Origin of the sequence: Pseudomonas sp. R38(2017), assembly GCF_002112395.1 — a bacterium.
GTDB lineage: Bacteria > Pseudomonadota > Gammaproteobacteria > Pseudomonadales > Pseudomonadaceae > Aquipseudomonas.
Genome location: NZ_NEHN01000006.1, coordinates 57,672 through 115,342, shown reverse-complemented (window position 1 = coordinate 115,342; position 57,671 = coordinate 57,672). Strand labels below are relative to the sequence as shown.

Sequence of the window (57,671 nt, the reverse complement as noted above, 5' to 3'; positions counted from 1 at the left end):
TTACTGGCACCGTCCATCGAACCGTAGAACTCTGCCTCCTGGGCCACTTCCTGACGACGGGCCTTGGCCTGCGCCTGGTCGATCAGACCGGCGTTGAGGTCGGCGTCGATCGCCATTTGCTTGCCAGGCATCGCATCGAGGGTGAAACGCGCGCTCACCTCGGAGATCCGGCCCGCACCCTTGGTTACCACGACGAAGTTGATGATCATCAAGATCGCGAAGACCACGATACCGACCACGTAGTTACCGCCGATCACCACCTCACCGAAGGCCTGGATCACCTTACCGGCAGCGGCGTGGCCGTCCTGACCGTGGAGCATCACCACCCGCGTCGACGCCACGTTCAGCGCCAGTCGCAACAGCGTCGCCACCAGCAGGATCGTCGGGAACACCGCGAAATCCAGCGGCCGCAGAGCGTACACGCAGACCAGCAGCACGACGATCGACAGGGCAATGTTGAACGTGAAGAACACGTCGAGCAGGAACGGCGGGACCGGCAACATCATCATCGCCAACATGACCAGCAGCAACAGCGGCACACCCAGATTGCCTCGACTGAGGTCGGCAATGTTCGAGCGAGCACTGTTGATTAACTGAGAGCGATCCACCGGTTTTCCCCGTTCCTTTAAAGCAAACTTTTGACGCCCAGAGCGGGCGCACGGCGGCTACTGCAAGAAGCCTTCCAACTTTTGCCAGGGCGTGAAACAGAGGGGGTAGCGAATGCACAAATGGGCGGCTCGCACGCCGTGCGCCCGCCCCCTATGCAGCAATCTTCACTGAGGTGGAACCTCGACAGTCAACTGGCTACCAGAATGTGCGCTGAAGTGATCGGACCGAAGGAAAGGGCTGCATTATCCAGATAGCGTGTGCCCCTGAACACACTGTGACCATCGACATCGACAACGTCTTCCTCCGTATACATCAGCACTACAACGGTGACAGGCGCGACACCAACAGGCTGCACATGACCCTCCATCAGGTTCAAGGCCCATTCGAAACGAATGAACGGCAGATCTGTTATTTCGATTGGAGGAGCCCCCGCATCCAGTCGAAAATACTGTCGCGTCGTAATGCGCAATTGGTTGCCGGCCACCGTGAATGAGGGTTTTCCATACCGTCGCTCTACGGGCCCGCCATCACTCGCCCACTGGTTCATGTAATGACCGGGGTCGGTGAATAGAGCGAACAACGAAGGGTTATCGCTGATATTACCGGCGGCGCCAAAGAAGTAGTTGTAGGAGTAGTGATACGCAAACCCGGCCAGTTCAGGTCGGATCGCATTGATGGGATTATCCAGATAATTCGGAATGAACTGATTGGCCGTGACCAGAAAGTTGAGAAAGTCCAGCTTCAGGTTGAACGTCACCTCATAGAAAATGGCCCGCTCTCCTGCGTCCCTTTCCAGCTTCCCTGAATCGAACTCCATCTCCATGCCCGGCAGTTTTCGATAAATGCGCCTCGTCATGATCTACCCCGGATCTCCACTGAATGAGTTATCACCCGCCGCGTTCGCAGAGTGCGAAGAGGCAGCGGCGTTAGTTCCGGGTTTATGAGGCACCAGGGAACAACACGCGTCTACTGTCAGAACTAACAGGTCGCGGGACCTTTCAGACCGACGGCACCCAGTGTCTTTAAAACTCGGGTGTTTAAAAGACACCTTCAGATACGCGTTGAAGGCTACGAATTCTTGCGCCATTGCCTACAGCTACGCCAGAATCCGCCGGCTTGTGCGCCTTGGGGTCGGGTTCTATTGTGGGTCGGTCGCTGAGGAATCAGCGATCGGGTTTAGCGACTCGCTCAGATTAAAGGTGCACCAGCGCTCCAGGCTTCGTTGCGGATCTGTATGTCTGCAATTTCGTTATGGTGGCTGTATGCGGGAGACCCTTGTGGTCTACCGGGTGCCTTTGACCGGTTCGCTAACCTGCGTACAGCTGCCACCCTTCCCGTTTAGCGACTGGATTTGGCGGCTCCACCCCAAAGGAGCTTCACCATGATCAAACCAACACCCAACCCACCCGAAAACGACCCCGCCTCGCCCTACGAATCCGCCGATTCCAGAAAGCTTCACGAAGCCGCCGACCGCGCCCTCGATCACTATCTCTGCCCGCCCGGCTCCACGCCGCCACCGCGCAAGACCCGTAGAATGTATGCCGTCACCGCGGACTTCAAAAACGAAGAGCTGCTGGCCGATGCCTGCGAAACCCTGGCTTCAGCCAGAACCATCGTCAATGACTTCACCCACCTCATGCCCGCCTCACAGCGCAGGACGCTGGTGGGCATTGCGCAACTGATCATGCTTGGGGAGCTGGCAGTGAATCGGGTGCTGGATAATCTGGAAATACCGCCGTCGCAGACTTCCGCGTAAAGACTTGAGAGATGTGCCGTGGCGGCTGACGCCTTCGCGAGCAAGCTCGCTCCCACAGTGATTTGTGGCGTGCTCATATTTCCCGAGCGACGCCAAACCTGTGGGAGCGAGCTTGCTCGCGAAAGCGGCCTCACAAGCACCACAGATCATCGGGCATAAAAAAACCGCCATCAGGTTCAACCGGATGGCGGTTTTTTTGTTTGATCACAATCAGGAATCGCGCCGCAGATCCGGCGGGATCGGCAAGTCATCACTGAGCGGATCCGGGCGCTTGCCCTTGCCGGCCTGGTGCTGGCGAATCTGATAGACGTAGGCCAATACCTGGGCGACCGCCAGACACAGGCCACCGGGGATTTCTTCCTCAAGCTCGGTGGAGTAATAGATCGAACGCGCCAAGGCCGGCGATTCGAGGAGCATGACGTTGTTGGCCACGGCGATTTCGCGGATCTTCAACGCCAGGAAGTCGCTGCCCTTGGCCAGCAGCATCGGCGCCCCCCCTTCTCGGTGTCGTACTTGAGTGCCACGGCGTAGTGGGTCGGGTTGGTGATGACCACGTCGGCATCCGGGATCGCCGTCAATAGCAGTGGTATAAGCACAAAATGATATAAAAAACTGTCAAACTTTACAGGTTAAAAACATACGCAATGAACCTACTCTCCTCTTAGCGTCTAACTCGCCCAAGGAGAGCAACATGACAACTATCGGACAAAAGCAAACATTTAAGGCATATACCCTCACCCTACCCACATGGCTGCTCAATGCTGGGATGAGCAAAGGTATCTACCACGACAAACAGGCGCTGGGGGTCATTCTTGCTCCGGGAACAACCATTCAGATCAGGCATCTTTCCAGCAAGACTGATGAAAGGCTCCAACTTGAGCTACTGAATGACGACGAGCAAACTGAAGAGTATCTACCTTTTACGGGTCAGACAGTTCTGCATACAATTAAACACTACTCAGTGCCTTTTATCAGTACACCTCACAGCCAAACCGACACAAACATTGATGTCGATATCGAGTACAGCTCTGTTCCTCAGCCACTACCCACCTACAAGGATAATTCGGACGCAGCGGATTTTTTCAGGCAATGGGATGAAGGACAAGCACCCTTTGCTCTTATCAACACCGTTTATGCAGACATACTGATACCGGCAACAGACAAAGCGCTGCTGAAAGAACTTCATCACTCAAACAACATAAAGAGCATTAGCACTTACTACCAACAACTCTTTGAGTTTTTCAACCTATTGGCAGGACTGTCGTTCACTCCGGACACCCCGACAAATAAAAACTCAATTAACAGATATTTCATGAAAGCCAACAAAACAGGAGGTGGCTCCGCTTACTATGGACATCACCACACCGCCCAGTCAAATGGCTCAGTTTTCGCCTTCTGGTTGGATACCCGCGCAACCAATTGGGGGTCGTTACATGAAGTCGGGCATGGATACCAAGGACTTTTCATGCAGAACAGTAAAATTCACTTGGGAGAAGTCTGGAACAATATCTACGCGCACTACTATCAAGAAAAATATCTCGGTGAGGACATATTCAAGACAGGATGGCTCTATAATGGAAACCCAGAGCACCTCTACAACGAGGTCGAACAGCTCTTCGAATCGAATCACCCCGTCAACACTTGGCAACTACATGAAATTCTGTTTTTATTGACATTAATATTTGATACAAATGCTGACCTCCTAAGTAAATTCAACAAGGAATACAGAGTACTCAGCAATGCTCCAGACTTCAATTTTTCAGACCATCCCTTCACAGAACTGATTCGAGACCTTTGCACCAGAATTTCCAATATCGATATACAGCCATTACTCAGCCTCGTGCAAATCCCCATGGAAGACTTCCGCTACAGCTCAAGCCACTATCAGAACCCGAGCCCTCGCTACCCCCTTTACAAACTGATACCCGCGGAACATCTGACGAACGCTATAGCAACACTTAAGCTGAAAAACCGCTTCTCAATCGTCGACTGCAATACTCTAAGACCTCTAAATCTCGTAGGCAAAATTGAATTGAGACTCGACCAAACTCTATTTTCAAGAATAGAAAATCGAGATTTACTTATACAAAACGGCAGCAGCGTCACTTATATTGAAAAAATAACCTCACCCCAAATAACATTCTCAGACATTCCCGCTGGGCCATACACCCTAATCGCTCCAACAACCACCAGTGACGGCTTGCAAATCAGCACCTCACACCTGATTGCCATCACCAACAACAACCCCATCGAACTCGAATATCAGATATCACAGGGATCGCGACTTGCTTCCCAAATAATTAAATTAAATGGCCTCAATGGAGAATTCGCCTCCATCAATGTAGATACTGAGCAAAAAAATATAACGATCAGCGTTTCCAGCAGCGCCCCACACTCATACTTTCACGGAAAAATATATGCAACAATCACGATAAGAGACACATATCAAAATATGGTCTTCCACAAGGTTTTATTGGGAGACGACTCCAAACCTTCCCTTAATAAGATCCCGTTTGGCTATGCCTACACACTGGAAATATTCCACGAGGAGCCATCCAGAAATATTTTACAACCACACGCAGACAAAGTTCTGGAAACATCAAACAAACTCACAACCCTTGAGATCACCCGCCAAGGTCTTTATAACAGAGCACTCTCCACCCCTACAGGAGAAATACTTGCCACCGAAATTGAAAGGCAATCCGAAAAAATAAAATTACAGCCAGAAATTTTACTGCACAGAAATGATCCTTGGAAAGATTCAATATTTCAGGCTATCGACTCCTATTCAACGCCAGAAAAAAATCAATTGGAGGAAACATACAAATACCTTTACAGCACACACCTCAATCACAACCCATTAATCTTGACCGAAAAAAAAATCAACTGGGATCAATATGGCCTGAGCGGTCCCTTCACTAAAATTGATATTGATCTTGAACTTGAAACAGCTGAGATCCAGATACTTCCTACCCATCCTCATACTTATTTCAACTCAATCTACAGCGCCATTTTGGCTTACAACGAAAAGGGGAACGTGGTCTTTTGTACAAAAATGCACGGAAACACATTGAATACACCATCATCAACAAAAATCCAGTTTTACGAAGGCTGTGAAATAATTGTTCTGCATTTGGAGTCGTCACGTTCGCCTATCACAAACCCAATGACGAACGAGCAATATCCCGTCGAACAAAGACACCGCATTTGTGCGCTGGGAAACAATCGACTGCAAATTTAAGAAGCGCCTCAAACCTTACGGATAATTGAAAAAGGAGGGGCTATCAGGAAGCGTCACGCATCCCAACGAGAATGGAAGCAAATCAGGAATCGCGCCGCAGATCCGGCGGGATCGGCAAGTCATCACTGAGCGGATCCGGGCGCTTGCCCTTGCCGGCCTGGTGCTGGCGAATCTGGTAGACGTAAGCCAGTACCTGAGCGACCGCCAGATACAGGCCACCAGGGATTTCTTCTTCCAGCTCCGTGGAGTAATAGATCGAACGCGCCAGGGCCGGCGATTCGAGGAGCATGACGTTGTTGGCCACGGCGATTTCGCGAATCTTCAGCGCCAGGAAGTCGCTGCCCTTGGCCAGCAGCACCGGCGCCCCGCCCTTCTCCGAGTCGTACTTGAGTGCCACGGCGTAGTGGGTCGGGTTGGTGATGACCACGTCGGCATCCGGGATCGCCGCCATCATCCGCCGCTGCGACATCTCGCGCTGAACCTGGCGAATGCGCTGCTTGACCTCCGGCCGACCTTCCTGGTCCTTGTGCTCGTCGCGCACTTCCTGCTTGGTCATCTTGAGCTTTTTAATGCTCTCCCAGAGCTGCACCGGGACGTCGACGGCCGCAATAATGATCAAACCGCACGCCATCCACAAAGTACTCCAACCGACCAGTTGCAGACTGTGAATGATCGCCCGGTCCAGCGGCTCATGGGCGATGCGCAGCAGGTCGTCGACATCGCCGGACAACACCACCAGCGCCACCGCCAGAATGATCAGGAATTTGGCCAGCGCCTTGAGCAGTTCGACCACCGACTTCATGGAGAACATGCGCTTGATACCGGACAACGGGTTCATCCGACTGAACTTGGGTGCCAGAGAGCCCGCCGCGAACAACCAGCCGCCGAGGGCGATCGGCCCGAGAAACGCAGCCAGCAGCAAGGTGATCATGATCGGCTGAATCGCCAGCAGCGCTGACAGCCCGGAACTCATCAGGAACTTGCCCATGGAGCCCTGATCCATGATCACTTCGCGCGACAGCGTGAAGTTCATGCGCATCAGCTCCATCAAGTCCTGCGCAAGCATGCCGCCGAACACCAGCAGCGCGCCGGAACCGGCGAGCATGATCGCCAGGGTGTTGAGTTCCTTGGAGCGCGCAATCTCGCCTTTTTCCCGGGAGTCCTTCTTGCGCTTCTCCGTGGGGTCTTCTGTTTTATCCTGACCGCTCTCGCTCTCTGCCATGACTCAGCGCGCCTGTGCCAGTTCGCGTAGCAGCTGCAAGGCTTCGACGGCCAGCGGCTGATACTGATTGAGAATGTCCGCCAGCCCGACCCAGACAATGAACAGGCCGAGTACGAGGGTCAGCGGAAAACCGATCGAAAAGATGTTCAATTGCGGCGCCGCCCGGGTCATCACGCCGAACGCAATGTTGACCACCAGCAGCGCAGTGACCGCCGGCAGCACCAGCATCAACGCCGCGCCCAGCACCCAGCCGAGCTTGCCGGCCAGCTCCCAGTAATGCGCGGTCATCAGACCGGCGCCGACCGGCAGCGTGGTGAAGCTTTCAGTCAGCACCTCGAAGACGACGAGGTGACCGTTCATGCCGAGGAACAGCAACGTCACCAGCATGGTGAAGAACTGCCCGATCACCGCCACCGACACACCGTTGGTGGGGTCGATCATCGAGGCAAAGCCCATGCCCATCTGAATCGCAACGATCTGCCCCGCAATGACGAAGGCCTGGAAGAACAGCTGTAGAGAGAACCCGAGCACCGCCCCGACCAGAATCTGCTCGGCAATCATCAGTAGTCCGCTGAGATCGAGAGGACTGACCGCCGGCATGGGCGGCAGGTTGGGCGAGATCACCACGGTGATCGCCAGTGCGAGGTACAGCCGAATGCGTTTGGGAACCAGCGTGGTGCCGAAGACCGGCATCACCATCAGCATCGAGCCGATGCGAAACAACGGCAGCATGAACGTCGCCACCCAGGTACTGATCTGGGTGTCGGTCAACTGAAGCAGCGATTGCATGGCCTAGCCGATGACCAGCGGAATGTTTTTGTACAGCTGGATGATGTATTCCATGAAAGTCTGGATGATCCACGGACCGCCGACGATCAGGGTCACCAGCATCACCAGCAGACGCGGCAGAAAGCTCAGGGTCTGTTCGTTGATCTGCGTCGCCGCCTGAAACATCGACACCAGCAGGCCCACCAGCAGACTCGGGACCACCAGGATCGCGACCATCATCGTGGTCAGCCACAAGGCTTCGCGAAAGATGTCGACCGCTACTTCTGGGGTCATGGCGAAACACCTCCGAAACTGCTGGCCAGGGTGCCGATGATCAGCGCCCATCCGTCAACCAGCACGAACAGCATGATCTTGAACGGCAGGGAAATGATCAGCGGCGAGAGCATCATCATACCCATCGCCATCAGCACACTGGCCACGACCAGATCGATGATCAGGAACGGGATGAAGATCATGAAGCCGATCTGGAACGCGGTTTTCAACTCGGACGTGACGAACGCCGGCACCAGAATGGTCAGTGGCGCCTGATCCGGCGTCGCGATGTCGGTACGCTTGGACAGGCGCATGAACAGCTCGAGATCGCTGGAGCGGGTCTGCGCGAGCATGAAGTCCTTGATCGGAACCTGGGCCTTTTCCACCGCTTGCTGGGCGGTGAGTTTCTCCGCCAGATACGGTTGCAGCGCATCGTTGTTCACCCGGTCGAACACCGGCGCCATGATGAACAGGGTCAGGAACAGCGCCATGCCGGTGAGGATCTGGTTCGACGGCGTCTGTTGCAGGCCGAGGGCCTGACGCAGGATCGAGAAGACGATGATGATCCGGGTGAAGCTGGTCATCAGGATGACGGCGGCCGGAATGAAGCTTAGCGCCGTCATGATCAGCAGGATCTGCAGGCTGACCGAATACTCCTGCGCCCCGTTGGCATTGGTGCCCAGAGTGATCGCCGGGATAGACAACGGATCAGCGGCGAACGCCAGTGGCGTGGCCAACATCAAGGCCAGGGTCAAGACGATGCGCAACGCACCCATTACTTCGTATCCTTCTGATCCTTGCCGAGGATCTTCAACAGATGCTGGGCAAATTCCGGAGTCGCTTTTTCGGAGGTGGCCGGGACGTCCACCGGTTCCTTGAGTACGTGCAGCGCGGTGATGGTGCCGGGACTAAGGCCCAGCAGGATCTGCTCGTTGCCGACCTGAACCAGCATCAGTCGGTCACGCGGACCGAGCGCGCGGGAACCGATCAGCTCGATCACCTGCCCCTTGCCCGCCGGCCCTGCGTTCTGCACCCGGCGCAGCAGCCAGGCGAGGAAGAAGATCAACCCCAGCACCAGCAGCAGGCCGAACACCAGCTGCGTCAATTGCCCGGCGACGCCGCTGCTGACCGCCGGAGCAATCGCGGGCGCCGCAGGAGACGCCGCAGCGGCAGTCGCGGCCGCAGGCTCGGCGGCCATGACAGTCAATGGCAGCGCCAGCACCGCGGCCAGCAAGGAACCCAGAACCTTTTTCACTCAGCGCAGCTTCTTGATGCGTTCGCTTGGGCTGATCACGTCGGTCAGGCGGATGCCGAACTTTTCGTTGACCACAACCACTTCGCCGTGAGCGATGAGGGTGCCGTTGACCAGCACGTCCAGCGGCTCACCGGCCAGTCGATCGAGCTCGATCACCGAACCCTGGTTGAGTTGCAGCAGGTTGCGGATGTTGATGTCAGTGCTGCCCACTTCCATCGAGATCGACACCGGGATGTCGAGGATCACGTCCAGGTTCGGACCGTCGAGGGTCACCGGATCATTGTTCTTCGGCACGCTGCCGAACTCTTCCATCGGCAGACGGTTGGAGCTCGAAACGCCAGCGTCGGCGGCCAACAGCGCGTCGATGTCGGCCTGCCCGGCTTCACCGGTTTCTTCCAGGGCGGCAGCCCACTCGTCGGCCAGTGCCTGATCGTCCTGGGCGTTCATTTCGTCGTTCATCATTTGTCCTCGGCGGGCAACAATTCAGTTAAAGGCGTAAGGGGTGTTGCGCCGCTTCAGCGGCGCTCGATCGGCTCGATCACCTGCAACGCGAGGTTGCCTTTGTGCGAGCCCATCTTGACCTTGAAGGCCGGCACGCCGTTGGCGCGCATGATCATGTCTTCCGGCATCTCGACCGGGATCACGTCACCCGGCTGCATGTGCAGGATGTCGCGCAGTTTCAACTGGCGGCGAGCCACGGTGGCACCGATCGGCACATCGACATCGAGCACGTCCTGGCGCAGGGCGTTGACCCAGCGCTCGTCCTGGTCGTCGAGGTCCGACTGGAAACCGGCGTCGAGCATTTCGCGCACCGGCTCGATCATCGAGTACGGCATGGTCACGTGCAGGTCGCCGCCACCGCCATCGAGTTCGATGTGGAACGTGGAGACCACGATCGCTTCGCTCGGGCCGACGATGTTGGCCATGGCCGGGTTCACTTCCGAGTTGATGTACTCGAAATTGACTTCCATGATCGCCTGCCAGGCTTCCTTCAGATCGACGAACGCCTGTTCCAGCACCATGCGCACCACGCGCAGTTCGGTCGGGGTGAATTCACGCCCTTCGATCTTCGCGTGACGGCCGTCGCCGCCGAAGAAGTTGTCCACCAGCTTGAACACCAGTTTGGCGTCGAGGATGAACAGCGCGGTGCCGCGCAGGGGTTTGATCTTGACCAGGTTGAGACTGGTCGGTACGTACAGCGAGTGCACGTATTCGCCGAACTTCATCACCTGCACGCCACCGACGGCAACGTCCGCCGAGCGGCGCAGCATGTTGAACATACTGATGCGGGTGTAGCGGGCAAAACGCTCGTTGATCATTTCCAGAGTCGGCATGCGTCCACGGACGATGCGATCCTGGCTGGTCAGGTCGTAGCTTTTGACACTGCCGGGTTCGGCAGCGTTATCGGTCTGTACCAGACCATCGTCGACGCCATGCAACAACGCGTCGATTTCATCCTGGGACAGCAGATCCTGCACGGCCATGTCGTGTTCCTACTGCAGTACGAAATTAGTGAAAAGCAACTGTTCGATCACCACTTTGCCCAGCTCTTTCTGCGCCACTTCCTGGACGCTGGCCGTGGCCTTCTGGCGCAACATCTCCTGACCGACCGGCGTCGCCAGCGTGGCGAAGTCCTGACCGGAGAAAAGCATCACCAGGTTGTTGCGGATCACCGGCATGTGCACTTTGAGCGCTTCAAGGTCGGCCTGGTTGCGCGCCAGCATGGTGATGCTCACCTGCATGTAGCGCTGACGGCCGTTCTGGTTGTAGTTGGCCACGAAGGCCGGCGCCATCGGCTCGAAAATCGCCGGCTGCTTGCCGACCGGAGCGGTTTCCACGGCAGCCGCAGGTTTACTCTGGGCGCTGTGCATGAAGAACCACGTCGCCCCCACAGACGCGCCGATGGCCAGCAGCAATCCGAGCACGATCGCGATGATCATCTTGAGTTTGCCTTTGGTTGCGGGGTCTTTTACTGCTGCTGCTTCGCTCTTCGCCATGCCAATAATCCGTCACTAATCGGGTTTTCACAGTCGCACGGCAAGGCAAGAGCAAGTGTTATGCCAGAAGTGTCGGAGTGAAATGGAGAGCAGTGGCAAAACAGACGAGGGAGCCGACAGGGCCGCTCCCTCGAGGGAGGATGAATCAGGCGTAGTAGTCGACAGCGCTGGAGCCGATCACGTGAGTGGTGGCGGCAGCCGCTTCAGCCACGGCCGCAGACGTCAACTCTTCTTCCGACGAGTCCAGACGACCGCCAGCGGCGCTGGTGCGCCCCGTCTGGCCCTGCTGGGCCTGTTCCTGACCCTGCCCCTGCCAGCCGCGGTTCTGGTCGGACACGTTGACATCGACCTGCCCCATGCCTTGCTGGGTGAACATGTCACGCAGGCGATGCATCTGACCGTCGAGGGCTTCGCGAACGCTCGGGTGAGCGCTCATGAAGGTCACCTGGGTCTGCTGGTCCGGCACCATGTTCACCCGAATATCCAGGCGACCCAGTTCAGCCGGTTGCAACTGGATATCGGCAGCCTTCAGGTTGTTGCTCGACAGGTACATGACGCGGTTGACCACTTCCTCGGTCCAGCCGTTCTGATGCATGGCAATCGGTTGATTCACCGGCACCGCGTTGGCGGTTTTCGGTGTGGCCGCCTGAGTCAGTGCCGCCAGACGGTTGGCGAAATCATCGACGCGGGTATCGCTGGTGGCGGATTTCAGGTCTTTCAGACCATCGTCGATCAGACCACTGAAGGCTTTTTCGCCCCCCTGACTGGTGCTGTCCTTGTCGGCCTGCACATCCAGCATGCTGGCCATGCCGGCGGCGAAGGTCTGCGCCGAGGTCAACTCACCGTCAGCCTGGGTCTGGGCCGGCGTCGCCTTGGGTTGCGACTGGCTGGACGCGGAAATATGACCGCTCTGCTCCATCGCCATGCGCACGGCCGGCAACGAATCGAGTGGATCAGCCTCGGGATCGAAATCACTGTCGGCGGCAGGCTCTGCCGTGGCAGCAGCCGGCAATGCCGCCACCGCGGGCGCCTGGGTCTCAGGCTTCACCGGTGCCTCAATGACCGGCACAGCGACCACCGGTGGCGTGACAACCGGCTGCACGACCTGCATCAGCGCCGGGTCCAGCGTCGGATCCACAACCGGTGTGGTGTCGGCGACCGGCGTGGTCGGCGTATCGGAGGTATCGTCGCTGGCCACCGGATCATCCGTTGCAGTCGACGAGGTTTTGTCGGCGGGCAAGGCTTTGCCGCTATCGGCAACCGTCGCGTCCGGAGCGGCAGACTGATCCTTGCCGGCGTCTTTCTTACCGCTGTTGTCGGCGACCTTGTCGCGTGCGGGTTTTACCGAGTTATCGACCGTTGCGGAAGGCTTGTTCTGCCCCTGATCGGCAAATACCTGAGCGAAGCTCGAAGCCTTGTCCCCGGGGCCTGCGGCCACCACTGACGGTTTGGCAGAGGCGGCTTGCGCCTTGGCCTGGGCGGCAGTCTGAAGAAGAATGTTAGGGGTTGCAGGCATGGCACGGTCTCCGCTGCACTGGGATCGTAGGTACAGTTGAACGAGATGACTGCAAGTGCCGGGCCAGTTTCGTCCGGCGCCGGATAAAAACGCCGGACGGTTGACTCAATGGGCGGGAGAGCGCTGGCGCTCGGCTTCATAGACGGGGCGCACATCCGCGAATTCATCGTGGATTTCGGCCACCAGCTTGATAATTTCGGACGGGCTCTTGTCTTTGGCGTGCTGCTCCAGCTCCTGGCAGAGCTCGGCCAGGCGGGTTGCGCCCATGTTGCTGCTACTGCCTTTGAAACTGTGGGCGACAGACGACAGGGCTTCGGCATCGGCGGTTTTTTGCAATTCACGCAGGCGCGCTTCGGAATCTGCCAGGAACGTATCCAGCAACTCCGGATAGCCATCCTCCATGACTTCTTGCAACGCACTCAGCACGTCGCGATCTACACAGGCATCAGTCACTTGTTCACTCCTTGATCAAGAATGCGCGGATTATGCCAGAGCCTCCCAGAAAAACTCCACGCGAGCACTACGACCATCGTCCGACCAGCTTGGATTCCTGCTCAATTGCCGGATCAGACTGACGCCGCGCCCCGACAGGCGGACACCGTCGAGCGGCCGCTCCATCACCCGAGCCACGTCAAAGCCTTTGCCACTGTCTTCGACACGCACGACCAGACAACCACCCTCGCCCTCTGGACGAACTTCCAGATGCACGCGCACATAACCCTCCTGCAGGGCATCGAGGCGCGCATTGCGTTGCTCATAGTAACGGGCGAAACCCGAAGCGTCGCGCTTGAGACTGGAATCCAGCCCCAGCACCCCATGCTCCAGCGCATTGGAGTAAAGCTCGGCGAGCACGCTGTACAACGCCCCGCTCTGCGTGCGCAAGCCATGCACTTCGAGCAGCAATTGCAGCAGGTAGGGTAACGGATTGAAGCGTTTCAGGGTGGAACCGCGAAATTCGAAGCTCACCGACCAGTCCAGTGGACACGACTGACCGCTGTCGGAATACACCGGTGCCGAGGGATTGACCTGCGCCATTTCCAGCAGGCTGACCTCGACCATGCTCACATCGTCCCGGGCTTCGCCGCGAAAATCCTGCAACGCCTGCTCGATCTCGGCGAACAACCGATCCGGCTCGCGATTGCCGGCAAACACCCGCTGCAAGCGTTCGACACCGAACAACTGATCATTGGCGTCGCAGGTGTCAATCACGCCGTCCGACAACAGGAACACCCGATCACCCACCGCCATCGGCAGCACTTCGGTTTGATCGTCGAAGGCCTGCGGGCTGAGCACACCCAAAGGCAGATGCCGCGCGGCAAGCGGCACCCGCTCGCCCGTGGCGATGCGATGCAGATAACCGTCGGGCATGCCGCCGTTCCAGATCTCCACGCTGCGGCGCTGAAAACTCAGGCAGAGCAGCGTCGCGCAGCAGAACATGTCCACCGGCAGGATGCGCTTGAGCTTGGCGTTCATTTCCCGCAGGGTTTCGGCCAGCCCGTAACCCTTGGCCGTCATGCCGTAGAACACTTCCGCCAGAGGCATGGCACCGACCGCCGCCGGCAGACCGTGCCCGGTGAAATCACCGAGCAACACATGCATGTCGCCGGCCGGCGTGTAGGCCGCCAGCAGCAGATCGCCGTTGAACAACGCATAGGGTGATTGCAGGTAGCGGATATTCGGCGCACTCAGGCAACCGGAATGCGCGACCTTGTCGAAAACTGCCTTGGCGACCCGCTGCTCGTTGAGCAGGTAGTCGTGGTGCCGGGCAATCAGGTCGCGCTGCTCCAGCACCGTGGCTTGCAGGCGGCGCAAGCGATCCATCGCCTTGATTTTGGCGGACAGGATCACCTGGTTGTACGGCTTCGCCAGAAAGTCGTCGCCGCCAGCCTCCAGGCATCGCGCCAAGGCTTCGCTCTCAGTCAGCGACGTGAGGAAGATGATCGGCACCAGATTCTCACCCGCCAGCACCTTGATCTGCCGCGCAGCCTCGAAGCCGTCCATGACCGGCATCATGGCATCCATCAGCACCAGATGCGGCTGCTGACTGGCAAACACCTCGACCGCTTCGGCACCGTTGGCAGCCGTCAGCACCTCGTGCCCCTGGCGTCGCACGATGGTCGACAACAGCAGCCGGTCAGCGGCGCTGTCCTCGGCGATCAGGATCGTCAGGGGCTCTTGCGGCTGCATGGCCGTCAACTGATGTCGAACAGTTTGTCGAAGTTGGAGATGGCGAGGATCTTGCGCACATCCGAATTGCTGTTTACTACCCGCACGTCCGAGTCGTCGCCACCGGCATGGTCGCGCAGCAGGAGCAGCATGCCCAGGGCCGAACTGTCGAGATAGGTGGCCTCCTTGAGATCCACCACGATGGAATCGGGCTTTTTATTGAGTCGCTCGTAGGACTCGCGAAACTCCTGATGGCGACCGAAATCGAACCGGCCCTTGATCGAAATCGTCAGCTTTTGCCCATCCGGAGAGACTTCTGTAACGACTGACATGTACTGGCTTCCTTGTCATTGACGAACCTGTACAAGGTTTAGCACTTGCAAGGATAAGGGGCAAGGCAGGAAGTCGCCGGAAACTGTCAGAGATCTACCCGTCAGTAGGCATCACGGCGCGGCAGGCGCTGGGACAACTCGTCCAGCAGCTTCTGCTCGCGCTTGTCTTCGGCGCGCTGGGCTTCGTCGCGGTAGCGTTGTACAAGTTTTCGCAGCCCCTCGACCCGAGCAAACGCCTGCTGCCACGCATCGCGGGCCTTGTCCAGATTGTTCTGGTGCCATTGCAGACTTTGCCGCTGTTGATCGACCGCGGTATCGAGTTGCGCCAGAAAGCCCTGAAAACCCAGCAGCCATTGCCCAGACACGCCCGTACTGCCGCGTACGATCCATTGTTCGGAGTAATCCAGACGAAAAGCATGCAGGTCGGCGAGTTTGCTTTCGGCCACCTTCACCTGCCCCTGGAAATAACCCAGGCGCTGCACGGCGGTTTTCTCGGCTTTTTCGGCCATTTCCACCACCGGCGCCAGACGCGCGGCTCGGCTCAGGGCCATGGCCGGTTACCCGCCGGCCGCAGGGGCGAAAATCGTTTCGAGGTACGCCTCGCTTTCACCCAGGCTGATGCTGTCGTTCAGGCCCTGACGCAAATATCTGACCAGTTGCGGCTGCAGATTGATGGCAAGGTCCGTTTCGCGGTCACCGCCGGCGACGTACGCGCCGACGCTGATCAGATCGCGACTCTGTTGATAGCGCGACCACAGTTGCTTGAAGTACTGCGCACGGGTCATGTGCTCCGGCGCGACCACCGCCGGCATCACCCGGCTGATCGACGCTTCGATATCGATGGCCGGGTAATGACCTTCTTCGGCCAGACGCCGGGACAGCACGATGTGCCCGTCGAGCACGCCTCGCGCCGAGTCGGCAATCGGGTCCTGCTGGTCATCGCCCTCGGACAACACGGTGTAGAAGGCCGTGATCGAACCACCGCCCTTCTCCGCATTACCGGCGCGCTCTACCAGTTTCGGCAGTTTGGCGAACACTGAAGGTGGATAACCCTTGGTCGCCGGCGGCTCGCCGATAGCCAAAGCGATTTCCCGCTGGGCCTGGGCAAAACGGGTCAGGGAATCCATCAGCAACAGAACGTTTTTGCCCTTGTCGCGGAAATACTCGGCGATCCGCGTGCAGTACATCGCTGCGCGCAGACGCATCAGTGGCGCATCGTCCGCTGGGGATGCAACCACCACCGAACGCTTGAGGCCTTCTTCACCGAGGATGTGCTCGATGAATTCTTTAACTTCGCGACCCCGCTCACCGATCAGGCCAACGACGATGATGTCGGCCTCGGTGAAGCGGGTCATCATGCCGAGCAATACCGATTTACCGACACCGGTACCGGCGAACAGGCCCAGACGCTGACCGCGACCGACCGTCAACAAACCGTTGATGCAACGAATGCCGACGTCCAGCGGTTCGCTGATCGGGTCACGGTTGAGCGGGTTGATGGTCGGGCCGTCCATCGGCACCCAGTCTTCGGCTTTCATGCCGCCCTTGCCGTCCAGCGCACGTCCGGCGCCATCCAGCACGCGACCGAGCATGCTCATGCCCATCGGCAGGCGACCGGTATCGGCCAACGGCACCACACGGGCGCCCGGCGCAATACCGGCAACACTGCCAACCGGCATCAGGAAAACTTTGTTGCCGGAGAAACCCATCACTTCCGCTTCAACCTGCGACGGGTGATAGCTGTCGTCGTTGATTACCATGCAGCGGGTGCCCATGGCGGCGCGCAGGCCTTCGGCTTCGAGGGTCAGGCCGACCATACGCAGCAGCCGCCCTTCGAGGATCGGCGCACCGGGGATCTCGGTGGCCTCGGCGTAGGTGCTCAGGCGCTTGGCGAAACTGGTGCGTTCAAGGCGCATCGGAGGCGTCCGCGAGCGGCTCGTCGGTGACAGGGGCCGGTTTCGGCGTTTCCGGCAGATCCAGGCTCAGGTCCGGCTCGGCCGGGTGCAAGGCCTGTTCGTGCAACTGATCGAACAGCTTGGCCATGACCTGGCCGACACGGGTTTCGATGCTCGCATCGATCCGGCTGTGTTCGGTTTCGACCCGGCAACCGCCCGGCAGCAGCGACTCGTCCTCGACGATACGCCAGGTTTCCTCATGACGTTCGCGCAGGGCTTTGACCTGTTCGAAATCCTGCGGATTGACGTACAGCCGCACATTGCCCACGCCCAGCGGCAACAGCTTGAGGGCGTCGCGCATGACGTGTTCGATCTGCGTCGAGTCGATGGCCAGCTCGCGCTGAATCACCTGTTTGGCGATGTGCTGCACGAGGTCGACCAGGGACTTTTCGATCTGGGTATCTTGTTCGGCTATGGGTTCGAACAGGTTCGCCATCAACTGCTCAAGGCTGTTGATCTTGGCTGTCAGGGCAACTTCGGCTTCCTGGCGCACTTTGAGGGTGGCGCTATGGAAACCTTCTTTTTCGCCGATGGCGAAGCCCTCGTTGTAAGCCTCCTGACGGATGCTTTCGAGTTCTTCCAGGGTCAGTGGCTGGACTTCGTCCAGCGGCACTTCTTCCATTTCCGGCGGTTCGGGCTCTGGTTCCGGCTCGGGTTCCGGCGCCGGCGGATCGAAGCTTGGGATTGCCCAGGTTTCGAAACCGCGGACGTCCCGGGCACGGATCAGGTCCGTCACATCGTCGTCATTCTGGCCCATGGTGTTAGATCATTTCCTCGCCGCCCTTGCCACCGAGCACGATTTCTCCGGCTTCGGCCATACGGCGGGCGATGGTGAGGATTTCCTTCTGCGCGGTTTCCACGTCGCTGACGCGCACCGGGCCTTTGGCCTCGAGGTCGTCGCGCAGCAGTTCGGCAGCACGTTTGGACATATTCTTGAAGATCTTTTCCTTGACGCCCTCGTCCGAACCCTTGAGGGCCAGTACCAGCACATCGGAGGACACTTCGCGCAACAGCGCCTGGATACCGCGGTCGTCGACGTCGGCCAGGTTGTTGAACACGAACATGAGGTCTTCGATCTGACCGGACAGGTCTTCGTCGACTTCGCGGATCGAGTCCATGAGCTGGCCTTCGATCGAGCTGTCGAGGAAGTTCATGATGTCCGCCGCCCGCTTGATGCCACCCAGGGTGGTGCGCGAGGCGTTCGAGTTGCCGGAGAACTGCTTCTCGAGGATCTGGTTCAATTCTTTCAGTGCCGCCGGCTGCACGGTGTTCAGCGACGAGACGCGCAGGATGATGTCCAGACGCACCTTGTGGTCGAAGTTGCCCAGCACTTCACCGGCCTGATCCGGATCGAGGTACGCGACCACTATCGCCTGGATCTGCGGGTGCTCGTAACGGATCACGTCGGCTACGGCGCGCGGCTCCATCCATTTCAGGCTGTCGAGGCCGCTGGTGTTGCCGCCCAGCAGAATGCGGTCGATCAGGCCGTTGGCCTTGTCTTCACCCAAGGCCTGGGTGAGCATTTTGCGCACGTAATCGTCGGAGCCGACGCCCAGGCTGGTCTGGTCGCCGACGATGTCGACGAACTCGCTCATGACCTGCTCGACCTGCTCACGGTGGACGTTGCCCATCTGGGCCATGGCCACACCGACTCGCTGAACCTCTTTGGGGCCCATGTGGCGCAGCACTTGTGCAGCATCGGTCGACCCCAGGGACAGCAGCAGAATCGCGGCTTTATCGACCCGGGACAGTTTGGCGACGGCGGCTCGGTTATCACTCATCTGCGTTAATCCACTCTTTCACGACCTGGGCCACACGACCCGGGTCTTCTGCCACCAGACTCTTGATTGCGTTCAACTGAGCGTCATAGCCTTCGCTCGGGCTCGGCAGCAGGATGCTGGTCGGGCCGCCGAGGCTGACGCGATCGTTGGACAGTTCACCGTCCAGACCGCCCATGCCACCCAGTTCCACGTCACCGCCCAGACCGGCCAGCTCCTTGCCTTTGCCGCCGCCGGTGATGTTGTTGAGCACCGGACGCAGCACGCCGAACACCAGCACCAGGATGAACAACACACCCAGCACTTGTTTGACGATGTCCCAGAACCATGGCTGGGAGTAGAACGGAATGTCGGCAATCACTTCGCCGCGCTCGGCGGAGAACGGCATGTTGATCACGCTGACGCTGTCGCCACGGCTGGCGTCGAAACCGACGGCGTCCTGCACCAGACGCGTGAAGCGCGCCAATTCGTCGGCGCTCCACGGCGCACGGGTGGTTTCGCCGTTGGCCGGGTTGATCTTGACCTGATCGTCCACGACCACCGACACCGACAGGCGATTCAGGCGTCCCTGCTGCTGTTTGGTGTGGCTGATGGAACGGTCGAGCTCGAAGTTCTTGGTGGATTGTTGACGCTTGTCCGCCGGGTACGGCGCGAGCATCGGCTGGCCGGTGGCTGGGTCCATGATCTGCTGACCGTTGGCATCAACCAGTGGCTGGCCGGGCTGAATCATACCGGTAGAAGCCTGGGCACCACCGGTGGTCTGCGGTGCCGAGGCAGGCGAAGGTGGCTGGTTGCTCAGGGCACCCGGCACGCCTTGCGGACCATTGCTGGCAGTGCGCTGTTCGTTGACCGACTGCTCGCTGCGCAGTGCCGGTTGATCCGGGTTGAATTGCTCGGCGGTAGATTCGACGGCACTGAAATCGATATCGGCCGACACTTCAGCCTTGTAGCGATCGTTGCCCAGTACCGGTTGCAGAATATTGTGCACACGCTGGGTCAGCATGCTTTCCATGCGGCGGCTGTAATCGAACTGCTTGCCGGCCATGGTCATTTCGGAATTTTCCGCCTGATCCGACAGCAGGTTGCCCTTCTGGTCGACGACGGTGATCTGCGACTTGCTCAGCTCAGGGACGGAAGTGGCCACCAAATTGATGATGGCGACGACCTGGCCCGGCTCCAGCGAACGACCGGAGTACAACTCGACCAGTACCGAAGCGCTTGGCTTGCGTTCGTCACGTACGAACACCGAGCTTTTCGGGATCGCCAAGTGAACGCGCGCGCCCTTGACGTTGTTCAGGCTGGAAATGGTGCGGGCGAGTTCGCCTTCGAGGCCACGACGATAACGAGTCGCTTCCATGAACTGGCTGGTGCCCAGACCCTGTTCCTTGTCGAGAATCTCGAAACCGATATTGCCGTCGCTGGGAGTGACACCAGCGGCCGCGAGTTTGAGTCGCGCACGGGACAGGTCATCGGCCTTGACCAGCAAGGCGCCGGAGTTCGGCTCGACGGTGTAGGGAATGTCGGCGGAGGCCAGGGTGTCCATGACCTGCTTGGCGTCCATACCGGCAAGGCTGCCGTACAGAGGCCGGTAGTCCGGTTGCTGCGACCACAGCACCACGGCAAAGCCAATCGCCACGCTCGCGGCCAGGCCGACCAACAGGCCAACCTGACGCAGCACGGTCATCTCGGAGAGGTTTTCCAGGAAGGACAGACCGAACAGCGGCGGTTTGCCGTCTATCGGGGTGGCCTTGGCCGGAACGTTATCGGCGACTGCTTCTGCCATGACTCAATCTCGTCCTTAAACCGGCATCTGCATGATGTCTTGATAAGCCTGAACCAGTTTGTTGCGCACCTGGGTCAGAGCCTGGAACGACACGCTGGCCTTCTGCGAGGAAATCATCACGTCCGTCAAATCGACGCCGCTCTTGCCGATTTCGAACGCGTTGGCCAATTGGCTCGAAGCCTGCTGGGTATCGTTCACTTTGTTGATGGCCTGACCGAGCATGTCGGAAAAGCTGCTGCCCGCCACTTCAGGGACGGCTGCAGTCGATTTCGGCTTCGACATGGCGTCCATTTGCATGGCCTTCATGTCCATCATCAACCGATTAAATTCAATACCTTGGCTCATGGTCTACTCTCTTGGGCGGCCCGCAATTTTTTGACACTCACTCGGCGGGTACTCAGGTGTTAGCAACAACGGTGCCAGCTCACGGGCACAGCTTCGAGAAATGCGTTTTCAAACGTTTGTGCCACCGCTTACGTGGCGAACAGATACCCTTCGACGTCCATCCCCGCATCGCGCATTTGCGCCAGTTTGTAGCGCAACGTACGCGGGCTGATACCCAGTTTTTCAGCGGCTTCCTTGCGTCGACCGCGTTCGGTGCGCAGGGTGTCGATGATCATCTGGAACTCGCGACGACGCAGGTCATCGCCCAGTGCACCGGCCGAGTCCGCCTCGATGTCGACTTCACGAATGACTGGTGCAGTCGGCACTGCCACCGGCAACGGGGCGAACAGCGCAGGCCCGGAGAGACAGAAATCCTGGGGCTGGATCAAGCCGCCCTGCTGCAGAATCAACGCCCGCTGGACCGCATTATCCAGCTCGCGCACATTGCCCGGCCATGGATAACCGATCAGGCACGCCTGCGCCTCGGGCGAGAACTTCGCCATCGCATGCTTCATTTTATTGACGTGTTTGGCCAAAAGACGCTCGGCTAGCGGCAGGATGTCGGCGGTCCGCTCACGCAGCGGACGCCAGGCCAGCGGAAAAACCGACAGTCGATAGTAGAGGTCTTCCCGGAACCGCCCCGCCGCCACCTCGCCCGCCAGATCGCGGTTGGTGGTCGCGACCACGCGGATGTCAAGGGTGATCGGTTTGCGCGCGCCGACCCGCTCCACCTCGCGCTCCTGCAGGACGCGCAGCAATTTGGCTTGCAGCCCCAGGGGCATTTCGGAAATTTCGTCGAGCAGAATGGTGCCGCCGTCGGCCTGCTCGAACTTGCCGGCCTGCGCCGCGATGGCGCCGGTGAACGAACCTTTCTCGTGACCAAACAGTGTCGCTTCGAGCATGTTGTCCGGGATCGCCGCGCAGTTGATTGCGATGAACGGCTGACTCGCGCGATGAGATTGCTGGTGGATGTAGCGCGCCAGCACCTCCTTGCCAGTGCCGGACTCGCCGGAAATCAGCACGGTGGAATCGCTGCGGGCGACCCGCGTCGCCAGATCCAGCAACTGCGCACTGGCCGGCTCGACGGCTATCGGCCCCTCCGCATCAGCTGTGCCGAGATTGCCCAGGGCATGGCGCGCGACCAGGTCCAGCAGCGCCTTGGGCTCGAATGGCTTGACCAGATAGTCCGCCGCGCCCTGACGCATGGCATCGACCGCGCGCTCGACGGCGCCGTGAGCCGTCATCAGCAGCACCGGCAATTGCGGTTGGCGCGCGCGCAGCAGGCCGAGCAACTGGTGACCGTCCATACCCGGCATGTTGACGTCGCTGACCACCAGGCTGAACGCCTCGCACTCCACGGCCTTCAGCGCCTCCTCGGCAGAACCCACGGCGTGATAGTCGTGACCGGCCAGCAGCAGCGTATCGGCCAGCGCCTCGCGCAATGAACGGTCATCCTCGACCAGCAGAACCTTGATGCCCATGACCTTCACTCAGCTCCCTGTACAGCGGAAAACATCGGCAGGATCACCTGCGCGCACGTGCCGCGCCCGACTCGCGAGCGCAACTGCAATTCTCCCTGATGAGCACGGGCCACGGCCTTGACCACGGTCAGGCCCAGACCGGTGCCGGTGACCTTGGTGGTGAAAAACGGCTCGCCCAGCCGCGCCAGCACCACCGGCTCGATACCGCCGCCGTTATCACTCACACATAGGCGCAGGGAGTTGTCGCGGGTGTAGCAATGCACTTTCAGGCGCACGTCACCGCCACCGGCCTGAATCGCATTTTCAATCAGATTGAGGATTGCGCCGACCAGCGTGTCGCGATTGCACAGCAACTCGCCTGCATGGCTGTCGCACTGCCAGCGAATTGGCAGATCCTGCACATGGGTCAGCGCCGCCGCCTGCAACGACTGCATCAGGGCATTGGGTGTGATGCGGTCGGTCAGCGGCAATTCACCGCGAGCGAACACCAGCATGTCGCGCACCTGATGCTCCAACTCATGCAGGCGCTCCTTGAGGCGTCCGGCAAACCGCTGCTGGGTGGCGACCGGCAGTGCCTGCTCGGTCAAATGACTGGCATACAGCAGCGCAGCGGAAAGCGGAGTACGAATCTGATGAGCCAGCGAGGCGACCATGCGCCCCAACGACGACAGCCGCTCGTGGCGTGCGAGCTGATCCTGCAAGTGACGGGTTTCAGTCAGGTCGTTGAGCAGCACCAACTGCCCCGGCTCGGCGTCCAGCGAGCGGGTGGCAATCGACAGGCGTCGACCGTTTCTCAGGGAGATTTCATGACCATCGTCTTCACGGGGCGCGAAGCAGCGCGCGATGACATGGCGCCACAGCTCGCCCTGGAGCGGTAAACCGAGCAGATCGATGGCGGCCGGATTGGCCTCGCACACGATGCCATGACCGTCGATGACGATGACGCCACCGGGCAACAGATCAAGGAGATTTTGCAGACGGTTGGCCAGACGCTCTTTTTCGGCCAGCTCCTGCATGCGCTGGGCACTGACCACGGCCAACTCGCCCTTGAGCTCGGTGACCCGCGCTTCAAGCATGCTGTAGGAATCGGTGAGTTGACTCGACATCTGGCTGAACAGCGCAAACGCCTGCTCAAGACCCTGCCGACTGGCCTGCTCTACGGACGGCAGTTGCCCCGAGGAATCGGGAACAGAAGACATCTGGGAGGCTTGGGGCATTGTGCTCTCTCGCTTGGCTGACCGTCAGTTAAACGGAACGTTGCGAAGGACGTAGCAATACCCGTGCCTAAAAAAAACTGCTTATAAATGAAACAGTTGAAAAACAGGCGTCAATCATCCGCCTGTTCATCACCTTCACGCCGGCTCATGCCGTACTTGCGCATTTTCTCCACCAGAGTGGTACGTCGAATGCGCAGGCGCTCAGCAGCACGGGCCACGATACCGTTGGCATCATCCAGCGCCTGCTGGATCAGACTTTGCTCCAGACCACCGAGGTAGTCCTTCAGATCAAGACCTTCCGGTGGCAGCATGGCGTTGGCGGTGAAGTCCGGCGTGTGGCCGTTGATTGCCACGCGCTCTTCCAGATCGCTGCGCAGGCTGTCGACCATTTGCTCGTCTTCATCGTCGACGTAGCGGAATTTCTTCGGCAACTCGACCACACCGATCACCCCGTACGGGTGCATGATCGCCATGCGCTCCACCAGGTTGGCCAGCTCGCGGACGTTGCCCGGCCAGCCGTGGCGGCACAGCGACATGATGGCGGCGGAGTTGAAACGGATCGAACCGCGCTTCTCGTGCTCCATCCGCGAAATAAGTTCGTTCATCAGCAGCGGAATGTCTTCGACGCGCTCACGCAGCGGCGCCATCTCGATCGGGAACACGTTCAGGCGATAGTAGAGATCTTCGCGAAAGGTGCCGGTCTCGATCATGCTTTCGAGGTTCTTGTGGGTCGCGGCGATGATGCGCACATCGACGCTCTGGGTCTTGTTGCTGCCCACGCGCTCGAAGGTGCGCTCCTGCAGCACGCGCAGCAGCTTGACCTGCATCGGCAGCGGCATGTCGCCGATTTCATCGAGGAACAGCGTACCGCCGTTGGCCAGCTCGAAGCGGCCGGCACGGCTGGTGATGGCGCCGGTGAAAGCGCCCTTCTCGTGGCCGAACAGCTCGCTTTCCAGCAGTTCTGCCGGGATCGCCCCGCAGTTGACCGGGACAAACGGCGCGTCACGACGCTTGGAATGGTAATGCAGGTTGCGCGCGACCACTTCCTTGCCGGTGCCGGACTCGCCGAGGATCAGTACGCTGGCGTCGGTGTCGGCCACCTGCTGCATCATCTGGCGCACATGCTGGATCGCCCGACTGGTGCCGACGAGACTGCGGAACAGGTTGGGTTCGCGATGACGGCCGCGCTCGCGTGCCTGGTCGTACATTTCGCGATAGACCTGGGCACGGTGCAGGGAGTCCAGCAATTTGCTGTAGCTCGGCGGCATTTCGAGAGTCGAAAGCACCCGGCGGCGTTGGTCTTCGGGCAGGTCCACCGAAGAATTATCGCCCATCAGCAAAACCGGAAGGAACTCATCCCAGGTTGAGAGTGTCTTTAACAGGCCCAAAAGCGCACCAGGAGCATTGACCGTCCCGATCAGTACGCAAATGACCTCACGACTAGACGACAAAGAGCCGACTGCCTGCTGCCAGTCATGGCTTCCGCAGGGTAAATTTTCTTCGCCAAGAAAATTTAAAATCACCGCTAGGTCGCGGCGGCGGACGCTATCGTCATCGATCAGCAGAATTTTGGTTTCACGCCACATGCAATAGCAACTTCCCTAGTCAACTCAATGCCCGAAACGAGGGGCAAGCGAGACGCTTGCAGGACACTTCGTGCCTGTAGACGCCTGAAATCTGAAAACAGCCACTAGTTAAGTCAAAAAACCGTGCACAGTCAAATTTATGGCGCACATGTCTGGATTAACTGAGGGTTAATTAACCAAACAGATGGTAAACCTTTGCCGCGTTCTGCGCTTGGGTGATCTGCGACATCTCGTCGACTATCGCCTGACGCTCACCCATCGCGACCTCAAGAAGCTGCTTGTAGACATGCAGCAACTCCTCGAGATTGTCACGCAGCGCCACTTCATCCAGCGAAGCCTCACTCAAGACATCTTCCATGCAGGAACGGCAATCGAGATCCAGTTGACCGATGGCCTCCCAGTTGCGCTCGGCCAGTGCACCGACCAACGCCTCTCGGGTTTCTTCGATTCGCTGCAATACAAGACTCATGGTGATCTCCTTAGAACTGAGGAGCGGGCACAGGCGCGATGGCGTCCCAGCCTTCTTTTACCGTGCTCAGCAAGCCGGCTACTTCATCCAGAATACGCGGATCGCTGTTGATGTTGGCCTCGGCCAGGCGCTTCATCATGTAGATATACAGCCCGTCCAGATCAGCCAGCGTATCGGCGGAATTCTCAAGGTCCAGACCTTCACGCAAGCCGCTGACGATACCAATGGCCTTGCTGATTGCCGTGCATTTGGCAGGAATGTCCTTGCGCTCGATCGCACCTTTGGCCTGGGCAATACGTGCCAGGCCACCTTCCATCAGCATTTGTACCAGACGGTGAGGGCTCGCTTCGGACGTCTGAGCGTGGGCGCCAACTTTCTGGTATTGCCGAAGGGCTAACATCGGATTCATGTTCTACCTCATTTGCCACAATGACTCGTATGAACAGTGTATCGCCTGCGAGTCGAAAAACTTTAGACCATAAGACAAAAACCCGGCACACGCTCGAAAGCGTAGCCGGGTTTTTGTCGCGCTTGCATGTTACTTCGCAGATTGCTGAGCGTTCAGCGAGCTGAAGAACGAAGTAATGTTGCTCGCCGTGGCCTTCATCTGTCCTACCAGCAAGTCCATGGCGTTGTACTTGGCAGTCAACGTCTTGGTCAGGTTGGCCACACGCAGATCCAGCGCCAGTTGCTGAGAAGTGAGGTTGCGTGTGTTGTTGTTCAGGATGGTCAGGCGCTGATCCAGCAGACCGGTGGTGGTCTTGCCATCGGCCGAAGCCTTGAGGTATGGATCCACCGCCTTGCTCATGCGCGCCAACAGACCATTGGTGTCGTTGGTGCCGGTGAACATCTCCTGGACCTTGCCGCTCATGCCCGGCGTGGACATAGCCTTGTTGAATGCAGTCGTGTCGAACGTCAGGTTACCGGTATTGCGGTCGGTCATGACACCCAACTGCGACAGATAGGCTATAGGGCTGCCAGCGGTAGCACTCGGGGCCGTAATCTGTCCGCGGATATCGGCAACCAGCGAACGCGCCAGGGAGTCACCGGTGAATGCCGCCTGAACGGTCAGCTTGCCATCTTCATCCGGTGTCGCTTTGGACAAGGTGTCGATGGTGCTTTTCAAGGTGTTGTAGGCATCGACGAACGCCTGAACCGATGTCTGCAAACCCTTGGTGTTCCCGTCGACAGTCACCGTGACAGGTGTCGATGGCGGGGTGCCGGCGCTGACCGTTGTCAGGTTCATCGTCAGACCACTGATGGCGCCGGTGACCGTGTTGCTCTTGCTGGTCACCGCCAAGCCGTCAATCGTCAACGACGCATCCTGAGCGAGGCCGTTGACCGCGCCGGAAGCCCCGGCGGCCGGGTTGGCGCCCATTGTCTGGGTGCCGTCGATTTCCAGACCGGCAATGCCGCTGACTTTCATGTCAGAGCCGGCGCCTGTCTTGCTCGAACTGATCACCAGACGCGAAGCACCCGTGCTGTCGGTCACGATGTTGGCGGAAATACCGTTGACGGCCTGCGCCGAGTTGATCGCGTCCCGGGTGCTCTGCAATGTGGCGTTGGCCGGGATCGTGACATTGTAATCAGTGCCATTCTGACTGATTTTCAGGGTACCACTCGGAATGGCACTGGCAGCACCGCCGGCAAAGGATGCACTGGCAACTTTCGAGCCGGTGGCCAGTTGATTCACAACAACACTGTAAGTACCCGAGACTGCCGTGTTATCCGCAGTGACACCCAGCACGGACGGCGTACCCGAAGTCGCCGTGTAACCGGCAAAGGCAGGGTTGGTCTTGCTGCCCAGGTTGGTCATCGCTGTCTGGAATGCGGTCAGCGCGCTCTTCAGCGTACCGATACCGGAAATCTTCAGCGTGTTGGTTTTGGTGGCGTTATCGATCTGCGTCTGCTTCGGCGACTTGTCCGCGTTGACCAGCGCAGTAACGATCGCACCGATGTCCAGGCCGGAACCCAGGCCCGTACCCGGTAAAATTGGACTTGCCATGTGCATCTCCCTTGGGGTTGTTGCCAGTCTTTTGACCCTTGTGGGGTCTAAAGCACTTCAAACACGATTCATGCCAGCTATCAGACTTTGGCGTCGAACAACACGTGGCTCGCGTTGGCGAGGCTGTCTGCCAGCTTCAGCGCTTCTGCGGAGGGGATCTGCCGTACGACTTCGCCCGTCTCGCTTGCAATCACTTTGACGATGACTTTCCCGGAATGCTCATCAATAGAGAACTCCAGATTGCGCTTGATCGACTGCACGAACTTCTCGATCTCCTGCACCGCCAACTTCAATTTGCTTTCATCCGTTTCCTGACTGTCTTTCACGGCAGTAACGGCATCAGCAGCCTGCGGCTTCGTTTCCGACGGCTTGTCAGTGACAGTATTGGCTGGTTTGGGAGCCGGATAAGTCACGTTAAGCTTTACGCTCATGTCCATGCTCATCACCTCTTAACGTGAAAAAGCGAGAGAGCACGCAAGCGCACTCCCCCGCCAAACTCATTCCGAAATTACTGAAGCAGCTTCAGTACAGCGGAAGGCAGTTGGTTGGCTTGAGCCAGAACAGAGGTCGAAGCCTGTTGCAGGGTTTGCTGCTTGGTCAGGTTAGCAGTCTCTGCGGCGAAGTCGGTATCTTGTACGCGACCTTGTGCAGCAGTGGTGTTCTCGGTGATGTTCTGCAAGTTCTGGATGGTGCTGGTCAGACGGTTTTGCGAAGCACCCAGAGCGGCGCGAGTGGCGTTGATGTTCGCAATTGCAGCGTCGATCGCGGTGATCGCGTTGTCGATGTTCGAAGCGGCGGCAGCCGAAGTAGCACCGGTCAGAACAACAGTACCGCTACCTACCGACAGGCTGACGGCGTCGAACTTGCCGCTCAGTACCAGGTCGATGTGGTTGGCGGAGCCAGTGTTGGCGCCAACTTGCAGAGTTACAGTACCAGCCGAACCGTCCAGCAGGTTTTTGCCGTTCAGGTTGGTAGCAGCCGAGATACGGGTGATTTCGTCAGACATCTGAGCGAATTCAGCGTTGGTTGCGGTCTGGTCAGCAGTGCCGTTGGTACCGTTACGAGCTTTAACAGCCAGTTCACGCATACGCTGCAGGATGTCGGTCGAAGCTTGCAGAGCGCCTTCAGCGGTCTGGGCAACGGAGATACCGTCGTTGGCGTTCTGGATAGCCTGGGTGTTACCACGGATCTGCGAGGACATGCGGGTAGCGATCTGCAGGCCAGCGGCGTCGTCTTTAGCGCTGTTGATTTTCAGGCCGGAAGACAGGCGCTGCATCGAAGTCGACAGAGCGTCGGAGGCGCGGTTCAGGTTTTTCTGAACGTTCAACGACGTGGTGTTGGTGTTTACTGTTAAAGCCATGACGAATTCCTCGTTGGTTGGGTACTGCGGCTTCCGGCCCTGGCAACCGCCGGGTATGGCCTAGAGAACCTTCGTAATAGTTATCGTCGGGTTTGCAGGTTGCTTGAGGGCTTTTTTGAAAATTTTTGCCATCACCCTGCCACCCCCGCGAAAACAAAGACTTAGCAGCACTTCACCCCCGAAAAAATGACGCCATAAAACCGTCCGCGGCGCAAACCTGCGGGCCAGTGCTGTCGGCTTTCTTCAAACCACAGATTTTTCCAGCAACCCGATCAATTCGTACTCCATGAAATCGGCGAGCCCGAGCCAGTCCTGGCGCTCCTGACATTCGAGCATTTGCGTGAGTACTTGCGCCCACGACTGCTGGACATCCGGCGGAGCGGACACCAGCAGAAGCTGTGCACCTTCGAACACATCCACCATGTCCAGCGCCGCTTCAACATCACGCCCCAGGCGAAACAGCCCGGCACAGCGTCGACATTCGTCGACACAGCCTTGCAGCGCACTCATTGCACGAACTCCTGATTGAAACGCGTCCCGGCAATCAACGCACCTGCGCGGCTACTGTTGAAAAACTCCACTTGCGGCTGACTGGCGATGTAACGCTCAAGCACACACAGATAACCGCGAAAATTGAGCTGAGTACTGACCCGCTCACCGAAGCCGTCACGCACCCAGTGCCGCGCCTGATTCACCGATGGCCCCAGATCACCATCACCCCAGCCGGCGTGGGTCTTGTTCATCGGAAACGCAAAATCGGCGCCAAAAAGCGTGATCCGCGCCGCGCCCATCTTCACCGCCAGATCCACCGCCGGATGAATCACACTGCCGCCCACATGCAGCAGCGCCCTCGGGTGTTGCTCACGCAATGCCGCATAGACCGGGCTCAGCGAATAGCCGCCGTAGCGTTTGCCTCTCCAGGCCCGCAGCACCTCGGGGTCGCTCATCGGCAGATACACCAGCGGGATGCCATCGGACTCTTCAAAGGGCAAATGCCGAAAGCTGATGCGCTGATCGATGCTCACAACATAGTCGGGCACGATCCCGTGCTCGCGCAGCGGCCGGTAAGCGGTGTCGACGCAAATAAACACGGGGCGCTCGTCTCGCTCGCGAATCGCGGTCAGTCGCTCGAAATGCTGCTCAAGAGTCGGCCCGGTGCCGATCACATAGATCTCCCGACCGACGCAGGTGCCGAACAATTGCGCCACGTCATCGTCAGCGAGCAACACCGGCAGGCAGTCCTGCAGGCGTTGTTGAATGAAGGGCGACTGCGGATCGAACTCACGATTATTGAAGCTCAGGTGCACTTCACTGACCAGCCGATCACGAATCTTCGCGTTGAAGTCGTCGGCCAGCAGCATCTCCGCCGGCAAGGCAAAGAACGGCGTGCAGATGTCCGGCAGGTCACCGGCGTATAGAAGCTCTACCCGGGGATCTTCCAGCCATTGCTGCTGATCAATCAGTTGCAACACCAGTGCGAACAGCGCGCCATTGAGGATATGCACATACAAGCGCTCAAGCCCGGCACGCTCCAGCAGCACGGTCGGCAAATCTCCGAGGCCGGTGCCATAGACGTGCAGTCGCGACTTGTCCGCCGGCAGGCTGGCGGCCTGAATCCGGGCCTCATGGACGCGGTCGTGGCGACTGGTGAGCTGAATGCCGTTGATGTTCAGCGTCGAACCCAGCCCCTGCGTCAATCCAGCCTCGATCACCGAACTGTCTTCGTTCAGCAATCGCGCGGACAGCGCCGGCCAGCGTCGCTCAATGACGTTGGCGTTGGCTTGGAAAAACTCGCTCATGGCGCCTCGCGCTCCTTTCAGGCAAAAAAATAGCGTTCAAGGTTACCCCTTGAACGCTATTTTTGTATCCGTCGTTTTCAGCGGATTCAAGGACGATAGATAATCGCCGAACCCCACGAAAGACCGACGCCGAAACCGCTGAGCGCCACACGGTTCCAGCTGGAATCCAGCGCGTGCTTCTCCAGCAGCAGCGGAATGCTCGACGACACGGTATTGCCGGTCTCGACCATGTCCTTGATGAACTTCTCCGGCTCGCCTTCGAAGCGCCGCGCCACGGCATCGACAATCGCCGCGCTGCCCTGGTGAATGCAGAACGCATCGATGTCATCGGCGTTGAGACCGGAGTCGTCGAGCAACTCACGCAAGTGTGCCGGGACTTTCAGCAATGCAAAGTTGAACACCTGACGACCGTTCATGAAGAACACGCCATCGGTGACTTTCAGGTGCGGCGCGCCCGAACCGTCGGTGCCGAACTTGGCCTTGCCCAGTGCCCAAACCGGGTCTTCACCCATCCAGGTCGCGGTGGCGGCGTCGCCGAACAGCATGGTGGTATTGCGGTCTTCCGGGTCAACGATCTTCGAATACGGGTCAGCAGTGATCAGCAGGCCGTTCTTCAGGCCGGCAGCTTCCATGAAGCCCTTGATCGCGTAGATGCCGTAGACGTAACCGGAGCAGCCCAGGGAAATATCGAACGCTGCGACGTTGGTCGGCAGGCCGAGCTTGTCCTGCACGATTGCAGCAGTATGCGGCAGGCCTTCTTCGTCACCGTTCTGGGTCACAACGATCAGCGCATCGATGGATTCACGTTTCAGTTCAGGGTTGCTGGCAAACAGCGCATTGGCCGCTTCAACGCACAGATCGGAAGTTTCCTGTTCTGCGTCTTTACGTGGCAGGAAGGCCGAACCGATCTTGCCGAGGATGAATTCTTCATCCTTCTCGAATTTTGCACCTTGTGCGTAATTGTCCACGCCGGCTACAGGAACGTAGCTCGCAATGCTTTTTATGCCAATCATTACGGCTTCCCAATAATAAACAGCCCAATACCACCGCTCGCAAGGATTCGAGGGGCGCCGACAAACAGAAAACGGCCGCCACAACGGGCAGCCACGGGGAGCGCAAAGGGCTATCACTGGAACCGATAACGGGCCAGGCGCCATCTCCCCGGTCAATACAATACAGTGAAGATGCGCGTTATGACTCGCAGGTCACGCTATTTTGCCGAATCGGTGCAGATCGGGTTATTCGACCAGCGACCAGTCCAGCGGCGTACCGCGTTTGATCGGCGCGCGCGCGCGGCGGCCGAGGACGGCGTCGGTGTGCTTGGGCGGCAGACCGAGACCGGGACGAATGGCGCGCAGATTGGCCACCGTGAAGGGCTCACCGGCCGCCATATCGGCCGTGACGTACAGCGACCGACGGTAAACCAAAGACTTTTTCTCAGCCTCGGTCACGCCGTAATGCACCTGGCCCATGGCCTGCCAGGCGCGCTCGGTTTCGACCACCAGGCTGGCCATTTCCGCGGGCTCCAGCGAGAAACTTGCGTCCACCCCGCCCGCCGCGCGATCAAGGGTGAAGTGCTTTTCAACCACGGTAGCCCCGAGCGCCACAGCGGCCACCGACACACCAACGCCCATCGAATGATCGGATAGCCCCACCTGACAGCCGAACAGCTCACGCAGATGCGGGATGGTGCGCACATTGCTGTTGAGCGGTGTCGCCGGGTAGGTGCTGGTGCACTTGAGCAGCACCAGATCCTTGCACCCGGCTTCACGGGCCGCGCGCACGGTTTCGTCGAGCTCGGCGATGCTGGCCATGCCGGTGGAAATGATCAGCGGTTTGCCGGTGGCCGCCACACGGCGAATCAGCGGCAGATCCGTGTTTTCGAAACTGGCGATCTTGTAAGCCGGCACGTCGAGGCTTTCGAGAAAGTCCACGGCGCTGTCATCGAACGGCGTCGAAAACGCGAGCAGGCCCAGCTCTTTGGCCCGAGCAAAGATCGGAGCGTGCCATTCCCAAGGGGTGTGGGCCTTATCGTACAGGTCGTAAAGGGACGTGCCGGCCCACAGGCTGTTCGGATCCTTGATGAAGAATTCGCCTTCCGCCAGATCCAGGGTCATGGTTTCAGCGGTGTAGGTTTGCAGCTTCAAGGCATGGGCACCGGCCTTGGCCGCCGCCTCGACAATCTGCAAGGCGACGTCCAGCGACTGGTTATGGTTGCCGCTCATTTCGGCAATGATGAACGGCGGTGCGTCGGCACCGATCAGGCGATCGCCAATCTTGAAACTGTTCATGAACGGTGTTCCTTCAAATCCTTGGTGAACGCGCAGGCACTTTGGGTGAACCCGGCGTCACGAAATACATTCAATGAGGCCTGATTGGCCGGCAAGACCTGTGCGCTGATCGCGTTCATCTGCGGCCAGTGCGTCGTGGCGAACGCCTCGCCCCTCGTCAGCAGCGCCCTGCCCCAGCCGAGACCGAATCGCCCCTCCAGCAGATACAGCGAAACCTCGGCCTCGAAACCGCGCAGATCGTAGCGCAACACACCGACCGGGCCGTCATCGGCCTCGGCGACCAACAACAGTCGTTGAGGATTGCGCAGAATGGCGTTCAACCAGTTCAGATGCTGCGACCACTCGATCGCGCCGCTTTCCAGCGACCAGCGACGCACCGCTTCGGCATTGCGCCCATCAAACAGCAACTGCGCATCGTCCAGTGTTGCCTCACGCATCTTGAGCACTGCCCCCGCCAATGCCGCGGCGACCCGCAATGCCCCACGCCCGTCGACCAGTTGCCGCGAACGCTCGGCCAGGCTCTGGCGCAGATAAAAATTGTCGACGACAAAACCGATGGCATCACGCAGTTGCTCGACGCTCACCCGCTCCCGTGCGCCCATGAACACATGGGCGCCGGCCGCCGCCATCACCTCGCCATTGTTCTGCTGGTTGTTCGACACGGCAATGCAGATCGTCGGCAGACCCATGGCCGCGCGCTCCCAGCTGGTGCCACCACCGGCGCCGATGAACAGGTCGGCTTCGGTCATGCGGCGATGGAAATCGCTGACGAAACTGTGCAGACGCCAGTTCGGCCGCGTCTCGGCCAGTGCCTGCATCTCTGCCCATGCCGGGTTGTCGGCACCCGCGACAAAGTCCACTTCAAGCCCGGAAAAATTCGCCAGCGCCAGCATCGCGTGATGGGTCTGCCGGGCAGCGTCGAAGCCGCCGAAATTCACCAGTACCCGCCGCGTCACGGGTTTGATCTCGATGGGCGGGCCGCTGAACTCTTCGCGCAGCATGGCAAAGCGTGGGCCAAGCAACGTCCGGCAGCCTGCCGGCAGCAGCGGCTGATAGTTTTCACTGAGGCCGGAGAGATTCTGATTGAGCAGCAGTTCAACGCTATAGCGACGGGTCGCCAGATCGTCCACGGCGGCGATCCGTGGTGCGAAACGCCGGGCAGCGGTCTGCCAGTGATGGTCGAGGCCGTAATGGTCGGCGATGACCCAGTCGAATTCGGCCTGCCCTTCCAGCTGCGTCGCCAATGCATCGATATCCGCCTGCCACGGCAGCATCGATTCGATGGCCTGCTCCGGGTCTTCACCGGCGTAGCGATCCGGCAACGCAAAAGTCTCGAAACCTTCACTCTGCAACGCATCGAGCCGATGGCCCGGCAAACGACGACAGGCGAACGCGACATGACTGCCTTGCGTGCGCAGTACTCGCGCCAGCGTCAGGCAACGGGCGATGTGGCCGCTGCCGATGGTCGGCGAGGCGTCGGCGCGGATCAGCACTCTCATTGCAGTTCCCCGCCGGCCTTGAGTGCGGCATAGAGGTATTCGGCGCGTTTCCAGTCTTCAGCGGTGTCGATGTCCTGCACCAGATGCCGGGGCAGGATCACCGGCAGGCTGGCCGGCGAATACAGAATCTCGCCACGCAACCAGGCCTCGCTGCGGCCCCAGTAGAACTGGCCGGCATCCTGATAGGCCGCGGGCAGATCCTGCGAACGGGTATTGCGAAACTCGGGGTACATCGCCGTCAGCGCACCCTGCCCGTCGAGGGTCAAGGCACGCTGTACCGGAAAGCCGAAATCGGTGACCGAAAAAGCAAAGGACTTGTCGGGCTGCTGCTCCAGCAACTCAAGCCCTTGGCGCAGAAAGCGAGCCTGCAACAACGGCGCCGTGGCGTACACGCAGCAGGCGTAATCAAAGTGCGGCAGTTGCTGCAAGGCATGCACGATCACCGCTGCGGTGCCGGTGAAGTCATCGGCCAGATCCGCCGGTCGCAAGAACGGCACCTGCGCACCATGAGCCTGTGCCAGCTCGGCAATCTCCTCGTCATCGGTGCTGACCACCACCTGGTCGAACACCCCCGAATCCAGTGCCGTGCGAATCGAACGGGCAATCATCGGCACACCGTCGAACGGTTTGAGATTCTTGCGCGGAATGCGTTTGCTTCCGCCACGGGCCGGGATGATTGCGACGTTGCTCAAGGGCGTTTTTCCAGCAGGAACCAAGTGACATCGTCCAGCGGGAATTGCGGATCACGGTGATAACCAAAACCGTAATCCAGCAGTTGCAGATCCGGATAGCGATCGAGCATTTCCCCGGCGAAATCACGCTTGAACAGCTTGCCGCTGTTGCCGCGATAGGACACTTCCACCGGCGACGGATTGTAGTATTCGGCGATCAGAATGTAGCGCTGGCTCAACTCGTACAACTGCGCATAAGCGGTCGACAACAGCTCCGGGGCCAGATGAATCAGCACGCCTTTGCTGAGCGTCAGGTCGTATTGGCGCTCCCGGGGAAAGTCGAACAGCGAGCCGTGCCAGATGTTGGCGATGTCCAGCGCCCGGGCCTGTGCACAGGCGCTGGCGTTGATTTCGACACCGAACAGTTTGCAGCGCGGCAGCAATTGACGCAGCGCCTGCAAGTTGTTGCCGGCGTTGGTGCCCAGTTCCAGCAGGCTGTCGATCCGCCCGGCTCGCGTCAGCGCCTTGGCGAACAACGCCAGATTGGCGGCCACCAGCGGTTGCCCGACATTGCGGTCAACGTACTGATTGCCGAATTCGCCCTGCCAGAATTGTTCCTGTTCGCTCAGATCACGCATTGCCGTTTTCCATCCACCGCCGCAGCGGCACTCATTCAGTCAATCGACGCAATTGCTCGACCACGTAATCCTGCTGCTTATCGCTCAGCAACGGAAACAACGGCAGGCTGATCGCTTCGGCGTAATAACGCTCGGCTTCGGGAAAATCTCCCTCGGCGAAACCCAGTTCACGATAGTACGGCTGCAGATGCACCGGAATGTAGTGCAGGTTCACGCCGATGCCGGCCGCGCGCAAGCCTTCGAACACCTGGCGGTGGCTGAGGCTGACGCGCTCGGTCTGCAAGCGCACCACGTAAAGGTGCCAGGCAGATTCGGCGTCCGGCTGGAGGCTCGGCACGCTGACCGGCAAGTACGCCAGCAAACGGTCGTAACGTGCTGCCAGCTCCCGGCGACGGGCAATGAAGTCGTCCAGTTTGCCCAGCTGTGACAGGCCCAGCGCCGCTTGCAGGTCGGTGATCCGGTAGTTGAAGCCCAGCTCGACCTGCTGGTAATACCACGGCCCGTGGCTGGGCTCGGTCATCTGCTGCGGATCGCGGGTCATGCCGTGGCTGCGCAGGCGTTGCAGACGCTCGGCCAGTTCCGGGCGATTAGTCAGCACCATACCTCCTTCGCCGCTGGTGATGATCTTCACCGGGTGGAAGCTGAACACCGTCATCGCCGCGAATTCACCACAACCCACCGGACGCCCGGCATAGCTGGCGCCGACGGCGTGGGAGGCGTCTTCGATCACGGTGAAGTTGTAGCGCTCGGCCAGTTCGGCGATTCGCCGCATGTCACAGCTCTGCCCGGAAAACGCCACCGCCACCAGCACTTTGGGCAAGGTGCCGTCACGCTCGGCGGCATCGAGTTTGCTGGCCAGCACCTCGGTATCGAGGTTCCAGGTCAACGGATCGATGTCCACGAAGTCAACGTCGGCGCCGCAGTATCGGCCGCAGTTGGCCGACGCGAGAAAGGTGTTCGGCGTGGTCCACAAGCGGTCGCCCGCTCCCAGCCCCGCCGCCAGACAGGCAATGTGCAGCGCCGCCGTGGCGTTGCACACCGCGACCGCGAAATCCGCCTGGCAACGCTCGGCCATCGCCTGTTCGAAGCGCTCGATGGTCGGGCCTTGAGTGAGCCAGTCGGACTGCAACACCTCGACCACCGCGTCGATGTCCGTCTGGTCGAGGCTTTGCCGACCGTAGGGAATCATACCGACAGCTTCGCGTGCAGGTCGGCGATCTGCCCCACCGACAGGAAGTGCGGATTGGTGTCAGAGCGGTACTCAAAGTCCTCGCCCACCGGCCGCCCGCGCTCGCCAAGTTTATCGACGGCGAAATCCACATCGACGCTGGTGAAGCGGATCGAAGGCTGGATGGTGTAGTGATCTTCGAACTCCAGGGTCATCCGCGCATCGTCCAGCGGCACCATCAGTTCGTGCAGCTTCTCGCCGGGACGGATGCCGACGTTCTTGTGCGGCAGGTGCTCGGCCATGCCGCGCGCCAGATCGACCACGCGGATCGACGGAATCTTCGGCACGAACACTTCGCCGCCGTGCATCCGCGCAAAACTATCGAGCACAAATTGCACGCCGTGATCGAGGGTGATCCAGAAGCGGGTCATGCGCTCGTCGGTGATCGGCAGTTCGGTCGCGCCATCGGCAATCAGTTTGCTGAAAAACGGCACCACCGAGCCGCGCGAACCGGCGACGTTGCCGTAGCGCACCACGGCGAAACGCGTCTGCTGTTCGCCGGCGATGTTGTTGGCCGCGACGAACAACTTGTCCGACAGCAACTTGGTGGCGCCGTACAGGTTGATCGGGCTCGCGGCCTTGTCGGTGGACAGCGCGACGACTTTCTTCACGCCGTTGTCGATGGCGGCGGCGATGATGTTTTCCGCGCCGTTGACGTTGGTGCGGATGCATTCGGTCGGGTTGTATTCCGCCGCCGGCACCTGCTTCAACGCCGCGGCATGCACCACGTAATCGATGCCGCGCATGGCCTGACGCAAACGATCGGCGTCGCGCACGTCACCGAGGAAGTAACGCATGCACGGCGCGTTGAACGTCTGCTGCATTTCGTATTGCTTGAGCTCATCCCGAGAGAACACCACCACGCGCTTGGGCTGGTATTGCTCGAGCAGGCGCGCGATGAACTTGCGCCCGAACGAGCCGGTGCCACCGGAGATGAAAATCGATTTACCGTTGAACATGTCTTGAGTCCCGTTCCCTGTCGACCTAGGCGATCAACTGTGCCCAGTTCAGCGAAGCGCTTTCATCCAGGACAAACCCTTTGCCGACCAGGCTCAGGTTGGCGTTGTACGCCGAATCGCCCGCAAACGCGCCAGACCATTTCTCACGCAGTGCCTGCAGTGCTTGCGGCGTCTGCGCCTGATGACCGGAATGAATCACCTGGACCAGCGGCGTCCAGACGGTGAGGAAACCGGCCTGGCCCGCCTTCAGGCACAAATCGACATCGCTGTAACCGTCGGCGAATGCCTGTTCATCCAGGCCACCCAGCGCATCGAACAGTTCCTTGCGCACCATCAGGCAGACGCCCGATACCGCCGAGTAGTTCTGCTCCACCGCCAGGCGATGCATGTAACCGTTGGCGTCGTGTTTCTCGCCGACAAAGGCAGAACCTACGCCGCCATTCAAGCCGAGAATCAGACCCGCCTGGGAGATCTTGCCGTCACGGTCGACCAGTTTCGCACCGACGATACCGACCTCCGGCCGCAGGGCATGATTGAGCAACTGCTCGATCCAGTTCGGGTTGACCACTTCACCATCGGCCGCCATCAGCACCAGGAACTCGCCCTGTGCCTCCTGGCTGGCAGCATTGCACAGAGCCACGTCGCTCAGGACCTGCTCGGCGCGCAGCACGCGGACCTTGGCGTTGCGCAGGGTTCCCAGCCAGTCATTGACGTCAGCCGAGAGATTCGGATTGGCCGCGATCAACACTTCATAACGGGTGTAGCGCGTTCTGAGCAAAATACCTTCCAGGCAACGCTGCAGTGCCGGCAGATCATCACTGGCCGGCAGGATAACCGATACCAGCGGCTGCTCGGTGTGACGGTAGTCGACCTGATAGGTGCCAGGTTGCGTCGAGGTAATCTTGGCCTTGTAGCCGCGATTGCCCAGATGCCGCAGCAGGGCCTGACGCTCGTCGGCGTTTTCTTCCGGTTCCGCTGCCCGGGAAATCAGCAACGGTTCATCAAGGTGCGCCAGACCATTGAGACCGCCCTGCTCGATGATGCGCAGCAGCAGATCGAACTCCAGCGCTTTGCTGAAATCGGCCTGGTAGCCGCCGGCCTCGACCAGCACGTCACGGCGGATCAGCCAATGCCGAGCCATCTGTGCCGGCAGGCTTTGCAGCAGGTCAAGGTTGAAGCCCGGACGGAAAGCATCGATCAATGCGCCTTCGGCGGTGCGCTGGATTTCGTCGGTGGCCACGGCACGGCATTCACCGGCCGACATCAGTTCCAGGCCGGCGCGCAACAGACCGCCCGCCGTGAACTCGTCGCCAGCCTCTGCCAGCAGCAGCCAGTCGCAAGGCGATTGGCGCACGCTCAGATTCAACTTGTCGACGAAGTTACTCTGGGTGACTCGCACAAAGTGCAAGGTGTTCTGCGCGGTGGTTGCTGCCAGTGGCTCTCCGGTGGTGAACACCACCACTTTGAACGCCTTGCTGTGACCTTCGAGCAAGCTATCCAGGGTGACCTGCAACTTGTCGATGTCGTTATCCAGATCGAGCAGGAAAATGCCGAACTGAGGGCCGCCGCCATTCGCCGCCAGGTGACGGGCAATCGCCTGGGCCTGCTCGGTGTCGGGCTGACGTGCATCGAGCCATTTAAGCAAGCGCCCGGTGCGCATCTTGCTGAATGCAGCCTGATTGCCTTCCAGGGAAACCGCTTCGAGTCGAGCGATCCAGTCGCTCAGTTTTTTGGCGTCCTCATCCTCGCCCAGCAACTGCAATTGAGCGATCAGGCGTTTAATCACGGTGCGGTTGAAAACGTTGCTGTCGTGAGCCTGCCACAGACGATCCACCACGCTTTCCGCGGTGTCGTTGTTGCGGGCCAGCATCAGGCTCTCCTGACGGGCCCAGATGCCTTCCAGCCCTTGCAACTGAATGCGCCCGGCCGGCATGGCATGCAGGAGAAACTCGAACTGGGTGAGCTGATCGAAAAACGCCTGATTGTAGAACGGCATTTCAACGTACTGACGCGGCCCGAAACGACGCTGCGGACCGGCTTCGATATCCGTCCAGGCTGACTCGATAATCAGCTCGGCGGTCAATGCGCGACCAGTGCGCAGGCTGTCGGCCAGGGCCTCGAAACTCTCCAGGACAAACTGTTTGCCCTGCTGCGGGTCCTGATGTTCGACCTGGGTCGGCAGGCCGGCCAGGAATGCGGCGAAGGCTTCGCGCTCGGACACCGACCTGGCGTCGGTGTAAGCCAGCGAGTGGAAGATCTCGGTGTTGTGATCGGAGTGCTGGTAGTTGATTTCCCGAACGACATAAGGGATCGGCAAAATGCGTGCCTTGCCCCGCGCCAGCATGTAATAGGTGTGACCGACTTCCTGCCACTGGAAGATCGTGTCTTCCGGCAGCGCGTCATACCAGTCGCGCAGCACCTGCGTGCGCTGCACCGCATAAAACGGCGGGAGGTACTGCGACATGTAATCCAGCAGACGATCCTGGGCACGATCGGACGCGTAGTCTTCGCAGACTTTCTTGTCACGCCGGTAGTAGCTGACGCCGTTGGCCAGCGTCAGGTACATCATGCTGTAGCCGTGGCAAAGGCTGTAGTCGGGATTGGCCTGCATGAAGGCAACAGCTTCATGCAAGGCATCGTGGACCAGGAAATCATCGTCGGCGGCGAACACCATGTAGGGCGTCTGCAACTGCTGAACACCGTAGGCCAGCTTGGCACGAATGCCCCAATAGCCGAACTGCGGAAGGTGCTGATAATCCACGTTGGTGAATTGCCCGGCCACGCCCGGCAGCGCCTCGGCGGACGAGTCGAGCACCAGGATCCGGCACGGCAGTGTGCTGTAGAAACGCACGGCCCTGCGCAGAAACGCCGGGCGTTCGTGAGAGATCAGCACAACGGTCAACTGGTCGTTGAGTGCCACACCGTGTTCAGAAGTGTTCTTGCCTTGCATATTTTCCCCACAAGCGGCGAGTCGCCGAAAACTCTGCGTTGTTTGTCGATTAACGTACGCGGCGCAGATAACCATCCGGCGCGACTGTGATCAGCAACTTGCTGTGAATGGCCTGGTCGATCTCGAAATCGCGGTTCTCTTCCAGGTACGCCCACACGGCGGTTTTCGGGTTGTCACCCTTGCCCCATGGACGATCCGGAAAGGCGTCTTCCGGCATGTCTTCGACCACGGTGTCCATGACCACGCAGTAGCTGCCCACCGACACCAGCGGTGCATAGAGGCGCAGTTCCTCGAGGACGTGCTCGTGGGTATGGTTGGAGTCCAGCACCACCAGCACCTTCTTGCCCTGCACGCGCTCGCGGACCTGGTCGACGATGGCCTGATCGATGCTCGAACCCTGGATCATGCTGATGCGTTTGAACATCGGATGCGCTTCGATGGCTTCACGGTTGTGCTGACGAATGTCGATGTCGACACCCAGCACTTCACCATGACCGATCAGCTCCAGGATCGAGGCGTAGAACACCAGCGAACCGCCGTGGGCGATACCGGTTTCAACGATCACGTCCGGACGCAGGTTCCAGATGATTTCCTGCATGGCGACCATGTCCTGCGGGAACTGGATGATCGGCCGGCCCATCCAGCTGAAGTTGTAGGTGTATTTGTGTTTGGCAGTGGTGCCGACCCAGTCCAGGGACTCGGTTTGCAATGCTTTGTCTTTCTGCAGGCCTTCGATGTTGGCCTTCACTTCTTCGCGAAACTGCTCATGTGGATTCATTGCGACTCTCCAAAAATTCGGGAAAACGGCTTACTTGAACACCTTGGCGTCCGGGTAAGGCACCGTGTTGTTCTTGATGATCCTGGCGGGATTACCCACCACGACCGAAAAATCCGGGACATCTTTCGTCACCACGGCGCCAGCGCCGATGGTCACCCAGCGACCGATGCGCAGGCGCGGCAGAATCGTGGCGTTGGTACCGATAAAGGTGCCGTCACCGATCTCCACGCAGCCGGCGATACACACGCCGGGTGCCATGAACACCGAGTGGCCGATCTTTCCTTCATGCCCCACCACACTGCCGGCGCTGATGCTGGTGTTGTCGCCGAGTTCGACTTCGGCCTGCATCAACACGCCTTCCTGCAGGTAACTGCCCTGCCCCATGCGAATCATGCTCAGGTCGATACCGGGATGAATGAACTGACCCAATTGCGCGCCGGCCTCTACCAACTGGCAGGTGGTTTCGTAGCGTAAACGGGTACTGCCGGTGATCAGATTGACGAAGCGCACATCCGGCCCATTTAGCTCGGCCACCCGATCCGAACCGCCGACCACCGGCACGCCGTAAAACAGCGTGCCTTGCTTGCGCGGATCGTTGTCGAGAAACGCAAACTCGATGTTCGGCGTGCTGCGCTTGACGGCTTGCAGCATGCGCACCGCTTCCGGGTTGGCGGCGCCCAGCAGATACATCTTCACGGTGCGTTCCTGCTGGCCAGCAAGTCGAGCACCACTTGCACCACGCGCTGCTGATCGGCGTCAGTCATTTCGTGATAACTCGGCAGATTGAAAGCGCGCTCCGGCAGGGCGAAGGACACCGGGGTGTCAACGTTGTGCTCGCTGAACATCGGCAGCGTCGACAGCGGCCAGAAAAATACTCGGGCATCGATGTCGGCGACCTGGAACGCCGCGATCAGTTGCTCGCGATGGATACCGGTATCGGCATCGAACACCACGGTCGGCATCCAGTAACCGTTGCGCCCGTGAGCCGGTTCGGGATTGAGCGACACGCCCGGCACGCCTTCCAGCGCCTGCGCATAGTTGGCAAAGATCGCCCGTTTGCGCGCGATCAACTCTTCGATGCGCTCGACCTGCGCGCAGCCGACCGCCGCCTGCAGGTTGCTCATCTTGTATTTGAAACCGACGAATTCCGGCCAGAACTGCTTTGTGCAACCCGCTACACGGCCATGGTTGGACAGGGTCAGCACGCGCTCATACAAGGCCTTGTCCGAGGTGACGAACATACCGCCCTCGCCGGTGGTCATGGTCTTGGTGCCATGGAACGAAAACGCACCGAAGGCCCCCAGCGAACCAGCAGCCTTGCCACGCCACTGCGAACCGATGGCTTCGGCGGCGTCCTCGATCACCGGAATGCCGAACTCCTTGCCGATGGCCAGCAAGGCATCCATGTCACACAGGTTGCCGTACAGGTGCACCGCCAGAATGGCTTTGGTTTGCGGAGAAATGGCGTTGCGGACCTGCTGCGGATCGAGGCACCAGCTGTCGGCCAGGACATCGACAAACACCGGTGTGGCACCCAGGTAGGTGATCGGTGCCGCCGAGGCAATCCAGTTGGTGTTGGCCAGGATCACTTCGTCGCCGGCACCGATGCCCAATGCCGCCATGCCCATGTGCAGGGCTCCGGTGCAACTGGAAGTAGCGATCGCGTAGGTCGTCCCCAGATGCTCGGCGAAACCGTGCTCGAAACGGGTCAGGTATTCGTAGCAACGCGCGCCCCAGCCGTTCTGCACGGCGTCCAGGGCATATTGCGCTTCGAGTTCGCCGACACTCGGTTTGGTGTAGTGAATTCTGCTCATTGAATGATCAACTCCGGAACGGCGACGACAAAGCGTGCGCCCCATGCTTTGGCCGACGACAACTGCTGCGTCACTTCGCTCAGCAGATTCCACGGCAGAACCAGGATGTAGTCAGGCCGCTCTTGCGCAATGCGCTCGGGCGCCACGATCGGAATGCGGCTGCCCGGCAGGCACTTGCCCTGTTTGTGCGGGTTGGCGTCGGCGACCCAGGCCAACAGATCCGGTTTGACCCCGGCGTAGTTGAGCAACGTGTTGCCCTTGGCGGCGGCGCCGTAGCCGACCACTCGCTTGCCATCGGCCTTGGCCTGCAACAGGAAGCGCAGCAGGTCATGCTTGATGCGTTCGGCGGCCGGCGCCAGCGTGGCGTAGTACTCGGTGGTTTTCACACCTGCGTCGAGTTCGGCCTGCAACTGCTGTTGCACCGCTGGCTGCACGGCGCGGCGTTCGCCGTCCTTGCGCTGCACGAACACCCGCAGCGATCCGCCGTGGGTGCTCAGTTGGCTGACGTCGAACACTTCCAGGCCGTTGCGCTCGCACAACGTCTGCACGGCGGTCAGGGACAGGTAGGAATAGTGTTCGTGGTACAGCGTGTCGAACTGTGCGCCCGCCATCAGCGTCAGCAGTTGCGGGAATTCGAAGGTGGCGACGCCGGTCGGCTTGAGCAGCGCGGCGAAACCGCCGAGGAAGTCATTGATGTCCGGCACATGAGCGAGCACGTTGTTGGCGGCCATCAGGTCGGCGGCCCAGCCTTCGCTTTTCAGCTGTGCGGCGGAGTCGCGACCGAAGAACAGTTCACGAATCTCCAGGCCTTTTTCCCGGGCAGCCTGCGCGGTGCTGCGGGTCGGCTCGACGCCCAGACACGGGATGCCGCGACCGGCGACGTATTGCAGCAGGTAGCCGTCATTGGCGGCAACTTCCACCACCCGGCTGTCGGCGGTCAGGCCGAAGCGCTCGACCATCTCCGCCACATAACGCTCGGCGTGGGCGAGCCAGGTGCTGGAGAACGAACTGAAGTAGGCGTACTCGGCGTCGAACAGGCTGTCGGCGCTGGTGTAATCCTCGGTCTGCACCAGCCAGCATTGCTGGCACACGGCGACCTTCAGCGGCACCCATTGCTCGGCCTGTTCCAGGCGATCGGCATGCACGTAGGCGTTGGACGGTGGCGAGGTGCCGAGGTCGATCAGCGGCAGGCTCAGCGGTGCGGCGCACCCACGGCAATTCATAGACGCACTCCAGCAAAGTGTTGATCGAGCGCGGGATGGCTGGAATCACGCGCTGACAAATTATTGACAGGCAACGGCCAGGCAATCGCCAGCCGTGGATCATTCACCGACAGCCCGCCCTCGTGCTCCGGCGCGTAATCGGCGCTGTGCAGGTAAAGCAGCTCGGCATCGTCGGTAAGGGTCTGGAAACCGTGGGCGAAACCGGCGGGAATCAACAGGCTGCGACCGTCGCCGGCCTTCAGGTGCTCGGCGTGCCAGTGCAGGAAAGTTTCCGAATCCGGGCGCAGGTCCACCGCCACGTCCCACACTTCACCGCGCAGGCAGGTGATCAGCTTGGCTTCCGGCGCATTGGCATTCTGGTAATGCAGACCGCGCACGCTGCCCTTTTCACGGGTGCAGGAATGGTTGATCTGGCGGATATGGAATTCGCTGCCGAACGCTTTCAGGCTGCCCTCGCAGAACAGCCGGGCGAAGTGTCCGCGCTGATCTTCGAAGCGTTTGTGCTGGACGCTGAACAGCCCGGCCAGCGGTAACTGTTTCAAGGAAAACTCGCTCACAGCGCGCCCCGGTACAGGTTCAGTTGGCCGAGGGTCACAGTGCGCATGTCGTCGCCGTTCTGCCACGCCAGGTGCCAGTCGAGGGTCTGGGTCAGGCATTGTTGCAACGACCAGCGCGGTTGCCAGCCGAGCACCTGACGGGCGCGACTGCTGTCCAGACGCAGCAGGCCGGCTTCGTGCAGTTCGCTCGGTTCGATGCGCAGACCACGGGCCTGCGGCCAGCGGTTGGCGAGCAGTTCGACCACTTCGCCGACGCTGCACATGTCCGCTTCGCCCGGACCGAAGTTCCACGCCCCGGCGTATTCCGGACCTTCTTCGTAGAGCCCGGTGGCCAGTTGCAGGTAACCGGCCAGCGGCTCCAGCGCGTGCTGCCACGGACGCACGGCTTGCGGGTAGCGCAGGGTCACCGGCTCGTCTGCCGACCAGGCTTTCAGAACATCGGGAATCAGCCGTTCAGGGGCGAAATCACCACCGCCCAACACATTGCCGGCGCGCGCGGTGGCCAGGGCCAGGCCGTGCTCGGCGTACTTGTCGGCCGGGAAGAACGACGCGGCATAAGACTGCGCCAGCAATTCACAGCAAGCCTTGCTGCTGCTGTAAGGGTCATGCCCACCGAGGGCTTCGTCTTCGCGGTAGGGCCACAGCCATTCCTTGTTGGCGTAGACCTTGTCGGTGGTCACCAGCACGCAGGCCCGCACACAACCGACCTGACGAATCGCCTCGAGCAGGTTCAGGGTGCCCATGACGTTGCTGGAATAGGTGCCGAGCGGATCGCGATAACCTTCGCGCACCAGCGGCTGGGCCGCCAGGTGCAGGACGATCTCCGGCTCGGTGTCGGCGATGATCTCCAGCAAGGCGCCGAGGTCACGCAGGTCGCCGCGCTGGTCGTTGATGCCTTCGTGCACCCGCGCCAGTTCGAACAGGCTCGGCTCGGTCGACGGGTCGAGGGAGAAACCGCTGACTTGCGCGCCGAGGCTTTGCAGCCACAGGGTCAGCCAACTGCCCTTGAAACCGGTGTGCCCGGTGACCAGAACCCGCTTGCCGCGCCAGAATTCAGGACTCAGGCCCATTGCTTCCATGGGGCCTCCCCGCTCTGCCACAGCGCTTCGAGATGGTTCTTGTCGCGCAGGGTGTCCATTGGCTGCCAGAAACCTTCGTGCTGGTAGGCCAACAGTTCACCGCGCTCGGCCAGACCGTCCAGCGGGCCGGATTCCCACGAGGTCGAATCACCTTCGATCAGCGGCAGGACTTTCGGTGACAGCACGAAGAAACCGCCGTTGATCCAGCCACCGTCACCCCGCGGTTTTTCGGTGAACCCGAGTACCCGGTCACCGTCGCGATCCAGAGCACCATAGCGGCCCGGTGGCTGCACGGCAGTCACTGTAGCCAGTTTGCCGTGGGTCAGATGGAAGTCGACCAGTGCGCTGATGTTCAGATCCGAAACGCCGTCGCCGTAGGTGAAGCAGAAGGCTTTTTCGTCTTCCAGATAGCGCGACACCCGGCGCAGACGGCCACCGGTCATGGTTTCCTCACCCGTGTCCACCAGCGTCACGCGCCATGGCTCACTGTAGTTCTGGTGAACATCCATGCGGTTTTCACGCATGTCGAAGGTCACGTCGGAGGTATGCAGGAAGTAGTTGGCGAAGAAGTCTTTGATCGCGTAGCCCTTGTAGCCGAGGCAAATCACGAAGTCGTGAATTCCGTGGGCGGAATACTGTTTCATGATGTGCCAGAGAATTGGCTTGCCACCGATCTCGATCATCGGTTTCGGCTTGAGGTGCGACTCTTCACTGATGCGCGTGCCCAGGCCACCCGCCAAAATAACTGCCTTCATGGTCTCCCCTCTCGTTCGTCACAGGGCTGCGCGTGGCTTTCCAAGCTTTGCGGCCGTCTGGCTAAACCTTTCTGCCGGTCCGGGCGTCGGGGCAATGGCCGCGAGCGCTCGTTTTATGGCGATTTGAGGGGGACTTGCAGGAAACGCGCCAGCTCCACCGGCACTGCGTCGATGGGGACACGGGCATGAAAAAAGGGATGAGTCGTTGCCGGACTCATCCCTTTCATCGAGCGGCCTCAATCAATCGATCGGATCAACCGAACAGGGCAAACCCGTCGGTAGCGGCTGGCAGGGTGAAGGCCTGGCCGTCCGCGGTCTGAATGTGCTCGATGTTGTTGAAGCCCGCATACCAGCCCGCCAGTTTCACGCCACCGGTCGGCGCACCGACACTGCCGTCATTGGCGCTGTGCAAATAGGCGTCGTCGCCGATACGGGTCACGTTCAACTGGCTGGCGTTGGCAATGGTGTTCAGGATCAGGGTGTCGTTCAGGCTGGTGCCGCTGTCCTGAATCACCACCAGACCGGAGGTGTTCACCACGTAAGTGTCATCATCTTCACCGCCATTGGCGAAACCACCGGAGACTTGCTGGCCGGCAAGGTTGAGAATCAACCGGTCGTCACCCTCACCTCCGAACAACGAGTAGCTGCTGCCCTTGCCGGTCAATACGTCGTTGCCGATACCGCCGATGGCGTTGCCGTTGACCACCGTCACGGTGTCGTTGCCGTCTTCACCGAATGCGTTGGTGCCCAGATCGTTTTCGGCACTGATGATCACATCATCGCCCGCCCCGCCATACAACTGATCGGCCTGCGCATTATCAGCCACACCTTCGAGGCTGAACGGTCCGATGTCGGATACCAGGCCGCCGTAGATGACGTCGTTGCCGTCACCGCCATTGATCAGATCGCTGCCGCGCCCGCCTTCCAGGTAGTTGTCCGCTTCGTTGCCGGTCAAGGTGTCGTCGAAATGACTGCCCATCACGCCTTCGACATTGACCAGCGTATCGCCCTGTGCATCGCCACCCAGGTTGATACCGGTCTGCAAATTGATCTCTACCGCCGTGGCACTGGTGAGGTACCAGACGTTATCGATGCCGTCGCGACCATCGACCGTATCACCGTCACCACCACCGATGAATGTTTCGTTGCCGGCCGAACCGATGAAGAAATCAACGTACTGACTGCCTTCGATCAATTCGATGCTGGTGTATTCAGGCATAGGATCCCAAGGCTTGTAGACTGCACCGCTCAGGTCGATCGTCATCGGCATGAAGGCGTATTTGAAACTGAGCAGATCCTGCCCCTGTCCGCCATCCAGGCCGAAATACCAGGCCATGCCGGTCGCGTAAAAAGTGTCGTTGAAGTCACTGCCACGGATGATCTCGATGTTCTGGAACGTATCGCCATCAGCGATCCCCGAAAACTCCCGGGTTGCCCAGTTCAGCGTCATGGCGACCGTGCTGTCGCCGTAGCTGAGCACATCGATACCGTCGCCACCGTCGAAGGAGTCGCCTTTGGCACCGCCGAACAGCACGTCGTTGCCACTGCCGCCGACGATCGTGTTCCAGGTGTCGTTGCCGTAGCCGGTAAAATCGCCGGTCCCGGTGTACGTCAGGTTTTCAACGAACGGATCCAGGTGCATCTCGGACAGCGTGGTGTACACCTGATCGGTGCCGCCCATGAAGCCCTCGACTTCTTCGATGGTCACACCAGTGCTGTTGATGATGTACACATCATTCCAATCGCCACCGGCCAGGGTCACACCACCGATGTTGGCGGTAAACTGATCGGCATTGTTGGTGCCAACGATCTTTTCGACATTGCGAAAGGTGTCGCCCACTGCATTGATACCACTGCCGATCTCGATGGTGACCGGCCCCGCGTTCCATTTATAGCTCACCGTGTCGTAGCCATCGGAGCCGTCAATGATCATCGACCCTTCGGAGCGATAGATCAGATCGTCGAACTTCGAACCTTCAATGGCTTCGATACCGGTGAAGGTGTCTCCGTAGGCAATGGTCAACCCGTCATAGTTGCTCCAGTCCGCGATTCTCACCCCTTCGAGACTGTCGCTGTAGCTGACGGTATCGAAACCTTCGCCACCCACGAAGTGATCCGCCCCGCCGCCGCCCCACATCCAGTCGTTGCCGGCACCGCCAACGATCTCGTTGTCGGTGTCACTGCCACAGGCCTTGAAATCACCTGTCCCGGTGAAGGTCAGTTTTTCGATGAAGGGATCCATCTTGATGGTGTTGAGACTGGTGCGCAGCTCGTCGTAACCACCGTAGCTTTCTTCGATGATGGTCACGCCTTCGCTGCCGACGATATACACATCGTCACCCCAGCTACCGTCCAGCGTCACACCGGCAATGTTGCCGGTGAAGGTGTCGTTGAAAGACGTACCGATGACTTTCTCGACGTTGAGCAAGGTATCGTGCTTGCCATCGGCGCCCGTGACAGTCGACGCGTCATTGCCGATCTCGACATTGACGGCCGAAGACAGCACGCGATAGTCCGCCGCATCAAACCCCTCCCCACCATCCAGTACGTCCGATCCGGCACTGCCAATCAGTTGGTCATCCGACTCCAGTCCATAGAGTTCATCATTGCCATCGGTGCCCACCAGGTAATCCACGTCACTCGTTCCATTCACTACTGACATTTGTTTCTTCCTTGCGTTGTTGTTGAACCGGATACCGTCAAAGAGCGCTGAGCGTCAGCTTGCTGAAAATAAACTTCGAACCCATGACTCCGGTCATTTCAAACGACGTCGCAGGGAAGGAATCGACTCGAAAAAAAAATAAAAAAACAGGCGATCCGGGATCGCCTGTTTTCAATCATCGATGCCCCCACCAAACCATCATGGAGGCGTCTGTCCTGCTATCAACCGAACATGGCGAACCCGTCATTGCCGGTTGGCAGGTTGATGAACTTGCCGTCAGAGGTCTGGATATACTCAATATTGTTGAAACCGGCGAACCAGTCCTTCAGTCGCACGCCGTCTTCCGGAGTCTGGCCTTCGAAGACGCTGTACTGATGCAGGAACAGGTCATTGCCGACCCGGTCAAGCAGCAGTTGCTGAGTACTGATGTTCGTCAGGATCAACGTGTCGCCGGAACTGGTGCCGGTGTCCTGAATGGTGACCAGTTTCGTGGTATTGACAATGTAGGTGTCATTATCCTCGCCGCCGAACGCCGAACCCGGACCACCTACCAGAACCAGTTTGTCAGCACCCGCTCCACCGAACAGCGAGTAGCCGGCGCCAATCCCGGTCAGCAGATCGTTGCCCTCACCACCGTCAGCCACGCCATACCCCACGGTAATGGTGTCATTGCCGGCTTCACCAAAGGCCTGGGTGCCTCGGTCATCGGTGGCGGCAACGATGACGTCGTCGCCATTGCCGCCATACAGAAGGTCAGCCTGCGGCCCACCCGCTGCGACATTCACGGCGAACGGTCCGAGCGGGGTGTACAGGCTGCCATAGATGACATCGTTGCCATCCCCGCCATAAATGACGTCGTTACCCAGACCGCCCTCCAGACCATTGGCGGCAGCATTGCCGATCAACGTGTCATTGAAGTTCGTCCCGATCAGACTCTCGATATTGATGAAGACATCGCCCTCGGCATCACCACCCTGGCTGACACCGGTCTGCAGGTTGATATTCACGGCGGTGGCGTTGTTGGCGTACCAGACCGTGTCAATGCCTTCACGACCGTCGAACACGTCGGCACCGGCTCCACCCACGAAGTTGTCGTTGGCGGTGGAACCCAGGAACGTGTCAGCGAAACGACTGCCCTGGAAGATCTCGATCCCGGTGAAGGTATCGCCCGCGGCATCGCCGGCGTTGGCGTTGGTTTTCAGGTCGATGGTGACCGCGCTGTCCGATGACTCATAGCTGACCATGTCCAGGCCAAGGCCGCCGTTGATTGCGATTGCCGCAGAGTTGCCAACGAAGACATCGTTGTACTTCGAGCCCGTCATTGCCTCGATGCTGTTGTAGGTGTCGCCTGCTGCGATCCCCGAGTTGACACCGGTTTTCAGATTGATGCTGACGCCCGTTGTGCTGTCGTCATAGGACACGGTGTCCATGCCTGCGCCACCGATGAACTGGTCGGCGCCGCCACCTCCCTTGAAGATATCGTTGCCCGCACCGCCAGTGATGATGTTGTCGCTGTCATTGCCCACGCCGGTAAACGAACCGGTGCCGACATAAGTCAGGCGCTCGATATTGGCCGCCAGGGTGTGATCCTTCCAGCTGACCCGTACCTCATCGTTGCCACCGCCGGCCTGTTCGATGATGGTCACACCACCGCCATTGACGTAATAGGTGTCATCTCCGGCGCCGCCTTCAAAAGTCGCGAAGCTGATGGCAGCGGCCGTGAAGGTGTCGTTGAAGGACGAACCGATGACCTTGTCGATCTCCGTCAGGGTGTCGCCCTGCGCATCACCACCAACACCTGCCAGTCCAGTGCCCGGGCGAATATCCACGTTGACTGCCGCCGACGAAGATGAGTAATCGACCGTATCGAAGCCACCGAGACCACCGTTGAACGCAAACACGCGACCATCGGCAATGAATGTGTCGTTGTATTTGGAGCCACTGATCGCTTCGATGCTGTCATAGACGTCACCCGCAGCGATTCCGCTGTTGACCCCGGTCTTCAGATTGAGCGTGACACCTACGGTACTGTCGTCATAGGACACGGTGTCCATGCCTGCGCCACCGATGAACTGGTCGGCGCCGCCACCTCCCTTGAAGATATCGTTGCCCGCACCGCCAGTGATGATGTTGTCGCTGTCATTGCCCACGCCGGTAAACGAGCCGGTGCCGACATAGGTCAGACGCTCGATATTGGCCGCCAGGGTGTGGTCCTTCCAGCTGACCCGTACCTCATCGTTGCCACCGCCGGCCTGTTCGATGATGGTCACACCACCGCCATTGACGTAATAGGTGTCATCTCCGGCGCCGCCTTCATACGTGGCATACAACGATGCCTCAGTCGTGAAGGTATCGTTGAACGCCGAACCGATGACCTTTTCGATACCGGTCAGGGTCACGCCTTGCGAATCGCCACCAACACCTGCCAGTCCAGTGCCCGGACGAATATCCACATTGACTGCCGCCGACGATGTCGAGTAATCGACCGTATCGAAACCGGCGCCGCCATCAATAGCAGTGATCCGGCTATCGACCACGAAGGTGTCGTTGTAATTGGACCCGGCGATCACTTCGATACTGTTATAAGTGTCACCCGCTGCAATGCCCGAGTTGACGCCGGTTTTCAGGTTGATGCTCACTGCAACGGTGCTGTCGTCGTAGGACACCGTGTCGCGCCCCGCGCCACCGAAAAACTGGTCGGCACCGCCGCCGCCCTTGAGAATGTCGTTATTTGCACCGCCAGTGATGATGTTGTCGCTGGCGTTGCCTACGCCGGTGAACGAACCGGTGCCGACATAAGTCAGGCGCTCGATATTGGCCGCCAGGGTGTGATCCTTCCAGCTGACCCTCACCTCATCATTGCCACCACCGGCCTGTTCGATGATGGTCACACCACCGCCGTTGACGTAATAGATGTCATCTCCGGCGCCGCCTTCATAGGTGGCATACAACGATGCCTCAGTCGTGAAGGTATCGTTGAACGCCGAACCGATGACCTTTTCAATACCGGTCAGCGTGTCGCCTTGCGCATCACCACCGGTGCCGGGCAAACCGGTGCCCGGACGGATGTCGACATTGACCCCGGCGGGTGAAGCCGAGTAATCGACCGTGTCGAAAGCGGCGCCACCGTCAATTTTGTCAGCCCCGGCACTCCCGATAATCACATCATTGCCACCCAGGCCATTGATCTCGTCATCCCCACTCGTACCGTTCAGCGTATCCGCGCCGTTTGTCCCGTTGATTACTGCCATTACATCTTCCTTGCCTTGTTTGTGAACCGGTACAGGCCAGCGTGGCGATCACACGTCACCGCGGCATCATTTTCTTGAACTGCAATGTGTTGATATCGACAGGAAGCACCCTGCGCTTGAGCTCGTTGCAAAGAAATGTATCAAGAATGAAATAAAGACGGACAGGCAGGCAAAAAAAAACAGGCGACTGCAATAGTCGCCTGTTTTTCTGGAGAACGAATGAACCGGTCAATCCGCCAGCCAGCCGTTTTCCCAGTACCGCAGGTTGTCGCCACGCAGGACGTAATCACGCAGCACTACCTCGCGCAATTCGTCGCCCATGCGGTAGCTGGCGTCCGGATCGGCCAGGTGCATGCGGATCGCCTGCAGCCACTCATCCGTGGTGTTGGTCTTGATCCGCGTGCACGGCAGATAACCGCGATAGGCCTCGGTGTCGGTGCAGATCACCGGGTAGCCGCAGGCGCCATATTCCAGCAGACGCAGGTTGCTCTTGCAGTCGTTGAAGATGTGGAACTCAAGCGGCGCCAGGGCCAGGTCGAGGTTGAGGCTGGCCAGCTTAGCCGGGTACACGTCCAGTCCGATCACGCCGTGGAACTCATGCATATACGGTCGCAGATCGTCGGGGCACATGCCGAAAAACACCCAGTCGACTTCGTTGGCCAGTTCGCGCACCACATCGGCGATGACCGCGAGGTCGCCATGGTGACTGGTGCCACCACCCCAGCCGACCCGAGGCTTTTTCGAGGTGCGACGCTGACTGCGCAAATCGCTCCACAGGTGTTTGGCCAGCATGTTGGGGACGACCCGAATGTCGCTGTGCATGCTCGACAGTGCATTACCCAGCGGCGCCGTGGACACCACGACCCGGTCACACATGCCGATGGCACGCCGGACCAGTTTTTCCATCTCGTCCTTGTTCGGCATGTTGCGGATGTGGGCATTGCGATGGGGAACGTCGATCACATAGTCATCGAGTTCATAGATCCGCCGGGCATTCGAGTATTTCTGCAGGATCGGGATTTCGTTGATTGGTGCTTCGGCATAGCGCCCCTGCAAAATGATCACGTCAGGGGATTGGCGCTCGACTTCGATGATCGTCGGCAGGTTGTAGTGAATCCGCCCCAGCGCCCTGCCCGCCGCTTCCAGCTCGATCAGTGGCTGGGTCACACGGTAGTGACCGATGGCCGACGCATTGACCGGCAGCGCCAGGATCTTCGGCAATTGCGGTTGCGAAAACGGACTCCAGCCGGTACGCAGGCCCGGATCGAGTCGGAAGCTCGAACCGCCCAGACCATTGAGCGCCAGGTTGGCGTTGTACGCCGGATCCCGCGCGACGATCGGTAACCAGCGCTTGTAGAACGTTTCCTGTTCCTGGCCGAGCCGTGCTTCTTCGCCGTCCTTCGGCGCCTGTGCCGGCTGTGCGCCCAACGCCAGCTGAGCGTAAGGCGTCCACACCACCAGGTAACCTTCCCGACCGACCCGCAGGCACAGATCCACTTCATTGAGCGACTGTGCCAGGTCTTGCTGATCGAGGCCGCCGACCGCCTCGAACACGGCCTTGCGCACCATCAGGCAATCGCCACCAACGGCGCTCAGGTCATGAGCGACGAGCAGCCGGTACATGTACCCCGTCGCCTGCAGGGTCTCTCCGTAAAACGGTACGCCGGCCGGACCTTGCAGGCCGAGAATTAGGCCGGCGTGGAGGATCCGGCCATCCGGATTGAACAGCTTGGCGCCGACCACACCGACTTCCGGCCGCTGGGCGTGATTGAGCATTTCCGCCAGCCAGTCGCCCTGCGTGATCACGGCATAAGGATTGAGCAGCAGGACGTATTCGCCCCGCGCCTGACTCACCGCCGCATTGCGCACTGCCGCCATGTTGTCTTGCTGTGGGCAGTCCAGAATGCGGATCCGCTCGCTGCCCAGTTGCCCCATACCCTCGAACCAGGCCCGCGCTTCGGCGCTCTCGCTGCCGTTGTCGACCAGCAGCAATTCATATTCGGCGTAGAGGGTTTTCTCCAGCAGGCTCTCGACACAACGCTGTACGGCTGCCGTCTGATCCTTGCTGACAATGACGATCGACACCAGAGGCTGACGATCATGGTGATAATCGACCCGGTTGAGCAGCGCCGAGGCGCCATCGCGAATCTCGTGGGCGATGCCCAGACGCGCCAGGTGAGCCGAGATCAACTGTGAGTTGCGGTCCGCCATTTGCGGTTCGGACAGCCACTTGGCGAGGTCGTACGCCGACTCCAGCAACACCTCGGAAACATGACCGACGACGTGCGTACCGTCCTGCTCGACCATGCGCCACAGCACATCGTGGGGCGCCAGCTCACCGAATGCGGAATCGAAACCGCCCAGAGCGAGGAAACGCTCGCGCTCGAAGGCCAGCGCCCTGCCCACATACGGGTAGCTGCGCATCAGGTCCAGGTTGAAGTCCGGTTTGAACACAGGCTCGGCCGACTCACCCTGGCTCAGACCACCTTCATCGCTGTAGAGGCAGGTAACGGTGCGCGAGAGCGCGATACGTTCGGCCATCACCAGCAACGCCGGCACCACCAGACGATCACCGGCGCGCAGCAGATAGAACCAGTCGGCACCGTCGAGCTGCGGCAACAATTCGTTGATCTGTTGCTGCCAGTCATCCTGCAGCGGCATGCGCACGATGCGCTCCTGCAACTGCGCCTCGGTGCAGGAGGCGGAGAGCACGATGGTCAACTCCGGCAGGTATTCCTGTGCTGCCAGCGATTGCAGGGTGAGTTCGAGCGCCGAGCGACTGCCCTGTTCGTCGATGATCACCGGAACGATTTTCGGCACGCGCGGCCAGGCGGCCAGCGTGTCCGGCAACAGTTCGCGCTGGCCTTCGGTCAGTGCGCGGCAGGCCAGCCACTGGGCGTACAGCTCGGCGAAACTGACACTGGCAATTCCGACATGCCAATCCTGCGTGGTCTGCTTGGTGCCCAGCGTGCGGCTCAGTGGCAACTCTTCCCAGACCCGCGGAGTTTCCAGGGCCCTGGTGATCGGCACATAACGGACCCAGCCCGGCGCCGGTGCGGATTCGCCGCTGCGCGCCTTGAGCATCTGCGTCAGCCATTGCCGCTCGACCTCGGCTGCATCGCGCATCGCTTGCTGGCTGCTCAAACGCTCAGGGTACAGGCGCTCGATGCTCAGGACATGGTTCGACATCACCACGTTGCCGCGTCGCAGCAGGCAGACGTACAAAGCAAAATCGAGCGTGGCGACAAAACAGTGACCGGACTGAGTCAGGGCCGGCAACAGCTCCTGTACATCGGATCGACGAAACAGGGCATTGCTGAAGCCTCCGAGAATGTTCACCGGGAAATTCTCGAAAATCGCCAGCAGGTCATCGCCCTTGAACAATCCACACACCGGAGACAACGGCGTGTTCTCCAGGCGCGACGGCAACGGCAGGTCGCCAGCATCCCAGAACAGGCGCTGGGCGAGTACCAGATTGACGTCCTGCTGGTCGATCAGTGTCTGCGCCTGGCGTTCGACGCAGGTGGAAAACAACTGATCGTCATCACACAGAAACTTGATGAACTCACCCGTCGCCTGCTCCAGGCACGCATGCAGGTTACCCACCAGCCCGAGCGTCCGGGGATTGCGCACATAACGAACCGTAACCCCGCTGCTCTCGGTGACCGAAGCGACAATTTCCTCGATCTCACTGCCACGACTGTCGTCGCAGACGATGATTTCGAGATTGCCATAGCTTTGGCTCACGGCACTGCTCAAGGCCTTTTCAAAAAAGCGCGGGTTGAAGGCGGGAATGACGAGGCTGACAAGGGGAAGTGAATTCACGGCGGACTCGCAAGCGGCGGGAACCCGCCCGGAACAGCGAGCCCTTTGAAACCGCAAAAGAAGAACAATAAATACAGAACGGTCAGAGCAACCGGGCGCTTGCGCGCCCGGTCAGCATCAGATCTTGTTGAACAGGCCCAGCTGGCTGATTTTGCTGAACGCCAGTTGCGAGGCCTGCAACATGGTCTGCTGCAAGGTCAGGCGGGTCATCACTTCGGCAGGATCCGAATCACGGATCGAACCCTGAGTGGTGGTATTCGCCTGAGTCAGGCTCTGGTTGGTGGTGTTCTGGTCATCCAGCGACTGTCCGCGGGCACCGATCGAAGTCACCGCCGAACCGATCTGGTTGGACGCGCTGTCGATGTTGCCCAGCGCCGACTCCATGGCACCCTGGAATTTCTGCTTGGCCACCGGATCACCATCGATCGGCGCATTCAGCGCCGTGACCATCTGGCCCAGGGTGTCGAGCACGTTCTGGGTCTGGTGGTTGTTGGACTGGATCGAGAACTGATCGCCCGCACCTGGCGTACCGCCGAGGG

At 59.7% G+C, this 57,671-nt stretch carries 51 protein-coding genes and 1 pseudogene (2 of these 52 cut by a window edge); 2 read left to right on the top strand and 50 right to left on the bottom strand.

Annotated features, from left to right (window positions below; translation table 11 throughout):
- Both flhA and CAF87_RS16560 read right to left on the bottom strand, forming a co-directional pair.
- On the bottom strand, positions 1 to 608 hold the start of the coding sequence (gene flhA, locus CAF87_RS16565; protein WP_085733733.1) for a flagellar biosynthesis protein FlhA. It extends 1,522 nt beyond the left edge of the window; only the first 608 of its 2,130 coding nucleotides appear in the window; it begins with the start codon at positions 606 to 608; its stop codon lies off the left edge, out of view.
- A 188-nt stretch (positions 609 to 796) separates the two neighbouring features.
- Positions 797 to 1,465, bottom strand: a complete 669-nt coding sequence (locus CAF87_RS16560) for a hypothetical protein (RefSeq protein ID WP_085733734.1) — start codon at positions 1,463 to 1,465, stop codon at positions 797 to 799.
- A gap of 525 nt (positions 1,466 to 1,990) precedes the next feature.
- Here CAF87_RS16560 and CAF87_RS16555 point away from each other — a divergent pair.
- On the top strand, positions 1,991 to 2,365 hold the full coding sequence (locus CAF87_RS16555; RefSeq protein ID WP_085733735.1) for a DUF6124 family protein: 375 nt from the start codon (positions 1,991 to 1,993) through the stop codon (positions 2,363 to 2,365).
- Positions 2,366 to 2,575: 210 nt separating this feature from the next.
- Here the strand turns inward: CAF87_RS16555 and CAF87_RS16550 are convergent.
- Positions 2,576 to 2,937: pseudogene (locus CAF87_RS16550) on the bottom strand (EscU/YscU/HrcU family type III secretion system export apparatus switch protein); the annotation flags it as partial.
- Between the two features lie 119 nt (positions 2,938 to 3,056).
- Here CAF87_RS16550 and CAF87_RS16545 point away from each other — a divergent pair.
- Positions 3,057 to 5,606: a putative mucin/carbohydrate-binding domain-containing protein gene (locus CAF87_RS16545; protein WP_085733736.1), complete on the top strand. Its 2,550-nt coding sequence runs from the start codon at positions 3,057 to 3,059 to the stop codon at positions 5,604 to 5,606.
- 82 nt (positions 5,607 to 5,688) lie between these two features.
- Here CAF87_RS16545 and flhB read toward each other — a convergent pair whose 3' ends face one another.
- The 47 genes from flhB to CAF87_RS16310 form a co-directional block, all read right to left on the bottom strand.
- On the bottom strand, positions 5,689 to 6,828 hold the full coding sequence (flhB, locus tag CAF87_RS16540; RefSeq protein WP_085733737.1) for a flagellar biosynthesis protein FlhB: 1,140 nt from the start codon (positions 6,826 to 6,828) through the stop codon (positions 5,689 to 5,691).
- Positions 6,829 to 6,831: 3 nt separating this feature from the next.
- Positions 6,832 to 7,617, bottom strand: a complete 786-nt coding sequence (gene fliR, locus CAF87_RS16535) for a flagellar biosynthetic protein FliR (RefSeq protein ID WP_085733738.1) — start codon at positions 7,615 to 7,617, stop codon at positions 6,832 to 6,834.
- A 3-nt stretch (positions 7,618 to 7,620) separates the two neighbouring features.
- The gene (gene fliQ / locus CAF87_RS16530) at positions 7,621 to 7,890 is read right to left on the bottom strand and encodes a flagellar biosynthesis protein FliQ (RefSeq protein ID WP_085710476.1); all 270 of its coding nucleotides are present in this window, start codon (positions 7,888 to 7,890) and stop codon (positions 7,621 to 7,623) included.
- Positions 7,887 to 8,645, bottom strand: a complete 759-nt coding sequence (gene fliP, locus CAF87_RS16525; protein ID WP_085733739.1) for a flagellar type III secretion system pore protein FliP — start codon at positions 8,643 to 8,645, stop codon at positions 7,887 to 7,889. Before fliP ends, fliQ begins: the two co-directional genes overlap by 4 nt.
- Positions 8,645 to 9,124, bottom strand: coding sequence for a flagellar biosynthetic protein FliO (gene fliO / locus CAF87_RS16520; RefSeq protein ID WP_256576058.1), 480 nt, complete (start codon positions 9,122 to 9,124; stop codon positions 8,645 to 8,647). The genes fliP and fliO overlap by 1 nt, the downstream gene beginning before the upstream one ends.
- Positions 9,125 to 9,583, bottom strand: coding sequence for a flagellar motor switch protein FliN (gene fliN / locus CAF87_RS16515; RefSeq protein ID WP_085733740.1), 459 nt, complete (start codon positions 9,581 to 9,583; stop codon positions 9,125 to 9,127).
- Positions 9,584 to 9,639: 56 nt separating this feature from the next.
- Complete coding sequence (gene fliM, locus CAF87_RS16510) at positions 9,640 to 10,608, bottom strand: flagellar motor switch protein FliM (protein WP_003222890.1); 969 nt, start codon at positions 10,606 to 10,608, stop codon at positions 9,640 to 9,642.
- A 9-nt stretch (positions 10,609 to 10,617) separates the two neighbouring features.
- Entirely contained in the window at positions 10,618 to 11,121 is a 504-nt protein-coding gene (gene fliL, locus CAF87_RS16505; RefSeq protein ID WP_085733741.1) for a flagellar basal body-associated protein FliL, read from the bottom strand.
- 145 nt (positions 11,122 to 11,266) lie between these two features.
- Complete coding sequence (locus CAF87_RS16500) at positions 11,267 to 12,637, bottom strand: flagellar hook-length control protein FliK (protein WP_085733742.1); 1,371 nt, start codon at positions 12,635 to 12,637, stop codon at positions 11,267 to 11,269.
- A 105-nt stretch (positions 12,638 to 12,742) separates the two neighbouring features.
- Positions 12,743 to 13,090, bottom strand: coding sequence for an Hpt domain-containing protein (locus CAF87_RS16495; protein WP_085733743.1), 348 nt, complete (start codon positions 13,088 to 13,090; stop codon positions 12,743 to 12,745).
- A 30-nt stretch (positions 13,091 to 13,120) separates the two neighbouring features.
- Complete coding sequence (locus CAF87_RS16490) at positions 13,121 to 14,824, bottom strand: fused response regulator/phosphatase (protein ID WP_085733744.1); 1,704 nt, start codon at positions 14,822 to 14,824, stop codon at positions 13,121 to 13,123.
- A gap of 5 nt (positions 14,825 to 14,829) precedes the next feature.
- The gene (locus CAF87_RS16485; RefSeq protein WP_085682997.1) at positions 14,830 to 15,135 is read right to left on the bottom strand and encodes an STAS domain-containing protein; all 306 of its coding nucleotides are present in this window, start codon (positions 15,133 to 15,135) and stop codon (positions 14,830 to 14,832) included.
- A gap of 101 nt (positions 15,136 to 15,236) precedes the next feature.
- A complete protein-coding gene (gene fliJ, locus CAF87_RS16480; RefSeq protein ID WP_085733745.1) occupies positions 15,237 to 15,686 on the bottom strand; it encodes a flagellar export protein FliJ in 450 nt (149 codons plus the stop codon).
- 6 nt (positions 15,687 to 15,692) lie between these two features.
- A complete protein-coding gene (gene fliI / locus CAF87_RS16475; protein ID WP_085733746.1) occupies positions 15,693 to 17,051 on the bottom strand; it encodes a flagellar protein export ATPase FliI in 1,359 nt (452 codons plus the stop codon).
- Complete coding sequence (fliH, locus tag CAF87_RS16470; RefSeq protein WP_085733747.1) at positions 17,041 to 17,847, bottom strand: flagellar assembly protein FliH; 807 nt, start codon at positions 17,845 to 17,847, stop codon at positions 17,041 to 17,043. The genes fliI and fliH overlap by 11 nt, the downstream gene beginning before the upstream one ends.
- Positions 17,848 to 17,851: 4 nt before the next feature.
- Positions 17,852 to 18,871 (bottom strand): flagellar motor switch protein FliG, encoded by a 1,020-nt coding sequence (fliG, locus tag CAF87_RS16465; RefSeq protein ID WP_007958288.1) that lies wholly within the window; start codon positions 18,869 to 18,871, stop codon positions 17,852 to 17,854.
- Positions 18,864 to 20,651: a flagellar basal-body MS-ring/collar protein FliF gene (gene fliF / locus CAF87_RS16460; protein WP_085733748.1), complete on the bottom strand. Its 1,788-nt coding sequence runs from the start codon at positions 20,649 to 20,651 to the stop codon at positions 18,864 to 18,866. Before fliF ends, fliG begins: the two co-directional genes overlap by 8 nt.
- A gap of 15 nt (positions 20,652 to 20,666) precedes the next feature.
- A complete protein-coding gene (gene fliE, locus CAF87_RS16455; RefSeq protein ID WP_085710460.1) occupies positions 20,667 to 20,996 on the bottom strand; it encodes a flagellar hook-basal body complex protein FliE in 330 nt (109 codons plus the stop codon).
- 128 nt (positions 20,997 to 21,124) lie between these two features.
- Entirely contained in the window at positions 21,125 to 22,516 is a 1,392-nt protein-coding gene (locus tag CAF87_RS16450) for a sigma-54 dependent transcriptional regulator (protein WP_085733813.1), read from the bottom strand.
- A 5-nt stretch (positions 22,517 to 22,521) separates the two neighbouring features.
- Positions 22,522 to 23,715 (bottom strand): PAS domain-containing sensor histidine kinase, encoded by a 1,194-nt coding sequence (locus CAF87_RS16445; RefSeq protein WP_170929669.1) that lies wholly within the window; start codon positions 23,713 to 23,715, stop codon positions 22,522 to 22,524.
- A gap of 128 nt (positions 23,716 to 23,843) precedes the next feature.
- Positions 23,844 to 25,319 carry a sigma-54 dependent transcriptional regulator gene (locus CAF87_RS16440; RefSeq protein ID WP_085733750.1) on the bottom strand — a complete coding sequence of 492 codons (1,476 nt, stop codon included), beginning with the start codon at positions 25,317 to 25,319 and terminating at the stop codon, positions 23,844 to 23,846.
- A gap of 172 nt (positions 25,320 to 25,491) precedes the next feature.
- Entirely contained in the window at positions 25,492 to 25,788 is a 297-nt protein-coding gene (locus CAF87_RS16435; RefSeq protein ID WP_085733751.1) for a flagellar protein FliT, read from the bottom strand.
- A gap of 10 nt (positions 25,789 to 25,798) precedes the next feature.
- On the bottom strand, positions 25,799 to 26,197 hold the full coding sequence (gene fliS, locus CAF87_RS16430; RefSeq protein WP_085733752.1) for a flagellar export chaperone FliS: 399 nt from the start codon (positions 26,195 to 26,197) through the stop codon (positions 25,799 to 25,801).
- Between the two features lie 129 nt (positions 26,198 to 26,326).
- Complete coding sequence (fliD, locus tag CAF87_RS16425) at positions 26,327 to 27,793, bottom strand: flagellar filament capping protein FliD (protein WP_085733753.1); 1,467 nt, start codon at positions 27,791 to 27,793, stop codon at positions 26,327 to 26,329.
- Positions 27,794 to 27,873: 80 nt separating this feature from the next.
- Positions 27,874 to 28,230 carry a flagellar protein FlaG gene (locus tag CAF87_RS16420; RefSeq protein WP_085733754.1) on the bottom strand — a complete coding sequence of 119 codons (357 nt, stop codon included), beginning with the start codon at positions 28,228 to 28,230 and terminating at the stop codon, positions 27,874 to 27,876.
- A gap of 71 nt (positions 28,231 to 28,301) precedes the next feature.
- Complete coding sequence (locus tag CAF87_RS16415) at positions 28,302 to 29,153, bottom strand: flagellin domain-containing protein (RefSeq protein WP_064594348.1); 852 nt, start codon at positions 29,151 to 29,153, stop codon at positions 28,302 to 28,304.
- A 243-nt stretch (positions 29,154 to 29,396) separates the two neighbouring features.
- Positions 29,397 to 29,663 (bottom strand): hypothetical protein, encoded by a 267-nt coding sequence (locus CAF87_RS16410; RefSeq protein ID WP_085733755.1) that lies wholly within the window; start codon positions 29,661 to 29,663, stop codon positions 29,397 to 29,399.
- A complete protein-coding gene (locus CAF87_RS16405; RefSeq protein ID WP_085733756.1) occupies positions 29,660 to 30,952 on the bottom strand; it encodes a motility associated factor glycosyltransferase family protein in 1,293 nt (430 codons plus the stop codon). Before CAF87_RS16405 ends, CAF87_RS16410 begins: the two co-directional genes overlap by 4 nt.
- 86 nt (positions 30,953 to 31,038) lie before the next feature.
- Positions 31,039 to 31,965 (bottom strand): ketoacyl-ACP synthase III, encoded by a 927-nt coding sequence (locus CAF87_RS16400; protein ID WP_085733757.1) that lies wholly within the window; start codon positions 31,963 to 31,965, stop codon positions 31,039 to 31,041.
- 225 nt (positions 31,966 to 32,190) lie between these two features.
- Positions 32,191 to 33,243: a pseudaminic acid synthase gene (gene pseI / locus CAF87_RS16395; RefSeq protein ID WP_085733758.1), complete on the bottom strand. Its 1,053-nt coding sequence runs from the start codon at positions 33,241 to 33,243 to the stop codon at positions 32,191 to 32,193.
- A complete protein-coding gene (pseG, locus tag CAF87_RS16390; RefSeq protein ID WP_085733759.1) occupies positions 33,240 to 34,742 on the bottom strand; it encodes a UDP-2,4-diacetamido-2,4,6-trideoxy-beta-L-altropyranose hydrolase in 1,503 nt (500 codons plus the stop codon). The genes pseI and pseG overlap by 4 nt, the downstream gene beginning before the upstream one ends.
- Positions 34,739 to 35,434 (bottom strand): pseudaminic acid cytidylyltransferase, encoded by a 696-nt coding sequence (gene pseF / locus CAF87_RS16385; protein ID WP_085733760.1) that lies wholly within the window; start codon positions 35,432 to 35,434, stop codon positions 34,739 to 34,741. The genes pseG and pseF overlap by 4 nt, the downstream gene beginning before the upstream one ends.
- Positions 35,431 to 36,051 carry a pseudaminic acid biosynthesis-associated methylase gene (locus tag CAF87_RS16380; RefSeq protein ID WP_085733761.1) on the bottom strand — a complete coding sequence of 207 codons (621 nt, stop codon included), beginning with the start codon at positions 36,049 to 36,051 and terminating at the stop codon, positions 35,431 to 35,433. Before CAF87_RS16380 ends, pseF begins: the two co-directional genes overlap by 4 nt.
- 31 nt (positions 36,052 to 36,082) lie before the next feature.
- On the bottom strand, positions 36,083 to 37,240 hold the full coding sequence (pseC, locus tag CAF87_RS16375) for a UDP-4-amino-4,6-dideoxy-N-acetyl-beta-L-altrosamine transaminase (RefSeq protein WP_085733762.1): 1,158 nt from the start codon (positions 37,238 to 37,240) through the stop codon (positions 36,083 to 36,085).
- A complete protein-coding gene (gene pseB / locus CAF87_RS16370; RefSeq protein WP_085733763.1) occupies positions 37,237 to 38,238 on the bottom strand; it encodes a UDP-N-acetylglucosamine 4,6-dehydratase (inverting) in 1,002 nt (333 codons plus the stop codon). Before pseB ends, pseC begins: the two co-directional genes overlap by 4 nt.
- Positions 38,239 to 38,263: 25 nt before the next feature.
- Complete coding sequence (locus CAF87_RS16365) at positions 38,264 to 41,188, bottom strand: TIGR00180 family glycosyltransferase (protein ID WP_085733764.1); 2,925 nt, start codon at positions 41,186 to 41,188, stop codon at positions 38,264 to 38,266.
- A gap of 49 nt (positions 41,189 to 41,237) precedes the next feature.
- Complete coding sequence (locus CAF87_RS16360; protein WP_085733765.1) at positions 41,238 to 41,966, bottom strand: cephalosporin hydroxylase family protein; 729 nt, start codon at positions 41,964 to 41,966, stop codon at positions 41,238 to 41,240.
- Between the two features lie 30 nt (positions 41,967 to 41,996).
- Positions 41,997 to 42,662: an acetyltransferase gene (locus CAF87_RS16355; protein ID WP_085733766.1), complete on the bottom strand. Its 666-nt coding sequence runs from the start codon at positions 42,660 to 42,662 to the stop codon at positions 41,997 to 41,999.
- Complete coding sequence (locus CAF87_RS16350) at positions 42,659 to 43,780, bottom strand: DegT/DnrJ/EryC1/StrS aminotransferase family protein (RefSeq protein ID WP_085733767.1); 1,122 nt, start codon at positions 43,778 to 43,780, stop codon at positions 42,659 to 42,661. The genes CAF87_RS16355 and CAF87_RS16350 overlap by 4 nt, the downstream gene beginning before the upstream one ends.
- Complete coding sequence (locus CAF87_RS16345; RefSeq protein WP_085733768.1) at positions 43,777 to 45,003, bottom strand: class I SAM-dependent methyltransferase; 1,227 nt, start codon at positions 45,001 to 45,003, stop codon at positions 43,777 to 43,779. The genes CAF87_RS16350 and CAF87_RS16345 overlap by 4 nt, the downstream gene beginning before the upstream one ends.
- Complete coding sequence (gene rfbC / locus CAF87_RS16340) at positions 45,000 to 45,560, bottom strand: dTDP-4-dehydrorhamnose 3,5-epimerase (RefSeq protein WP_085710436.1); 561 nt, start codon at positions 45,558 to 45,560, stop codon at positions 45,000 to 45,002. The genes CAF87_RS16345 and rfbC overlap by 4 nt, the downstream gene beginning before the upstream one ends.
- Positions 45,557 to 46,639 (bottom strand): CDP-glucose 4,6-dehydratase, encoded by a 1,083-nt coding sequence (gene rfbG, locus CAF87_RS16335; protein WP_085733769.1) that lies wholly within the window; start codon positions 46,637 to 46,639, stop codon positions 45,557 to 45,559. Before rfbG ends, rfbC begins: the two co-directional genes overlap by 4 nt.
- Positions 46,621 to 47,394, bottom strand: a complete 774-nt coding sequence (gene rfbF / locus CAF87_RS16330) for a glucose-1-phosphate cytidylyltransferase (RefSeq protein ID WP_085733770.1) — start codon at positions 47,392 to 47,394, stop codon at positions 46,621 to 46,623. Before rfbF ends, rfbG begins: the two co-directional genes overlap by 19 nt.
- Before the next feature lie 253 nt (positions 47,395 to 47,647).
- The gene (locus CAF87_RS29315; RefSeq protein WP_170929665.1) at positions 47,648 to 50,056 is read right to left on the bottom strand and encodes a calcium-binding protein; all 2,409 of its coding nucleotides are present in this window, start codon (positions 50,054 to 50,056) and stop codon (positions 47,648 to 47,650) included.
- 221 nt (positions 50,057 to 50,277) lie between these two features.
- Positions 50,278 to 53,307 carry a calcium-binding protein gene (locus CAF87_RS16320; RefSeq protein WP_085748632.1) on the bottom strand — a complete coding sequence of 1,010 codons (3,030 nt, stop codon included), beginning with the start codon at positions 53,305 to 53,307 and terminating at the stop codon, positions 50,278 to 50,280.
- Positions 53,308 to 53,535: 228 nt separating this feature from the next.
- A complete protein-coding gene (locus CAF87_RS16315; protein WP_085733773.1) occupies positions 53,536 to 57,132 on the bottom strand; it encodes a glycosyltransferase in 3,597 nt (1,198 codons plus the stop codon).
- 117 nt (positions 57,133 to 57,249) lie between these two features.
- Positions 57,250 to 57,671: the 3' end of a flagellar hook-associated protein 3 gene (locus CAF87_RS16310; RefSeq protein WP_085733774.1), read on the bottom strand. Its footprint extends 1,150 nt past the window's final position; 422 of the gene's 1,572 nt are visible here — the last part of the coding sequence; its start codon lies off the right edge, out of view — the gene reads right to left on this strand; the stop codon is at positions 57,250 to 57,252.

Coding starts and splice junctions, on each gene's coding strand:
- CAF87_RS16450 (WP_085733813.1), bottom strand. CDS start 22,516: ATGGGCATCAAGGTTCTGCTGGTCGAGGATGACCGTTCATTGCGCGAG.
- fliN (WP_085733740.1), bottom strand. CDS start 9,583: ATGAACGACGAAATGAACGCCCAGGACGATCAGGCACTGGCCGACGAG.
- CAF87_RS16365 (WP_085733764.1), bottom strand. CDS start 41,188: ATGCAAGGCAAGAACACTTCTGAACACGGTGTGGCACTCAACGACCAG.
- fliD (WP_085733753.1), bottom strand. CDS start 27,793: ATGGCAAGTCCAATTTTACCGGGTACGGGCCTGGGTTCCGGCCTGGAC.
- fliI (WP_085733746.1), bottom strand. CDS start 17,051: ATGCGCCTTGAACGCACCAGTTTCGCCAAGCGCCTGAGCACCTACGCC.
- fliR (WP_085733738.1), bottom strand. CDS start 7,617: ATGCAATCGCTGCTTCAGTTGACCGACACCCAGATCAGTACCTGGGTG.
- CAF87_RS29315 (WP_170929665.1), bottom strand. CDS start 50,056: ATGTCAGTAGTGAATGGAACGAGTGACGTGGATTACCTGGTGGGCACC.
- CAF87_RS16420 (WP_085733754.1), bottom strand. CDS start 28,230: ATGGACATGAGCGTAAAGCTTAACGTGACTTATCCGGCTCCCAAACCA.
- CAF87_RS16410 (WP_085733755.1), bottom strand. CDS start 29,663: ATGAGTGCGCTGCAAGGCTGTGTCGACGAATGTCGACGCTGTGCCGGG.
- pseB (WP_085733763.1), bottom strand. CDS start 38,238: ATGTTCAACGGTAAATCGATTTTCATCTCCGGTGGCACCGGCTCGTTC.
- fliF (WP_085733748.1), bottom strand. CDS start 20,651: ATGGCAGAAGCAGTCGCCGATAACGTTCCGGCCAAGGCCACCCCGATA.
- pseC (WP_085733762.1), bottom strand. CDS start 37,240: ATGATTCCCTACGGTCGGCAAAGCCTCGACCAGACGGACATCGACGCG.
- CAF87_RS16560 (WP_085733734.1), bottom strand. CDS start 1,465: ATGACGAGGCGCATTTATCGAAAACTGCCGGGCATGGAGATGGAGTTC.
- pseI (WP_085733758.1), bottom strand. CDS start 33,243: ATGAACAGTTTCAAGATTGGCGATCGCCTGATCGGTGCCGACGCACCG.
- rfbF (WP_085733770.1), bottom strand. CDS start 47,394: ATGAAGGCAGTTATTTTGGCGGGTGGCCTGGGCACGCGCATCAGTGAA.
- fliQ (WP_085710476.1), bottom strand. CDS start 7,890: ATGACCCCAGAAGTAGCGGTCGACATCTTTCGCGAAGCCTTGTGGCTG.
- fliM (WP_003222890.1), bottom strand. CDS start 10,608: ATGGCCGTGCAGGATCTGCTGTCCCAGGATGAAATCGACGCGTTGTTG.
- CAF87_RS16440 (WP_085733750.1), bottom strand. CDS start 25,319: ATGTGGCGTGAAACCAAAATTCTGCTGATCGATGACGATAGCGTCCGC.
- CAF87_RS16350 (WP_085733767.1), bottom strand. CDS start 43,780: ATGAGCAGAATTCACTACACCAAACCGAGTGTCGGCGAACTCGAAGCG.
- flhB (WP_085733737.1), bottom strand. CDS start 6,828: ATGGCAGAGAGCGAGAGCGGTCAGGATAAAACAGAAGACCCCACGGAG.
- CAF87_RS16485 (WP_085682997.1), bottom strand. CDS start 15,135: ATGTCAGTCGTTACAGAAGTCTCTCCGGATGGGCAAAAGCTGACGATT.
- pseG (WP_085733759.1), bottom strand. CDS start 34,742: ATGAGAGTGCTGATCCGCGCCGACGCCTCGCCGACCATCGGCAGCGGC.
- CAF87_RS16555 (WP_085733735.1), top strand. CDS start 1,991: ATGATCAAACCAACACCCAACCCACCCGAAAACGACCCCGCCTCGCCC.
- CAF87_RS16545 (WP_085733736.1), top strand. CDS start 3,057: ATGACAACTATCGGACAAAAGCAAACATTTAAGGCATATACCCTCACC.
- fliG (WP_007958288.1), bottom strand. CDS start 18,871: ATGAGTGATAACCGAGCCGCCGTCGCCAAACTGTCCCGGGTCGATAAA.
- fliL (WP_085733741.1), bottom strand. CDS start 11,121: ATGGCGAAGAGCGAAGCAGCAGCAGTAAAAGACCCCGCAACCAAAGGC.
- CAF87_RS16435 (WP_085733751.1), bottom strand. CDS start 25,788: ATGAGTCTTGTATTGCAGCGAATCGAAGAAACCCGAGAGGCGTTGGTC.
- CAF87_RS16380 (WP_085733761.1), bottom strand. CDS start 36,051: ATGCGTGATCTGAGCGAACAGGAACAATTCTGGCAGGGCGAATTCGGC.
- CAF87_RS16445 (WP_170929669.1), bottom strand. CDS start 23,715: ATGTCTTCTGTTCCCGATTCCTCGGGGCAACTGCCGTCCGTAGAGCAG.
- CAF87_RS16360 (WP_085733765.1), bottom strand. CDS start 41,966: ATGAATCCACATGAGCAGTTTCGCGAAGAAGTGAAGGCCAACATCGAA.
- CAF87_RS16415 (WP_064594348.1), bottom strand. CDS start 29,153: ATGGCTTTAACAGTAAACACCAACACCACGTCGTTGAACGTTCAGAAA.
- CAF87_RS16400 (WP_085733757.1), bottom strand. CDS start 31,965: ATGATTGGCATAAAAAGCATTGCGAGCTACGTTCCTGTAGCCGGCGTG.
- CAF87_RS16320 (WP_085748632.1), bottom strand. CDS start 53,307: ATGGCAGTAATCAACGGGACAAACGGCGCGGATACGCTGAACGGTACG.
- fliH (WP_085733747.1), bottom strand. CDS start 17,847: ATGGGCCAGAATGACGACGATGTGACGGACCTGATCCGTGCCCGGGAC.
- fliS (WP_085733752.1), bottom strand. CDS start 26,197: ATGAATCCGATGTTAGCCCTTCGGCAATACCAGAAAGTTGGCGCCCAC.
- CAF87_RS16345 (WP_085733768.1), bottom strand. CDS start 45,003: ATGAATTGCCGTGGGTGCGCCGCACCGCTGAGCCTGCCGCTGATCGAC.
- fliJ (WP_085733745.1), bottom strand. CDS start 15,686: ATGGCCCTGAGCCGAGCCGCGCGTCTGGCGCCGGTGGTGGAAATGGCC.
- CAF87_RS16500 (WP_085733742.1), bottom strand. CDS start 12,637: ATGCCTGCAACCCCTAACATTCTTCTTCAGACTGCCGCCCAGGCCAAG.
- fliP (WP_085733739.1), bottom strand. CDS start 8,645: ATGGGTGCGTTGCGCATCGTCTTGACCCTGGCCTTGATGTTGGCCACG.
- CAF87_RS16490 (WP_085733744.1), bottom strand. CDS start 14,824: ATGCAGCCGCAAGAGCCCCTGACGATCCTGATCGCCGAGGACAGCGCC.
- CAF87_RS16405 (WP_085733756.1), bottom strand. CDS start 30,952: ATGAGCGAGTTTTTCCAAGCCAACGCCAACGTCATTGAGCGACGCTGG.
- fliE (WP_085710460.1), bottom strand. CDS start 20,996: ATGAGCCAAGGTATTGAATTTAATCGGTTGATGATGGACATGAAGGCC.
- rfbG (WP_085733769.1), bottom strand. CDS start 46,639: ATGGAAGCAATGGGCCTGAGTCCTGAATTCTGGCGCGGCAAGCGGGTT.